At 44.1% G+C, this 57,671-nt stretch carries 59 protein-coding genes (1 of these 59 running past the window's edge); 39 read left to right on the top strand and 20 right to left on the bottom strand.

Annotated features, from left to right (window positions below):
* On the top strand, positions 1-48 hold the 3' portion of the coding sequence (locus ABDW16_RS17610) for a helix-turn-helix domain-containing protein (protein ID WP_343671522.1). 321 nt of this gene lie to the left of the window's left edge; only the last 48 of its 369 coding nucleotides appear in the window; its start codon lies beyond the left edge, outside the window; its stop codon occupies positions 46-48.
* On the opposite strand, the gene ABDW16_RS17605 is transcribed toward ABDW16_RS17610, so the two are convergent.
* Genes ABDW16_RS17605 through ABDW16_RS17595 form a run of 3 tightly spaced genes read right to left on the bottom strand, consistent with a single transcriptional unit; the run spans position 32 to position 3,066 of the window.
* Positions 32-1,351 carry an APC family permease gene (locus ABDW16_RS17605; RefSeq protein WP_343671521.1) on the bottom strand — a complete coding sequence of 440 codons (1,320 nt, stop codon included), beginning with the start codon at positions 1,349-1,351 and terminating at the stop codon, positions 32-34. The genes ABDW16_RS17610 and ABDW16_RS17605 overlap by 17 nt on opposite strands.
* 58 nt (positions 1,352-1,409) lie before the next feature.
* The gene (locus ABDW16_RS17600) at positions 1,410-2,867 is read right to left on the bottom strand and encodes a cryptochrome/photolyase family protein (RefSeq protein WP_343671519.1); all 1,458 of its coding nucleotides are present in this window, start codon (positions 2,865-2,867) and stop codon (positions 1,410-1,412) included.
* A gap of 4 nt (positions 2,868-2,871) precedes the next feature.
* The gene (locus ABDW16_RS17595; RefSeq protein ID WP_343671518.1) at positions 2,872-3,066 is read right to left on the bottom strand and encodes a hypothetical protein; all 195 of its coding nucleotides are present in this window, start codon (positions 3,064-3,066) and stop codon (positions 2,872-2,874) included.
* Between the two features lie 84 nt (positions 3,067-3,150).
* Between ABDW16_RS17595 and ABDW16_RS17590 the strand changes: the two genes are divergently transcribed.
* Positions 3,151-3,732: a Crp/Fnr family transcriptional regulator gene (locus ABDW16_RS17590; protein ID WP_343671517.1), complete on the top strand. Its 582-nt coding sequence runs from the start codon at positions 3,151-3,153 to the stop codon at positions 3,730-3,732.
* A gap of 44 nt (positions 3,733-3,776) precedes the next feature.
* On the top strand, positions 3,777-4,235 hold the full coding sequence (locus ABDW16_RS17585; RefSeq protein WP_343671516.1) for a hypothetical protein: 459 nt from the start codon (positions 3,777-3,779) through the stop codon (positions 4,233-4,235).
* Here ABDW16_RS17585 and ABDW16_RS17580 read toward each other — a convergent pair whose 3' ends face one another.
* The gene (locus tag ABDW16_RS17580; RefSeq protein ID WP_343671515.1) at positions 4,236-5,609 is read right to left on the bottom strand and encodes a hypothetical protein; all 1,374 of its coding nucleotides are present in this window, start codon (positions 5,607-5,609) and stop codon (positions 4,236-4,238) included. It abuts the gene before it with no gap.
* A 150-nt stretch (positions 5,610-5,759) separates the two neighbouring features.
* Between ABDW16_RS17580 and ABDW16_RS17575 the strand changes: the two genes are divergently transcribed.
* The 3 genes from ABDW16_RS17575 to ABDW16_RS17565 all read left to right on the top strand — a co-directional run bounded on the left by ABDW16_RS17575 (position 5,760) and on the right by ABDW16_RS17565 (position 7,602).
* Complete coding sequence (locus ABDW16_RS17575; RefSeq protein ID WP_343671514.1) at positions 5,760-6,635, top strand: hypothetical protein; 876 nt, start codon at positions 5,760-5,762, stop codon at positions 6,633-6,635.
* 100 nt (positions 6,636-6,735) lie between these two features.
* A complete protein-coding gene (locus ABDW16_RS17570) occupies positions 6,736-7,164 on the top strand; it encodes a MarR family transcriptional regulator (RefSeq protein WP_343671513.1) in 429 nt (142 codons plus the stop codon).
* A 12-nt stretch (positions 7,165-7,176) separates the two neighbouring features.
* Complete coding sequence (locus ABDW16_RS17565; protein ID WP_343671512.1) at positions 7,177-7,602, top strand: organic hydroperoxide resistance protein; 426 nt, start codon at positions 7,177-7,179, stop codon at positions 7,600-7,602.
* Between the two features lie 41 nt (positions 7,603-7,643).
* On the opposite strand, the gene ABDW16_RS17560 is transcribed toward ABDW16_RS17565, so the two are convergent.
* A complete protein-coding gene (locus ABDW16_RS17560; protein WP_343671511.1) occupies positions 7,644-8,978 on the bottom strand; it encodes a hypothetical protein in 1,335 nt (444 codons plus the stop codon).
* Between the two features lie 157 nt (positions 8,979-9,135).
* Here ABDW16_RS17560 and ABDW16_RS17555 point away from each other — a divergent pair, with 157 nt between their 5' ends.
* On the top strand, positions 9,136-10,368 hold the full coding sequence (locus ABDW16_RS17555) for a sodium:proton antiporter (RefSeq protein WP_343671510.1): 1,233 nt from the start codon (positions 9,136-9,138) through the stop codon (positions 10,366-10,368).
* Here ABDW16_RS17555 and ABDW16_RS17550 read toward each other — a convergent pair.
* The 6 genes from ABDW16_RS17550 to ABDW16_RS17525 form a co-directional block, all read right to left on the bottom strand.
* The gene (locus tag ABDW16_RS17550) at positions 10,337-10,759 is read right to left on the bottom strand and encodes a hypothetical protein (RefSeq protein ID WP_343671509.1); all 423 of its coding nucleotides are present in this window, start codon (positions 10,757-10,759) and stop codon (positions 10,337-10,339) included. The two genes, ABDW16_RS17555 and ABDW16_RS17550, sit on opposite strands and share 32 nt — an antisense overlap.
* Positions 10,756-11,199 carry an Lrp/AsnC family transcriptional regulator gene (locus tag ABDW16_RS17545; protein ID WP_343671508.1) on the bottom strand — a complete coding sequence of 148 codons (444 nt, stop codon included), beginning with the start codon at positions 11,197-11,199 and terminating at the stop codon, positions 10,756-10,758. Before ABDW16_RS17545 ends, ABDW16_RS17550 begins: the two co-directional genes overlap by 4 nt.
* 101 nt (positions 11,200-11,300) lie before the next feature.
* Entirely contained in the window at positions 11,301-12,209 is a 909-nt protein-coding gene (locus ABDW16_RS17540; RefSeq protein WP_343671506.1) for an NAD-dependent epimerase/dehydratase family protein, read from the bottom strand.
* Positions 12,210-12,266: 57 nt separating this feature from the next.
* Complete coding sequence (locus tag ABDW16_RS17535; protein ID WP_343671505.1) at positions 12,267-12,854, bottom strand: cyclic nucleotide-binding domain-containing protein; 588 nt, start codon at positions 12,852-12,854, stop codon at positions 12,267-12,269.
* 70 nt (positions 12,855-12,924) lie between these two features.
* Positions 12,925-13,263, bottom strand: coding sequence for a chorismate mutase (locus tag ABDW16_RS17530; protein WP_343671504.1), 339 nt, complete (start codon positions 13,261-13,263; stop codon positions 12,925-12,927).
* A 15-nt stretch (positions 13,264-13,278) separates the two neighbouring features.
* On the bottom strand, positions 13,279-13,701 hold the full coding sequence (locus ABDW16_RS17525) for a hypothetical protein (RefSeq protein ID WP_343671503.1): 423 nt from the start codon (positions 13,699-13,701) through the stop codon (positions 13,279-13,281).
* A 107-nt stretch (positions 13,702-13,808) separates the two neighbouring features.
* On the opposite strand from ABDW16_RS17525, the gene ABDW16_RS17520 reads away from it, so the two are divergent.
* The 14 genes from ABDW16_RS17520 to ABDW16_RS17455 all read left to right on the top strand — a co-directional run bounded on the left by ABDW16_RS17520 (position 13,809) and on the right by ABDW16_RS17455 (position 31,553).
* The gene (locus ABDW16_RS17520; RefSeq protein WP_343671502.1) at positions 13,809-14,201 is read left to right on the top strand and encodes a hypothetical protein; all 393 of its coding nucleotides are present in this window, start codon (positions 13,809-13,811) and stop codon (positions 14,199-14,201) included.
* 10 nt (positions 14,202-14,211) lie between these two features.
* Positions 14,212-16,209 carry a DUF4132 domain-containing protein gene (locus ABDW16_RS17515; RefSeq protein ID WP_343671501.1) on the top strand — a complete coding sequence of 666 codons (1,998 nt, stop codon included), beginning with the start codon at positions 14,212-14,214 and terminating at the stop codon, positions 16,207-16,209.
* A 2-nt stretch (positions 16,210-16,211) separates the two neighbouring features.
* Positions 16,212-16,544 carry a nucleotidyltransferase domain-containing protein gene (locus ABDW16_RS17510; RefSeq protein WP_343671500.1) on the top strand — a complete coding sequence of 111 codons (333 nt, stop codon included), beginning with the start codon at positions 16,212-16,214 and terminating at the stop codon, positions 16,542-16,544.
* Positions 16,545-16,872: 328 nt separating this feature from the next.
* Positions 16,873-17,049: a hypothetical protein gene (locus tag ABDW16_RS17505; protein ID WP_343671499.1), complete on the top strand. Its 177-nt coding sequence runs from the start codon at positions 16,873-16,875 to the stop codon at positions 17,047-17,049.
* A gap of 24 nt (positions 17,050-17,073) precedes the next feature.
* Positions 17,074-18,180, top strand: a complete 1,107-nt coding sequence (locus tag ABDW16_RS17500; protein ID WP_343671498.1) for a DUF692 family multinuclear iron-containing protein — start codon at positions 17,074-17,076, stop codon at positions 18,178-18,180.
* A gap of 22 nt (positions 18,181-18,202) precedes the next feature.
* Positions 18,203-18,751 carry an RNA polymerase sigma-70 factor gene (locus tag ABDW16_RS17495; protein WP_343671497.1) on the top strand — a complete coding sequence of 183 codons (549 nt, stop codon included), beginning with the start codon at positions 18,203-18,205 and terminating at the stop codon, positions 18,749-18,751.
* Positions 18,752-18,830: 79 nt separating this feature from the next.
* On the top strand, positions 18,831-19,877 hold the full coding sequence (locus ABDW16_RS17490) for a FecR domain-containing protein (protein ID WP_343671496.1): 1,047 nt from the start codon (positions 18,831-18,833) through the stop codon (positions 19,875-19,877).
* A gap of 87 nt (positions 19,878-19,964) precedes the next feature.
* Entirely contained in the window at positions 19,965-23,144 is a 3,180-nt protein-coding gene (locus tag ABDW16_RS17485) for a SusC/RagA family TonB-linked outer membrane protein (RefSeq protein WP_343671495.1), read from the top strand.
* 19 nt (positions 23,145-23,163) lie between these two features.
* Complete coding sequence (locus tag ABDW16_RS17480; protein WP_343671494.1) at positions 23,164-25,053, top strand: RagB/SusD family nutrient uptake outer membrane protein; 1,890 nt, start codon at positions 23,164-23,166, stop codon at positions 25,051-25,053.
* Positions 25,054-25,116: 63 nt separating this feature from the next.
* On the top strand, positions 25,117-26,601 hold the full coding sequence (locus ABDW16_RS17475; protein ID WP_343671493.1) for a family 43 glycosylhydrolase: 1,485 nt from the start codon (positions 25,117-25,119) through the stop codon (positions 26,599-26,601).
* A 75-nt stretch (positions 26,602-26,676) separates the two neighbouring features.
* Complete coding sequence (locus ABDW16_RS17470; RefSeq protein WP_343671492.1) at positions 26,677-27,753, top strand: sensor histidine kinase; 1,077 nt, start codon at positions 26,677-26,679, stop codon at positions 27,751-27,753.
* Positions 27,750-28,433 (top strand): LytTR family DNA-binding domain-containing protein, encoded by a 684-nt coding sequence (locus tag ABDW16_RS17465; protein ID WP_343671490.1) that lies wholly within the window; start codon positions 27,750-27,752, stop codon positions 28,431-28,433. Before ABDW16_RS17470 ends, ABDW16_RS17465 begins: the two co-directional genes overlap by 4 nt.
* 101 nt (positions 28,434-28,534) lie before the next feature.
* Positions 28,535-30,754, top strand: a complete 2,220-nt coding sequence (locus ABDW16_RS17460; RefSeq protein WP_343671489.1) for a TonB-dependent receptor — start codon at positions 28,535-28,537, stop codon at positions 30,752-30,754.
* 4 nt (positions 30,755-30,758) lie between these two features.
* Positions 30,759-31,553, top strand: coding sequence for a DUF4249 family protein (locus ABDW16_RS17455; RefSeq protein ID WP_343671488.1), 795 nt, complete (start codon positions 30,759-30,761; stop codon positions 31,551-31,553).
* Between the two features lie 61 nt (positions 31,554-31,614).
* Here the strand turns inward: ABDW16_RS17455 and ABDW16_RS17450 are convergent, their stop codons facing one another.
* A complete protein-coding gene (locus ABDW16_RS17450; protein WP_343671486.1) occupies positions 31,615-32,109 on the bottom strand; it encodes a YcxB family protein in 495 nt (164 codons plus the stop codon).
* Between the two features lie 182 nt (positions 32,110-32,291).
* On the opposite strand from ABDW16_RS17450, the gene ABDW16_RS17445 reads away from it, so the two are divergent.
* The gene (locus ABDW16_RS17445; protein WP_343671484.1) at positions 32,292-32,705 is read left to right on the top strand and encodes a hypothetical protein; all 414 of its coding nucleotides are present in this window, start codon (positions 32,292-32,294) and stop codon (positions 32,703-32,705) included.
* A 55-nt stretch (positions 32,706-32,760) separates the two neighbouring features.
* Here the strand turns inward: ABDW16_RS17445 and ABDW16_RS17440 are convergent, their stop codons facing one another.
* Positions 32,761-33,642 (bottom strand): phosphate ABC transporter substrate-binding protein, encoded by an 882-nt coding sequence (locus ABDW16_RS17440; protein WP_343671482.1) that lies wholly within the window; start codon positions 33,640-33,642, stop codon positions 32,761-32,763.
* Between the two features lie 133 nt (positions 33,643-33,775).
* Positions 33,776-34,501 (bottom strand): hypothetical protein, encoded by a 726-nt coding sequence (locus ABDW16_RS17435; protein ID WP_343671480.1) that lies wholly within the window; start codon positions 34,499-34,501, stop codon positions 33,776-33,778.
* Positions 34,502-34,657: 156 nt separating this feature from the next.
* Here ABDW16_RS17435 and ABDW16_RS17430 point away from each other — a divergent pair, with 156 nt between their 5' ends.
* From ABDW16_RS17430 to ABDW16_RS17415, 4 genes are all read left to right on the top strand, one after another.
* Positions 34,658-35,821 carry an acyltransferase family protein gene (locus tag ABDW16_RS17430; protein ID WP_343671478.1) on the top strand — a complete coding sequence of 388 codons (1,164 nt, stop codon included), beginning with the start codon at positions 34,658-34,660 and terminating at the stop codon, positions 35,819-35,821.
* A 23-nt stretch (positions 35,822-35,844) separates the two neighbouring features.
* Entirely contained in the window at positions 35,845-36,861 is a 1,017-nt protein-coding gene (gene rluF, locus ABDW16_RS17425; RefSeq protein WP_343671476.1) for a 23S rRNA pseudouridine(2604) synthase RluF, read from the top strand.
* Positions 36,862-36,871: 10 nt separating this feature from the next.
* Positions 36,872-38,065: a crosslink repair DNA glycosylase YcaQ family protein gene (locus ABDW16_RS17420; protein WP_343671474.1), complete on the top strand. Its 1,194-nt coding sequence runs from the start codon at positions 36,872-36,874 to the stop codon at positions 38,063-38,065.
* 67 nt (positions 38,066-38,132) lie between these two features.
* Entirely contained in the window at positions 38,133-38,342 is a 210-nt protein-coding gene (locus tag ABDW16_RS17415; protein WP_343671472.1) for a hypothetical protein, read from the top strand.
* A gap of 120 nt (positions 38,343-38,462) precedes the next feature.
* Here ABDW16_RS17415 and ABDW16_RS17410 read toward each other — a convergent pair whose 3' ends face one another.
* Complete coding sequence (locus ABDW16_RS17410) at positions 38,463-39,959, bottom strand: MFS transporter (protein ID WP_343671470.1); 1,497 nt, start codon at positions 39,957-39,959, stop codon at positions 38,463-38,465.
* Between the two features lie 154 nt (positions 39,960-40,113).
* On the opposite strand from ABDW16_RS17410, the gene ABDW16_RS17405 reads away from it, so the two are divergent.
* The 5 genes from ABDW16_RS17405 to ABDW16_RS17385 are packed head-to-tail and all read left to right on the top strand — an operon-like array spanning position 40,114 to position 44,726.
* Complete coding sequence (locus ABDW16_RS17405) at positions 40,114-41,160, top strand: hypothetical protein (protein WP_343671468.1); 1,047 nt, start codon at positions 40,114-40,116, stop codon at positions 41,158-41,160.
* A gap of 24 nt (positions 41,161-41,184) precedes the next feature.
* Complete coding sequence (locus ABDW16_RS17400; protein ID WP_343671466.1) at positions 41,185-43,392, top strand: molybdopterin oxidoreductase family protein; 2,208 nt, start codon at positions 41,185-41,187, stop codon at positions 43,390-43,392.
* Positions 43,393-43,409: 17 nt separating this feature from the next.
* Positions 43,410-43,976: a 4Fe-4S dicluster domain-containing protein gene (locus tag ABDW16_RS17395; RefSeq protein ID WP_343671465.1), complete on the top strand. Its 567-nt coding sequence runs from the start codon at positions 43,410-43,412 to the stop codon at positions 43,974-43,976.
* A gap of 17 nt (positions 43,977-43,993) precedes the next feature.
* On the top strand, positions 43,994-44,479 hold the full coding sequence (locus tag ABDW16_RS17390; protein ID WP_343671464.1) for a Rieske (2Fe-2S) protein: 486 nt from the start codon (positions 43,994-43,996) through the stop codon (positions 44,477-44,479).
* Between the two features lie 10 nt (positions 44,480-44,489).
* Entirely contained in the window at positions 44,490-44,726 is a 237-nt protein-coding gene (locus ABDW16_RS17385; protein ID WP_343671463.1) for a DUF6755 family protein, read from the top strand.
* A 10-nt stretch (positions 44,727-44,736) separates the two neighbouring features.
* On the opposite strand, the gene ABDW16_RS17380 is transcribed toward ABDW16_RS17385, so the two are convergent.
* Positions 44,737-45,513 (bottom strand): DUF4249 family protein, encoded by a 777-nt coding sequence (locus ABDW16_RS17380; RefSeq protein WP_343671462.1) that lies wholly within the window; start codon positions 45,511-45,513, stop codon positions 44,737-44,739.
* Between the two features lies 1 nt (position 45,514).
* On the bottom strand, positions 45,515-47,842 hold the full coding sequence (locus ABDW16_RS17375; RefSeq protein ID WP_343671460.1) for a TonB-dependent receptor: 2,328 nt from the start codon (positions 47,840-47,842) through the stop codon (positions 45,515-45,517).
* Between the two features lie 192 nt (positions 47,843-48,034).
* On the opposite strand from ABDW16_RS17375, the gene ABDW16_RS17370 reads away from it, so the two are divergent.
* The 4 genes from ABDW16_RS17370 (at position 48,035) to ABDW16_RS17355 (ending at position 52,745) form a co-directional block, all read left to right on the top strand.
* Positions 48,035-49,342: a cellulase family glycosylhydrolase gene (locus ABDW16_RS17370; protein WP_343671458.1), complete on the top strand. Its 1,308-nt coding sequence runs from the start codon at positions 48,035-48,037 to the stop codon at positions 49,340-49,342.
* Entirely contained in the window at positions 49,339-51,570 is a 2,232-nt protein-coding gene (locus tag ABDW16_RS17365; RefSeq protein WP_343671456.1) for a glycoside hydrolase family 3 N-terminal domain-containing protein, read from the top strand. The genes ABDW16_RS17370 and ABDW16_RS17365 overlap by 4 nt, the downstream gene beginning before the upstream one ends.
* Positions 51,571-51,815: 245 nt before the next feature.
* Positions 51,816-52,355, top strand: coding sequence for a hypothetical protein (locus ABDW16_RS17360; protein WP_343671454.1), 540 nt, complete (start codon positions 51,816-51,818; stop codon positions 52,353-52,355).
* 102 nt (positions 52,356-52,457) lie between these two features.
* Entirely contained in the window at positions 52,458-52,745 is a 288-nt protein-coding gene (locus ABDW16_RS17355; protein WP_343671452.1) for a hypothetical protein, read from the top strand.
* 82 nt (positions 52,746-52,827) lie between these two features.
* Here ABDW16_RS17355 and ABDW16_RS17350 read toward each other — a convergent pair whose 3' ends face one another.
* The 3 genes from ABDW16_RS17350 to ABDW16_RS17340 all read right to left on the bottom strand — a co-directional run bounded on the left by ABDW16_RS17350 (position 52,828) and on the right by ABDW16_RS17340 (position 54,147).
* Positions 52,828-52,995, bottom strand: coding sequence for a hypothetical protein (locus tag ABDW16_RS17350; RefSeq protein WP_343671450.1), 168 nt, complete (start codon positions 52,993-52,995; stop codon positions 52,828-52,830).
* 71 nt (positions 52,996-53,066) lie between these two features.
* Entirely contained in the window at positions 53,067-53,540 is a 474-nt protein-coding gene (locus tag ABDW16_RS17345) for a PaaI family thioesterase (protein ID WP_343671448.1), read from the bottom strand.
* Positions 53,541-53,565: 25 nt separating this feature from the next.
* Positions 53,566-54,147 (bottom strand): Crp/Fnr family transcriptional regulator, encoded by a 582-nt coding sequence (locus tag ABDW16_RS17340; RefSeq protein ID WP_343671446.1) that lies wholly within the window; start codon positions 54,145-54,147, stop codon positions 53,566-53,568.
* Between the two features lie 121 nt (positions 54,148-54,268).
* On the opposite strand from ABDW16_RS17340, the gene ABDW16_RS17335 reads away from it, so the two are divergent.
* The 4 genes from ABDW16_RS17335 (at position 54,269) to ABDW16_RS17320 (ending at position 57,646) form a co-directional block, all read left to right on the top strand.
* Positions 54,269-54,829 carry a Crp/Fnr family transcriptional regulator gene (locus ABDW16_RS17335; RefSeq protein ID WP_343671444.1) on the top strand — a complete coding sequence of 187 codons (561 nt, stop codon included), beginning with the start codon at positions 54,269-54,271 and terminating at the stop codon, positions 54,827-54,829.
* A 125-nt stretch (positions 54,830-54,954) separates the two neighbouring features.
* Positions 54,955-55,344, top strand: a complete 390-nt coding sequence (locus ABDW16_RS17330) for a hypothetical protein (RefSeq protein WP_343671442.1) — start codon at positions 54,955-54,957, stop codon at positions 55,342-55,344.
* A gap of 36 nt (positions 55,345-55,380) precedes the next feature.
* Complete coding sequence (locus ABDW16_RS17325; RefSeq protein WP_343671440.1) at positions 55,381-56,412, top strand: efflux RND transporter periplasmic adaptor subunit; 1,032 nt, start codon at positions 55,381-55,383, stop codon at positions 56,410-56,412.
* A 7-nt stretch (positions 56,413-56,419) separates the two neighbouring features.
* On the top strand, positions 56,420-57,646 hold the full coding sequence (locus tag ABDW16_RS17320) for an efflux RND transporter permease subunit (RefSeq protein ID WP_343671438.1): 1,227 nt from the start codon (positions 56,420-56,422) through the stop codon (positions 57,644-57,646).
* Positions 57,647-57,671 lie beyond the last annotated feature (25 nt).

Here is a 57,671-nt window from a genome sequence, read left to right as displayed (position 1 = left end):
GTGCAGGAATTAAAAGATAAGAAGAAGGTGGCTAATGGCCAGCGCTGATTTTGTTTTTGACAAAGTAGATGAGGATGCCCAGGGCGGTGACAGCCATTCCCGCCAGCATCATATAACCTGTAGAGCAGAAGATGGCTATCCAGATCAGGATGGCGAGAATTACCGGTATTGGATAGAAAGGCATTCTCCATTTCACAAAGCTCCTGCCTTTACGTTTGTTCAGTACAAGGAGTCCGATGGCCTGACCAATAAACTGGACCATGATACGCATGGCCAGTATGGCTGTGATCACTTCTTTCAGCTTAAAGAACATACTGAATACAAAGGCGACACCACCGAGAAATAACAACGATATATAGGGGAAGTTTTTAGTAGGATGCAGTCTGGCGAAGATCTTAAAGAAGGCCCCGTCTTTGGCCGCTGCATAAGGAATACGGCTGTACCCCAGTGTGGCGGAAAATACAGATGCAAAAGCAATCCAGAGGATCAATACCGTTGCAATCATGGCAGCTGTAGGGCCTGCGAGTTGCTGGATGAATTCACTGATCACGAATTTGCTTTGTTCTATTTGTGACAGCGGCAGCACGGAGGCTACACTGATATTCATGCAGAGATATAGTACCGCGATGCCTGCGATGGAAATGAGCATACTGCGGGGGATATTTTTTTGCGGGGCAATGATTTCGCCACCGAGATGACATACGTTGTAATAGCCCAGGTAACTGTAGACTGACTTTACACTGGCTGCACCCAATGCAGCAGCAAATGCCATGTTGAGTTCCAGGCCGTCGTTGATATGTTTGATCGGTTCCAGGAAATGTCCCTGTGCTATGCCACCGCAGATAATCCAGATCATGGTTACTAACACGCCTATCCAGAGTGTGACACTGATCTTGCCGATGGTTTCAATGTTTCTATATAAGAGGAATACAATGAGAATGATCACGGCACCGCTGACGGCTTTGGTTTCCCAGAACCCAAGTGGGTAGAGGTACATGGTATATTGAGCAAAACCAATGGCAGCAGAGGCGATTACCAGTGGTGCCTGGATCATGGTTTGCCATACGAAGAGAAAACTCATCAGTTTGCCGGTGCGGGGGCCGAAGCTTTCTTTCAGGAAGTTGTAGCTACCACCAGCTTCGGGGAAAGTGGTACCGAGTTCGCTCCAGACCATTGCGTCGATAAAGGAGAGGAGGGCGCCGGCGATCCAGGCGTAGAGGAACCAGGGGCCGTGCATAATTTCTGCGACTACGCTGAGTACGACGAAAGGGCCGATGCCGACCATGTCGGTCATATTGATGGCTGTTGCTTGCAGTAAGGTAAGGTGACGGGAGAGTTGAGATTGACTCATATATACGTAAAAGTAAAACTTTTATCTCATTTATTGTAGTGGTTGGCCTGCGCCTTATTTATCTCGCTTTTCCCACCGGCTGCTCACATATCCTCCTCAAATACTCCTCCGCAATTTCCACATAATGTTTTTGCCGCTCAGGATCAATCTTTAACATCGCCAGCCGTGCATGCTTTTTAACCAGTTCATGATGCACCTGCATAAACCGCCAAAACAGCGCATCCCAAACCTCACACCATGGCCCACGCTTGTAATCACTCATTTTCAATATGTAATTAGAAGAAGAAATATAAGGCCTGGTACTCATCAACCCTCCATCAGCAAACTGGCTCATACCATATACATTCGGCACCATCACCCAATCGTAAGCATCAATGAAGTGCTCCATAAACCATTGATATACCTCGTCTGGATCAAACTCGCAGAGTAACATAAAATTTCCCAGCACCATCAATCGTTCTATATGATGTACATAAGCCCTATTCTGTAAACTGTGAATAATATTGTCAATAGGTGGAATACCTGTTTCACCCGTATAAAAACATTTGGGTATTTTCCGTGTAAACCCGAAAAAATTAGTCGTACGTTGTTTCGCCCCCTCTTTAATATACACCGCCCGCATGAATTCACGCCAGCCAATCACCTGCCTGATAAAGCCTTCCAGGGCATTCAGCGGAATCCGATACCGGCTGCCATAACTAATGGCTTTCTTAATAACCATCTCCGGCGAAAGTAACCCGATATTGAGTGAAGAGGATAAAATAGAATGAAACAGGTAATGTTCTTCCTTCACAATAGCATCCTGGTACTCCCCAAAGTGCAACAGCTTTTCTTTGAGAAAAAAGATCAGCATTCGTTCTGCCTGCCGGTGTGTAACCGGGTAATTAAATTGCTCAATTTTCCCCCTGTTCCGCCCAAAATATTTATTGACATAATGAACAGCCGCATCAAAGTGGTCATAATGAAAAACAGGCATGGCAGGTACTGCAATATTCGCCGGCATCTTCTTCCTGTTTTCCGTATCAAAGCTCCATTTACCGCCAGCCGGCCGGTTGCCGTCCATAAGCAGATGTAGTCGCTTCCTTTCTGATTTATAATAGGAAGCCATGAAATATTTATTGCCCTGCTCGAAGTAAGACAGATTGCCGATGAAGTTGGGCGATGGGCAGCGGTGCAGGGCAATGTTGTATTGTTCACTAAAGTGTTGTATTCTCCGTTCCAGCAGGTAATCGGTCGTATCTATGTAGTGAACGGTAGTGGCGTGATGAGCAGCCAGGTATTCGAATAAATGATGTGTCTGTGCTCTTTTATCCTGCGCCTCTATGTAATGCACCACATGCCCGTCAGCCCTGAGGCGGGTGGCGTAGTACTGCATAGATGCCCTGTGCAACAGGATTTTTTGCCGGTGAAAGTTATATTGGGAAAAGTACAGCTCGTCTTCTACCACATAAACATGCGGGGGCAGGTGGCAATGATGCTTATATAACTGATGCGGGTATATGAGGCCAATTTCCATCTGATCAGGAAGGACGGTCTTTTGTATTTCTGATCAGTCCCATACCGGAGAAAAAGAAAACCATACCCAGCACCGCGTAGATGACAATCATCTTTACACTCCGGGTGCCCCCGCCAGCATTGACGAAGTTAACACCTGCCATAATTAATCCAAGGGCGCCTAATATGGTGAATATAACGCCGAGTACGCGCTTTTCCATAAAGATTGTGTTTATACTATAGCAAGTCACAAATAATATGCCGCTGCGGCTGGCACATCCCGGTGGATTCGTTATTTTTATACTATGAGTGATTTTAACCAGATGAAGGCCGCGGTATTCAGTTTTCAGCCACTCGACGACGCAGAATGGGCGGAGTTTTCGCAGACACTGCACCTCAAAACGTATAAAAAAGGTGACTTCCTGATCCGGGAGGGAGAAGTAGAAAACCAGGTTTATTTTCTGAACACAGGTGCGACCCGTCATTACTTTATCCGGGATGGTAAGGAATTTACGGTTGATTTTCAGTTTGCCGGCGACTTTGTGACTGCCTATTATTCCCTCATCACCCGTGAACCAAGTACGGTATTTGTAGAAGTATTGGAAGAAACGACAGCGGTCATTATCAACTACCAGGAATTGCAGTCCTTATATGCGCATTCTCACCATGGGGAGCGGATTGGACGCCTGATGGCTGAGTATCAATATGTAAAACGGCTGAGGCGGGAGATGGACCTGCTATCCCGCACTGCAGAAGAGAGATATGCCCATTTACTGCAAAGGGCGCCTATGCTGGTGAGTAATATCTCTGTGAAGCATTTATCTTCTTACCTGGGCATACAGCCCGAAAGTTTAAGCCGGATCAGAAAACAGCTCATGGGAAACTAACATACATCATTTTCGTTCAAATGTGAATCATTCAAATTTGTGTTATGAAACCTTTGATTGTATTGATAGTTACTTTTTTGTTGTCACTCTTCATTTCCAGGTTAACAATGGGCGAGTGGCACCTGACGTTTGCAGGCAATATAGCCATGTGCTGCATGTTGTTTTTGACAGCATTCGGACATTTTAAATTTACGAAAGGGATGGTGATGATGGTACCCCCCGTCATTCCTTTTAAAACGGCCGTGGTGTATGTGAGCGGGATTGTGGAAATTGTACTGGGACTGATGTTGTTGTTCCCTTCAGTAAGGAATATTGCTGGTAACCTGTTGGTCATTCTCTTTATTGTATTGTTACCTGCCAATATTTATGCAGCCATGACGAGGCTGAATATAGAAAAAGCGAACTATGAAGGACCGGGTTACGATTATTTGTACTTCAGGTTGCCACTGCAATTGTTATTTATTAGCTGGGTATTTTATTTTTCTACAGGGTGGTTCCGGTGATTAATCTCCGCCACCACCACAACCACCACATCCACCTCCGCAGCCACCACCACTACAGCCGCTGCCGCCACCATCGCCGTTACCGGGGAATATCTCCTTGTTTTCATCACGGTATATTTCCGTGATGGAAGCACCGAATGCTGCCGTGAGCAAAGCAGCATCTGTAAAGTACTGTAGGGTGGATGGCCCATTTAAGGCATAGCTCATTGGGATATCCTTAGGTTTATAAAATTTCACTACCTGGTCGAAGATGACCTTTTTCCTGTCGGGTATGAGCCGGACGCAGATCCAGTAAATGATGGAAGCAAGGATCATTTCACAGATCAGGTTTATGAAGGGGCGGTCATTCATGGCACCCTGTATACATCTTATGACTCCTATCAGCATGAAGAAGATATATGGTATCCAATAGACGAACCTGCCGGTGAATACAAATCGCTCCAGTGCATGTAGTGCCGGATGAAATGTTTTGTTGGGATCATACCAATATTCTACGATATCCTCATAATTCACTTCTTTAGGTTTCAATTCTTCTTCCCAGCCGCCCATGAGGGGATTATCTTCTGCAGGCAGCGGAGTTGCGTCCATCCTTTTAATACGGAAAGTTTCATCTGCATTGAGAGCCAGCAGGTCTCTGTTGAGCAGGTTGATAATGGCTGTTTGCACTGCCCTGTTTTTCCCAAACAGGAAGGCGGCCAGCTGGTAAGCATTGGCATCCAAAGGTAAATGGCGTGCCGCTATCTGCTCATAATCTTTTTTACGATAGAATTGGTAAAGTATTGAAATGGCGAGGAGGGCGCCTGCAAAAACAGGGAAGAAGAACAGGAAATGCGGACCGTTGAGTAAGTAAGGATTGAGTTGGTGATAACTGATGTAAATAATGAGGAAGGGAAGGCAGAAAATCCAGCCGGCATGTTTGTAAAAGGACGGTTTGACAGGGGGGAGCTTAGGCACCTGTATACCCGGTGGTGGCCAGATATCATCCGGTGGATCGCTGTCGAAAAACGTCTTGTAATGTGTCAGGGTTGCTTTGTACCATTCCAGGTGCCGGTTGTCTTCTTCATGGCCACCGGTGGAGGGAATGTGATGAAGGTCTGTGCCTAAAGTATCGCGGCAGAATGCTTCCCAGTACGAGCGTGTATACGTGAGGTGCAGGTGCCATACTTCGTCTACTATTTTGGAAGGAGAGGCGCCATTGTCCAGTACACAACAGAGGAATATAAAACGCTTATATTCAAGGATAGCTCTTTGGGTGAATTTTGCGGTCCAGCATTGTTCTTTGGCAAGTCGGGCAGAGAATGGAAGAGTAGCTGCCCCATCGTCGATTGGGAATTGTTCGATTTTTTCCCACAGGGTTAATTGTGTTGCATTCATAATTGCACTGTAAGATAGGGAAATTTTGTTAACCCAAATCGGGGGTAATAATTCTATAACCTGACAAGTTTCTGCTCGTTCGTAATTGAATATTAAGTTAATAATAAAATTAACATATGCCTTATTATTAATTATTTATATATTTACCGAATGAATTATTCCCTTACCTATTTAAAGCTGACTTTTTGTGGTCTGGTTTTATGTGCTTCAATATCAAATGGTTATGCGCAACAGTATAAGTCATTAGATGGGTCTACTCTAATTAGAAAGGAGAAAGAGAGAAGTCGTGTAAAGACAATTACCGTATTAAACAGAGATAGTTCTACCCTGAAAGAAGGGTATTATGTAACTGAATGGCCCGACCAGAGCCGTTTTTATTTCTATGTGGATAACAATGGTACTTTGGACCGTATAGCCAGGAAAATCTTCAGCAATGAGCAATCATTCCTGATGATTACCATGGAGTTGCGTGATAGCAAGCTAAATGGTAAGCGCCAGGTATTTGATAACAAGGTGCTGATTTCAGAAGCCGACTTCAAAGAGGGATATATTCAGAAGGAAAAAGTATTTAAGAATAAAGCATTGATCAGGGAGAACTTTTATACACTGGATGGAAGTTTAGACAGTACGAGAGAATATGAGCAGGGTACCCTGGAATATACTTATAAAGAACTGGGCAATGGTGCGAACCTTCGGAGAAGCTTCTTCCCCGATGGAAAATTGCAGGAGTGGAAACAGATAGACCTGATGCAGAAAGAAATGCTGACGAGGGAGTTTGATCCGAATGGCAGATTGTTACAGGAAGAATATGTAAAAGGCAAGGATTCTGTGATTACAAAGAAATTTTTCCCGAATGGCATTGTGAGCACACTGTATGAGATGGGGCAGAGCCAGGGATATGTGAAGGAGTATGACGAAAAAGGGAGGCTGATCAGTGAAAAGATAGTAGCGCATACAACCATGGCAGCAGCGCCGGTGGAAATGAAAATGGCGACAGATAGTAAAGGAATAACTACAGAGCAGTAAAAGAAATACCAAATAAAAAAAGCTTTTGCCACCGGCAAAAGCTTTTTTTATTTGGAAATTAATTGTGCACAATTTAATTTTGGTAAACCAAATGAAAGATATGAATTTGCTGAAACTGGAAAATCAGGTTTGTTTTCCGCTATACGCAGCCTCCAGGCAGATCACTGCCCTGTACCGGCCATTGCTGGAAGAGCTGGGGCTCACTTACCCTCAGTACCTGGTCATGCTGGTGCTATGGGAGCATAGTGTGATGACGGTAAAGGAACTGGGCGAATTATTGTTCCTGGACAGTGGTACCCTGACTCCATTACTCAAGCGACTGGAAGAAAAAGGAATTGTAAAGCGTAGCAGGGATGAACAGGATGAACGGGTGGTAAATATAGCCCTGACGGCCGCAGGCAAGAGGATGGAAAAGAGCGCAGAAAAAATTCCTACACAACTGGCAGGTGAAATGGATATGAGTGAAAAGGAACTGAAACAGCTGCGCGCTACACTGTATAAATTATTAAATAAAGTAGGACACATATAAAATATCAGAATTATGGAACAAGCTTTGTATTCAACATCAGTGACCGTAACAGGCGGAAGGAATGGACATGTTAAATCTGCAGATGGATTGCTGGAACTGGACGTAAGAATCCCAAAAGAAATGGGTGGTTCAGGTGGCGCTACCAATCCTGAGCAACTGTTTGCAGCCGGTTATGCAGCCTGCTTTGACAGTGCGCTGAACCTTATGATCCGGAATGCAAAAGTAGAAACCGGTACTACTACCGTCACTGCAAAAGTAGGTATCATAAAACAAGGAGTAGGCTTTGCCCTGTTTGTGGAATTGAGTGTGAATATCCCGGGTGTGGAAATAGAAAAAGCAAAGGAACTGGTAGAAAGGGCGCATGAAGTTTGTCCTTACTCCAATGCAACAAAAGGTAATATTGATGTCACATTCCATGTGACTGCTGAAGGTGAATAAAAAAACGGAGGGACATCGACTGATGTCCCTCTGCTTTTTATTTAAATGGCAACTTCGCTGGTATCTGCCTGTTCTAGTTCAGGATAGAAAATTTCTATCAGGAAGAAGTAAGACAGAACGGAAGCCATCAGTAATGCAAATTCGGATCTTCCCGTGCGTATTGAGACTATAAACTGAACGAGAGTGGCTATTGTAGTCAATACAACCAACAGGATAACAGCATTCTTTCCTTTATCCAGGAAGAAGTAGTTAACCAGTTTTACAAACAGGATAAGGAATAAGATGCCGGTAACTGTTGATGCGCCAAAGCGGGCACTCAGCTGGTAAACACCCCATAAGCTCCAGATGGTGGATAATACACCCAATCCAATAATGAAATATTTGATAGCGGTATTACGTTCCGCCAGGTAGAACACGCTATTTTCACTTTTGCTATTGTGTTGTGACGGAGCTTTCGCAACAATGATCCATGCAATGATATTCAGAACAGGTATAAAATGCAACAGGTATAGCCAGCCATTGTTGTTGGCAATGGTATTCATTCTGCTGATGACAATATTCCTGGTCAGGGCTGCTGTGATATAGAAGATACTGACTTCCATAACGAAGTCGACTACCCTGGTGAGGGTCGTGTGGGTTTGGAAACCGCTGTGTTCACTCCAACTGTACCCCGTACTTGTAATGACCTTCAGGAACCCGGAGAACTGGAATATAATCACCCAACAGGACACGGCTACCAACGGATATAAGAAGCGATATTCCTGACCGCTTGTTACCTGTATTTTGGAGGTGATGATATCGTTGTAACCTTTTTCATTGAAGTAATTTTCAGCCAGGTAGATCCAGCCATACACCAGGAAAGGTAGTATGAACTCTGCAGAAATACTGGACAAATTAAATGGCCACATGCGTATATAAGAAAGCGGGTTACTGGGTACATCAGTGGTGTAGCAAATGATGAGTCCTGCTACCAGGCCGATTTGCCAAAAATTCCGTTTCCCTGAGATATAGCAGACGCCTGCTACCTGCAGCGCACTCCATATAGTTGACAACAAGGTAACGTCAATGAATGCGGGCAGGAAACGATAAGCCTTATTCAGGAATGCGTCGAAGGCCATGTTCAATAAGAAGAAACCAGCCATGATAATGATGGCTTTTTTGTAGTCCTTGTTGTAGATATGCTCCCAGCCATAGACAAATGACCATTGTAAGTTAACCAACAAGAAGGCGACTGTGTAGGTGCCCGGACGTGAATACATATCCTCTCCACGGATGATGGTGATGGTAATGCCCAAAATGACCATAATGATCGCCGGAATCCAGAGACTTTTTAGCGTAAGCCTTTGACGGTCTGAGAAATAGGAGGTTAGTTCCATAGATAGGGTAGGTTATAGGGTAATTTAAAAATATAGCGTCCCGGAGCAAATGTATGTATTAATTTTAATATGTGGGTTTGAGCGACCCATTACGTTCATTTTAGGGCGAGGCAGGGAAAATTTCGTATATTCATCGCTTCACCAATAGAAGAATTGAATGGATACATTTACACTCATTGCGGCTTTGATTACTATCAGTGCGTTGATTTCCTATCTTAATCTCAGATTTATCAAACTGCCTGGTGCTATCGGCGTAATGTTTGTCTCCATCCTGCTCTCGATCTTTATACTGGTGACAGGTAAGGTTTTTCCAACTGCTTTCAACTTTATACTTGAACTAACCCGCAGCATTGATTTTACAAAAACATTGCTGGATATTATGTTGGCCTTCCTCTTATTTGCCAGTGCATTTCATTTTGAATATAAGAAATTGCAGGAGCAGAAGCGGCCTGTATTGGTATTGAGTACGATTGGTGTGATCGGCTCTACCGTTATTTTTGGTTTTCTGCTGGATGTCACGACCACATTGCTGGGCATCGATTTGCCCTTGGTATACTGTTTTCTCTTCGGTGCTTTGATATCGCCTACCGATCCGGTAGCAGTCATGTCTGTATTGAAGAAATCAAGAATTCCGGCTTCCCTGGAAACCATCATTTCGGGGGAGTCATTGCTGAATGATGGAGTGGGCCTGATTCTCTTTGTAACCATCGGAGAGGTAGCGGCACAGGAAGCGACGTTCTCCATGTCACATGCGCTGGAATTATTTGCCAAAGAGGTATTTGGCGGCCTGGCGCTGGGTACGGCTACAGCATTTGTAACAGGTTATCTCACCAAAAAAATTCAGGAATTTCAGACGGCGGTGCTGGTATCTATTTCTATGGTGATGATGATTTCCATAATGGGTAGTTTATTGCATGTGTCTGTACCGCTGGCAGCGGTGGCTGCTGGCCTGATCCTGGGTAATTCTTCCATTGGTGCCAAGAGCAATAAAGAATTGCAGGATTACCTGCATCGGTTCTGGGAACTGATCGATGAATTGCTGAATATTATTTTGTTTGTGATGATTGGTTTGCAGATAGTGGTATTGCCATTTATCGGGCATTACTGGTTTATTGGCCTGGTAGCAGTGTTGTTTGTATTGATAGCAAGAGGTGTAAGTATTGCAGTGCCTTCTATGATCATGCGGCGGTCGTTGAAAACTAATATTAACAATACGGCTATATTGGTATGGGCAGGATTGAGAGGCGGTATCTCTGTGGCATTGGCCCTGTCGCTGCCTGAATCGCCTTATAAAGAGCTGATTTTATCCGCCAGTTATATCATTGTTGTCTTCTCTGTGATAGTGCAGGGATTGACGCTTAATAAGGTGGTGAACCGGTTTGTGAAGTAAGTGGAAGATCTGGTGCTTTCCAATGTAACCTGGCAGCCTTACTCATCAGGCACTCCTGGCTATAAAACTGAAACAGATATTCCTTTTTCAGAAAAGGCTGTTGCAGGAAGGTAGTCAGCACCGGTTCCGTAAGCGTAGTGATCCTGTTGGTAATAATGTAGTCCGCAATCTTACTCGTATAAAACAAGGTAATCGTTTCATGATACCCTGATTCATCAGTGTTTTGTCCACCTACACTTTCATTATACTTTTTAATGCCACCACTGATTTTTTGAATAGCGACCGGCAATGGGTAGTGCATGCAATACCAGAGTGCCATTACAAAGTGATTAGTATGGGTCCATTCTTCTTTTGGTAAGGTACAGTTTTCGAATTTTTCAATCAGGTTCATAGTCTGGCGTTTATTTCTTCTTTATACGTACTCAAAATAATCGTTGTGGTTGTGCGGGTCACACCTTTAATTGCTTTGATTTTATTCACCAGCAATTGTTCCAATGCTGCTGTATCGTGTACCAGTACTTTCAACAGCAGGTCATAATCCCCCGCTACATGGTGGCATTCCATCACTTCCTCCATGGCTATGAGCTGATCCTTTACATGGGCATTTTTGGTATGGTCAATCCATACATTGATGAAGGCCATGAGCCGTAAAGAGACATGTTCCCTGTTTACCCTGATGGTATAGCGGTCAATAATCCCGGAACGGTCGAGTTTTCGCAGTCTTTCTGTCACCGCCGGCAGGGAAAGATTGATTTTTCTGGCGATGTCCGCGCCCGTGATCCGGGAGTTTTGGATAAGCAGCCGCAGTATTTTGCTATCGTAGGCGTCCATGATGAATGATTGTAGGACAAAGGTAGCAAAGGCTTTATTTAATTTGGCTATCAGGCGATTATTGGAGCAGGTATTAACTAAAAAAGCAGAAATAATTAAGATCAGCTGCCTATGCTTGCCGGAATCCCTTCAGCATAAGTAGTCGGCTTGAAATTGAAGCGTTTTTCAAACTTGCTGCTATCGAATATATAATCCCGGTCGTATTGGTAGGACATCTCTTTGATTTCCTTCACAATAGGTACAAATAGACCTATTAACCCCATCATGAACCTGGAAAGGATGTAGTATTTAGGTTTTACCTGCATCCCCGCAGCTATTCTTTCAATAAATTCTTTTCCTGTCAGTTTTTCGGAAGAAGTAGGCAAGTGCCAGACCTGGCCAAAGGCATCGGGGGTATTGCCTAATATAGCCGTCCCTTTGGCGGCATCCGGGGTATAGGTAAACGTGTGTATTTTATTGGCGTCGAGTTGCCAGTAAGCCCGCTTTCCTTTTTTAAATTCCTCCTGTACTGTAATGGTCAGCATCCCATTTTTCACTCCCGGGCCATAAAAATCTGCACTTCTGGCAATCAATGCCTGCAATCCTTTTGCCTGCAGGAGCATATGGTGCAAAGCAGCCCTTACCTCGCCTTTTTTACTGGGCGGTGCAATGGTTGAGCTTTCTGTCATATGAGGAATCTCGCTTTTAGCGTACATGTATACGTTATCCAGGAATACCAGGCGGGCATTGTGCTTCACACAGGCATCGATCACATTTTTCATGATCACGGGCCAGTCGCGGCGCCATACATTGATGTTGTATTCCAGGCCTACGGTGAGGTACACCACCTCTGAACCGGCCACAGCCCGATCTACGTCTGCAGCATTGGTAAGGTCAGCAGGGAACAGTTCGTCATCGCCATTCACCTGTACTGGCTTGCGGGCCACCAGGCGGATTTTATCTGTATAAGCTTTCAGTTCTTTTGCCAGTGGGGTACCAATTGCGCCCCCGGAACCAAGTATTGTTTGCATGTCAGTTTGTTTTATGCAAATGTATCCCTTGCAGGAGGTGAAAAATAATGATCCGGGTTAAGGTTTTTTAGCCGGAATTAGCCTCTTTCTGATCCGGCTCAGGCTCTCGGGCGCAATGCCCAGATACTGAGCGATATAGCGCTGGGGAACGCGCTGGATAATTTCCGGCTTCTCTTCCAGGAGGTCCAGGAATTGCTTTTCGGGAGTAGACGACAGGAGGGCTTTGGTACGCCGGATGCTGGCGGCAGCAATCCGCTCTATCAACAGGTGAAAGAAGTCTCCCATGGCCCTGGATTCCCGCATCAAGGGTACCAGGTCTGCACAGGAAATAGTCAGACAGGTAGTAGTCGTCAGGGTTTTGATGGTAGAAGAAGACACCGTCTTTTTAGAAAAACTTTCCAGGTCGGTCACGAACTCATTTTCGAGGGTAAAATTACAGGTGCGCTCGTTGCCGGCTTCATCGATATAGAACTGGTGCAGGGTGCCATGGGTCACAAAGAATACTTCGTGCGCCACTTCTCCTGTATGGAGCAATACGGCATTGCGCCTGAATTGTTGTTCTTTGAAGTAAGAAAGGATGTAGGCGGCTTCGTCATCCCCCAGCGTTACATCCTTTCTCATTACTGAAATAAGTTCGTATGACATAAATATGCATTCAAGATAGCAAAAAGTAGTAAGAAAAAGGCGCCTTCATTATCAAGGCGCCTTTTTCTTACTACTTTTTCAGGGCTTCCTGCTGCCTGATGCTTTCCTTATGAATGGCTTCATACAGTGCCCTGATAAATTCTTCTGATAGACCTTCTGCTTTACCAGCCTCTATTGCTTTTTGCAATACCTCATTGAAACGATTGGATTGCAGCACTTCCATGTTGTGTGCCTGCTTATAAATACCAATCGCCCTGGCAGCCTCCATTCTTTCACCCAGTAGGTGAACGATTTCCTTGTCTAACTGGTTAATTTTTTCCCTGTTAATACTTAATGTATCTTTTTGTTGTGCCTTTGCGGTTACAAGGCCCATTGCCAGGAACACTGTTGAGAAGATCCGTTTTTTCATATATTATATTGGTAGTTATTGAGGATCGAGATATACCACGATTCCACTGTAGGGTAGTGGCCCCGGTATGGTGGTGGTTACAGAAGTAACCCCTGCTGGAATTACCTCTGAAATGATATCCGTACCAAAGTGGACATGTACTACTGACGACGTATTAGGACGTGTACCGAATGTGATCGTGTAGGTAAAGGTATCACCTGCATCATCAAATTCAATAGTTGTGCCAGTTGTAGCATTGCCGGGACCTACGTTGCTATATACCAGTTTTTCCCTGCTGGTGTAAAAGATGGCGTCAGCTACATTGTAGACGGTGTTGTTTTGAAAAGCAAAATCACAGATGCCTAAAGGTTTGATGTGCTTAGCGGCAGGTGCCGGCATAAAGCTGCAAAACAGCAGCAAAGCCATTGTAAGTAATGGCAGGGTTCTTTTGAGTTGCATAGAAAAGTTTTAAATGGTTAACGTTACAAATGTAGTGTATTAATGATTGAAAACAGTTAAGCCCTTTTTAGAAATATTAGTTAAATTTACCATGTTAATGCCAACCCATGAAAATTGTTATAAGGGACGAGACGCTTACCGGCAAGGTAGCGCAGGAGTTTTACCTGGAACTCGAAGCATCCAGCCTCACTATCGCAGAGCTGATACGTAGCAGGGTATTTGAAGAAGTAAACGAATTTAATAATAATCTGCCCAAACCGTTTAAGGGCCTGATTGAACCCCGTGCAGAAGAGTTGATATTGAATCCTGCTACTACAACAGGGAGGGACCGGAAAGCAGATCCTGAAGAACATGTAAAAACAGCGCTGAAAGCATTTGATAACAATGGATTCCTGGTGCTTGTAAATAATAAACAATATACTGACCCCGAAGCAATTGTTAGCCTGGAAGCAGGGGCTATGATCACCTTCATCAAACTGGTGCCTTTAATAGGGGGATAAAAACTATACTATGAGATCATTAAAAGGGTTGACGGTGCCGCCTGGCACTGATTGGGAAGAGCTGTTTACGCTTTACCTGTCTTTGGATAATCATAAAGTTATGCCGGGTAGAGAATGGTATAATGGGGTGAATGAGAAAATTACCGCCATCGGCAAAGAGGCATTTTTTGATCATGTAATGGGGTGGCTGAAAGAGAGAATGTACGATAGTTACCGGGAATACAGGGACAGGGTAGAGGAATATTGGAACAGGCACTTTGGTAAAACATTGGGATTTTACAATGTTGGAGAAAGGTTGGAAAATGGGCTGCAAAAATCGGCAGAGAACCCCGCCTGGGTCGAAAATGTGTTGGGTGTCAATTACATGTATGACCCCAATGAAAATCCCTTATATACGCATACCGGCTACTATTTTTATTATACCCTGGGAGGGCGGCTGGTGCGTGGTTTGCTGCATACAGCCACGCTTTTTCCTGATTCGGAGTTAATGGTGATGGTAGATGCTTTTGCCATTCATCAGCATGAAGAGTGTAGCGATGTATTGCATATATATAAGAAACTCCCCAATGAGCAGGCACTGGCCCGCATCTTAAGATTGCAGCGGACGGTGAAAACAAAATCTGTTCTTAAAAAGATCGATGCTGCCATTGAGGAGCTGGCCAAACGTATGAAAACAACCAGCGATCAGCTGAAGGAAACAGTCATACCCGATTTTGAACTGGACAAGGAGCACCGGAGAGTAGCGCAAACGGGTAATTATACTGTAGGTATAGACCTGCTGCAGCATAAACCTACAGAGATTGTATGGTGGCAAAATGGCCAGGAAGTGGCCAAGGTACCTGCCAGTGCAAAGAGTGAGGCCGATGTGCTCATCAAAAATCTGAAGGCAGAAGCGAAGAAACTGGGCGAACAGGTGAATATTCACCGAAGCAGGATTGAAGGATTCTACCGGAAGATAATTAGTTGGTCGTTTACAGCATGGCAACCACATTACATTGAACATCCTTTGGTAGGGGCGCTTGGAAAGCGTTTGATCTGGCAGTTTACAAAAGGAGATCAGCAACGCGTTGCTATCTGGACGGTGGCTGGTTTTCGTACCGTTTCCGGTGAGATCCTGAACTGGCTGGATGAGCAGACGACAGTAGAATTATGGCATCCTGTCTTTGCCGATGTTGCACATGTATTGCAATGGCGTACTTACCTGACCAGCCAGGAAATACAGCAACCATTTAAACAGGCATTCCGGGAAGTATACCTGCTCACTGATGCTGAAAAAACAACTGCAACTTATTCCAATCGTTTTGCCAGTCATATTCTGGCCAAAGATCAGTGTGCTGCGCTGATAAAGGTAAAGGGATGGACGGTTGGTGATTTAGCCGAAAAAGGACCTAATATTAAATTGCCGGCGTATGACCTGCAGGTTGCTTTTGCTACGCAGGATATTTTTACGGGTGAGAGAAGCAAAATGCATGGTTCGGCACATATCACAACAGGGGCGGTAAAGTTCCTGAGGAATAAAATAGCCGTGCCAGTGGAAGAGGTGCCTGCGATCATATTTTCTGAACTGATGCGGGATATAGACATGTTTGTAGGGGTGACCAGTATGGGCAATGATCCTACCTGGTTTGATAAGGAAGGGGAAGCCGGCAGACTATGGCGGAACCATGCTTTGGGCGATTTGCAGGGAGCTGCAAAGGTGCGTGAAGATGTATTGAAAACTTTAATACCCAGGTTGGAGATTGCAGATAAGTGCCGGTTTGAGGGCAGGTTTTTGATTGTAACAGGTACTTTCAGGACGTATAAAATACATATGGGGAGCGGGAATATATTGATGGAGCCGAATGACCAGTATTTATGTATCGTACAGGCAGGGGCAGGGTTGAAGAACAAGCTTTTTCTACCGTTTGAAGGAGACACGATGTTGTCCATCGTGATCAGTAAGGCGCTGTTACTGGCGAACGATCAAAAGATAAAAGATGAGACAATTCTCAGGCAGATAAATAAATAAGGATGGATAGGTATCTTACAGACAGGCTGCCGGCTATACGGGAGGCCTGTCTGTTGCACAAAGTGAAGGTATTGTATGTGTTTGGATCGGTGGTGGATGGGCGGTTCCGACCGGGGGAGAGTGATGTGGATATGTGGGTGGAGTTGAAGCGGATGGAAAAGAGGAAGCAGGCGGGGAGTTTGTTGCAATTGTGGTTGAAGCTGCAGGAGATCCTGGATTGCGAGGTGGACCTGTTGCCCAAAAATGCGATCAGGGGTGAAGTATTTAAGAAGTACCTGGACATGTACCAGGTGAAGGTGTTTGATGCAAATGAAAAATCAGGGATACGGCAGTAACTTATCAAATATTATTTTAACCTGCCTGGGATGATATTTCTGACCAGCCTCCAAGGGACGCCCTATATCCTCTACATTGGATTGCAGCCAGCTAATTAATGAAGGTAGCGGCCAGTCCAGTATTTTCGACAATTCTTTAATACTGTAAGCTCTTACTGGAGCTGGATATCTTGGGTTATACATTAATTATAAAATTTAAGGCAAAGATATACTGAAACTTAAATAGAATCATGTGTAACTTTTTTGAGTAGATCCCCGTTTAACAGTCGACATACTCTGACCTGTAGCCGTAGCCGGGACAATCATTATCTCTTAAAATTCCAATGGAATGAAACTATCTAAATCGCTTCTCAGCGCCATCATGATCGGCATCGCCGTTCAAACAACCGTCGTTTCCTGTGGAAAAGACGAGCAAACTAAACCAAAAAAAGATCAGGCCAACAAACAAAGTGAATCCCAACCAGTCGGGAACCAGGACCCTTGCCCTGCCTGCGGTATGGGTTGATTACTGAACTTTGATATTTAGCCGGTGCCTAAAGTATTATCTGCTGTAGCCTGTAACCTGGATGCAAACATCCTCGCTGCATGTTTGCCCTTGATGGAAGAATCCCGTATTGAAGCCATAGAATGGTCGTTCGATGCCTTATACAAAGTTAAAGAAGTACCTGACTGGTTCAGGGAACTGCTGACAGCCTTTAGCGATGAAAATCGCCTAATCGGTCATGGTGTCTTCTTTTCTCTTTTTTCAGGCAAATGGTTACCCGAACAGGAAGCCTGGCTCTCACATTTAAAGCAGACGGCCACTGACTTTCAGTTTGACCACATCACGGAACACTTTGGTTTCATGACGGGCAAAGATTTCCACCATGGTGCACCGTTAAATATTCCTTATTCTGCTGCCACACTCAACATTGGCAGAGACAGGTTAAAAAGAATCTACAACGCCTGCGGGCGCCCTGTAGGCTTAGAGAACCTCGCTTTTTCGTATTCACTGGACGAAGTAAAACGGCATGGCGCCTTCCTGGACGAACTGCTCGAACCCGTGAACGGTTTTATCATCCTTGATTTGCACAACCTTTATTGCCAGCTTCACAATTTCGATCTGGCCTTCGACGACCTTGTTGCACTGTATCCGTTAAACAAGGTCCGTGAAATCCACATCTCCGGCGGTAGCTGGGACGATGCTGCCAACCGTATCGTAAGAAGAGATACGCATGACGAAGCAGTACCGCCGGAGGTTTTTCAGTTGCTCGAAATGACGATACCTAAATGTCCCCTGCTGAAATATGTGGTATTGGAGCAACTGGGTAATGGACTCGCATCTGAAGCAAGCCGGTTGGGTTTCTACCATGATTTTCTGCAGATGCAGGAAATTGTGCACAGATCCGACCATAAAACTGAGGGCAATCCCTTTCATCCATTGCTTCCCATTATTACAGGCCCAGCCGTAGAAGATTTGCATTTATACCAGCAACAACTGGAACTCTCTACCATCCTGGAAACAGCCGCCTCCTACACAGAAGCCATGCAGTTGCTCTCCCAATCTTCACTGGCCCATTCAGATTGGAGAATTGAACAATGGGAACCCTACATGATCGATACTGCTGTAAAAATTGCCCGGAAGTGGAAGAAATGAAATTTGTTTTTATATTTATGGTATGTCCACGTTAAATACCATCTCTGCATTGAAAGAAGGCGATCCTTCTGTTTTCAGTGACATCTTCCATGAGTATCACCAGAAGGTGTATTTTTACGTGCTCTCCAAAACTCACTCCCCTTACATTGCCGAAGAAACTACCCAGATCACCTTTATTAAGTTATGGAATTACCGAATGCAGCTGGATGAATCCGAAGGGGTAGACAAATTAATCTTCCGCATAGCCAAAGCTACATTCATCGATTTGCTTCGAAAAGAAGCTGTAAAGGAACGCTTCCTGCAGCAGGAATCTCCTGCAAGCGCAGATACCAATACCCTGGATGCCATTGCCTCCAAAGAATTGCAGTCGAGAGTCAAACAGGTCGTGGAGGAGATGCCTCCTATGAGAAGAAAAGTATTTGAATTAAGCAGGTACGAATTTAAAACCTATAAAGAGATTGCTGAACAATTATCTCTGTCTGTAAAAACTGTAGAAAATCATATGTCATTAGCTCTCAATTATTTAAGAGAATTGCTCCTCTTCCTGCTCCTATTTGTTTACCTCACCTGAAAAATATTTTTCAGACCATTAGGGGTATGCTCTTTTTCAAACGATATAATTACAAAGCGCCATTATTTAACTGGAACTGATGCAAAGGGAATTGATCGACAAATATTTCAGAAATGAATGCTCTGAGGAGGAAAGGCGGCAGGTCAAGGAATATTTTTGGAATAATCCCGGGGAATGGAACAAGTATGTAAATGAAGCCGACTGGGACAATTTTATTACAAATGATAAACTGGATCCCGGTTTAACCGATAAGCTGTATGCGAAAGTTAGTGAACATACTTTTAAAAAGCGCAGCCCCCGTAGCATCTACTGGGTGGCGGCGGCAGCGGCAGTCGTAGTACTCATTGCAACAGTATGGAGCTATCTGATGGTAAGCACGCCCGTTATCCCGGGAAATGGGATGGAAGCTATACCTATTGAACAATTGGCCGAAAGGAACAATGTATCAGATACAATGATGCGGCTCTTACTCGACGACGGCTCTGTAGTAGTACTGTCTCCTCATAGTAGCATCCGGTACCAGGCACCATTTGCAACAGGAAAGACCAGGACTGTTTACCTGGAAGGGAAAGCCTTATTTCAGGTAGGTACTGACCATAACCGACCATTCATTGTACATGCAGACAGACTTGTTACTACTGTACTGGGCACGGCTTTTACCATAGAAGCCTTTAATGAAAGCACTGTAGTAAAAGTGAAATTACACAACGGGAAAATACAGGTAGCACCTGTCAATACCGTACATAAAAAATGGAATGAAAAAGAAATATTAAAACCCGGGGATGAACTGACCTATGATAAAGGAACCATGCTGGCGAGTGTGAAACGCTACATGCCGGTAGAAAAACTCGTCAAGGCAGGACCCGCTGGCAGCAAAGATCAGCGTGTACGCAGGCCAGACATATATACATTTGATATCTCACCATTGTCAGATGTATTTGATCAGCTCAGCGTTTATTACCAGGTAGATATCTACTACTATCCTTCCGATATACAGGACAAGTATTTTTCCGGGAAGATGCGTAAATCTGATACGTTAGAAACTATTCTGAATGACATAGGATTATTGAACCACCTTAAGATTGTAAAAGAAGAGCAACACTACATAATTAGTAAGAAAAACTAGCCAAAATATAAATATGAGAACTACAAACACCGTTGATCCTATCAACGACGGGGCTTTATTTGTCTAAATCAATACAGCAGTTACAAAATGAAAAAATTGAATTCCACGTTCGCCGTGCTTTGCATAGCGGCTATCTACAGTTTTGTCCCATTATCACTACAGGCCCGGCAAAACCAGGGACGTTCGGATGTTACCGGCATTGTAAAAAGTGAACAGACAGGAGAGGCGCTTTGGGGAGTAAGCGTAACAGTAAAAAACGCAGCAAACAATTTTACCGCTTCTGTACAAACAGACAGCTCTGGCCTGTTTACCTTCAGCCGGTTGCCGGCAGGCCCGGGTTATACTTTTACTTTTTCATTCATTGGGTACGAACCCCAAACCCTTTCGGGGTATAACCTGAAGGCAAATGCAGACTTCTCTTTAAGAGTAGACATGCATTTTGCAGAACAGAAAATAAATGAAGTGGTGGTAGTCGGATACGGCTCCATGCAGAAAAAAGACCTGACAGGTTCCATCAGCCAACTCAAAACCGCCAGACTGGAAAAAGAAAGCCCCCGCTCCATACAGGACTTACTACGCAGTGGTGTACCGGGACTGATGGTAGGGCAAAGTGCCTCTGCAAAAGGAGGCGGAGACATGATGGTGAGAGGACAGCGTTCCCTGAAAGCCAGTAATGACCCGCTTATTGTATTAGACGGGGTCATCTTCTTCGGCGAGCTCTCTGAAATCAATCCACAGGATGTGGAACACTTCGATGTATTGAAAGATGCTTCTGCGGCGGCCATTTATGGCGCTAAATCTGCGAATGGGGTCATTATCATCACCACTAAAAAAGGCGCCTCAGATAAGCCTATCATTCGCTTTGACGCCAATACAGGTGTGGCCACCCTGGGTAAATCCCGCAAGGTGTACGATGCCGACGGCTATCTGCAATATCGTTCCGATCTGCTTAACAGTACTTCCAGGTGGGCAAACCCTGCTAAGTATGTAAACCCTACCCAGGCTAACCTCGACAAATATGGCATTACCCTGGATGACTGGCGGGCGTATGATGCGATTTCTGGTACAAATGAAGAAATCTGGTTGCTTCGCCTGGGACTATTTGATAAAGAACGTGCCAATTATGCCAAAGGGCGTACCTACGACTGGTTCAGGGGATCTTTCCAGCATGGTTTACAACAGAATTATAATGTTAGTTTTTCTGGCAGAAACAAAGATGTAATTAACTATTACTTCTCCTTAGGATATCTGAATAATGAAGGTATTGTGGTAGGTGATAAATACCGTGCTTACCGCTCTAATATCAAATTAGACGGCAAGGTGAATAAATGGATGCATACTGGCGTAAACATCAATTTCCAGGATCGTAGCGATGGCAATCTTGCTGTTGACTGGGAAGGGCAGATCATCAACAACTCCCCGTTTTCAAATCCTTATGATTCTACCGGCGCGCTCGATGGCCAGCCTATGGGTGCCAGCGTAAACCAGGGTACGAATACGCTGTATAGTAACCAATACAAAGAACTGGAAAAGGGATATACCGTTTTGAATACGACGCTTTATCAGACAATTAAGCTGCCTTTCAATATCACCTATCAGTTGAACTTCTCTCCCAGAATGCAGTGGTTCTACAACAGATATCATGAATCATCAGAGAATCCTTTATGGTCTGATAATGGAAAAGTGGTGAGAGAGAATACGAAAAACTTTGACTGGCAGATAGACAATATTATTACCTGGGATTACACGTTTGCACATAAGCATAGTGTAAAGGTGACCTTATTACAGAATGCAGAAGAACATCGCTCATGGAATGAAATCATTACTGCTACGGACTTTACGCCTACCGATGCATTGGGATTCCATAACCTGGGTGCAGCGAATCCGTTGAAAACCACGATCAGTAGCAATGATACACACAGTACCGGCGATGCATTGATGGCCCGGTTATTTTATTCATATGATAGCCGCTATATGCTCACTGCTTCTGTACGCAGAGATGGTTATTCTGCATTTGGTGCTTCTAATCCAAGAGCGACTTTCCCTTCGCTGGCTTTTGCATGGAGCTTTGCGAATGAAAGCTTCTTCCACTGGACGCCGATGAGCATTGGTAAACTGCGCTTGTCATGGGGCATGAATGGGAACCGTTCTATTGGTATCTACCAGGCATTGTCCAACCTCACTACCGGTGCGGGCAGGTATCCATACGTAACCAGCAATGGTACCGTGTATGAATTGTCTCAGCTCTATGTAGATCGCATGGCTAACTATAACCTGAAATGGGAAGCTACTTCATCCTGGAATGTGGGATTGGATTTTGGTTTCTTTGATAATAAGCTGACCGGTAATATTGAAGCTTATTATATGCCGACCACCGATCTGCTGATGGACCAGTCATTACCCGACTTTACAGGTTTCAGTACGGTGACCACCAATCTTGGCGAAGTGGTGAACAAAGGTTTTGAACTGGGGCTGACTGCACAAACTATGCGCCGCAAAAACTTTGAATGGAATACCACTTTGGGTTTCTTCCTGAACAGGAATAAAGTAAGACACCTCTACTATACTTACGAAGACGTACTGGATGGAAACGGCAATATTACAGGGTCTAAAGAAATCGATGATATCAGTAACGGATGGTTCATCGGCCATGATATTGCCTCCATCTGGACGTACAAGGTACTGGGCATCTGGCAGGAAAAAGACAGGGATGAAGCCGCCAAATACGGAGAAATACCTGGTGATGTGAAAGTAGAAGATGTAAACCATGATGGTAAATATACCAATGAGGATAAACAGTTTCTTGGTATGACTACGCCTCGTTTCCGCTTTACCCTGCGGAATGATTTTACGTTGTTTAAGAACATTGATTTCTCTTTCAATATCTATTCAAACTGGGGGCATAAAGCCACTTCCACAGACTATATGAATAACTTTGGGGCGCAGACAGACAGGGAAAATTCCTACGTGAGAAAATACTGGACACCAGAACATCCTTCAGCTACTTACGCAAGACTGAATTCCACAAATGTGCAGAACATTTCACCTGCGCGCGTAATCGATAAGTCTTATATCCGTCTGGACAACGTATCCATATCTTATACGCTCCCTGCCCGCATGATCAGGCGAATAGATATGGCACAGCTGAAAGTATACGCAGCTGTTCGTAACGTGGCGGTGTGGGCAAAGAACTGGGAATACTGGGACCCTGAAACCACATCGCTGATGCCAAGGTATTATACGTTTGGATTGACTGCCTCATTTTAATGTTTCAAACTGAACTGATATGAAGAACTATTTAATAGCCACCCTGCTTGGATTATTGATATTGGTGCCTACCAGCTGTAAAAAAGAATTTCTGAACCCGGATCCGCTTTCGTTCTATGAACCGAGTATTACTTTCACTACCAAAGAAGGACTGGAAGCAGCGATTACCAGTTGTAACAGGAACCTGACTTATGTATGGACAGGAGAGGGATGTCCCTTACTGACAGATTTACTTTTCTCAGATGTCGCAATCGATGGCACAACTGACAAGTCAGGCCCCGCGCAGGATCTGAATGCTATGATTACGCCTACGTCTAACAACAATGATATCAATACCAACAAGATTAACTGGTTTTGGTATGAGGGGTATAAGGGAATAAAGTATGCGAATACGATTATTTCCAACCTGCCCCGTGTGAAGGGTTTAGACACCACGCTGCGTGACCAGATGATGGGGATGGCGTATTTTCATCGCACCTTCCGATATATGTGGCTGATATTTGATTTTGGTGATATACCATTTTTGACAAAGGAGATTACTGCACCTAAATTTAATTTCCGTTCTACAAAGAGAGGGGTGATCCTGCAACAGTTGATGTCGGATATGGAGTTTGCCGTACAGCATGTACCTGCTACAGGAGATTATGGGATGGTGACGAAAGGTGCCTGCCAGCAGTTATTGATCAAGGTGTACCTGGCTTCCAACGAGTTTGATAAGGCCATCAATGTGGCCAATGACCTGATTAATACAGAGGGGTATTCACTGATGACGCAGCCCTTTGGTACCTTCGTTAATCCCATGCCTGCTGTACACAACATCACCCGCAATGTGATATGGGACCTGCATCGTGCACCCAATAAATCCATCGCTACGAACAAGGAGACCATCTTCAATATCATCAGCAGGGAAGACCTGATCAACAGCCGGCAGGATATGTATACAATGAGAAATGCATTGCCTTTTTATGGCAGTTCAGGCAATCAGCTGATCAGCACACCTTCAGGTAAACCGGGACTGAGCACCAGTTATACTGCAACACACGATAAAATAGATCTTCGCAAAACATACGGCCGTGGTATTGCTAAAACAAGACCTACCTGGTACAGCCGTTTTACGATCTGGACAGATACGAGCGATCTGCGTCATAGCAGAAGTACCGGCAACTGGATGAATATGGAAGATATGGTCTATAACAATCCAAATTTGCTAAGTAGTGGAGATAGTTATTATGGTAAGCATGTGCAGTTGTACAATGATGCTGGTAAGTTGCTCGTGATCGATACCATAAGAACCTATTTTGACTGGCCACACTATAAGCTCTGGATAGAAAGCCCAAGAAGTGAAACGGTGGATAACTATAATGGTGGCGCTGGTGACTGGTACATTTATCGCCTGGCAGAAACCTATTTATTACGTGCAGAGGCTTATTTCTGGAAAGGTAACCTGGCAGCTGCCGCAGAAGATGTGAATACGATACGTCGTCGTGCGCACTGTACACTCATGTTTAGTGCCGGAGATATGAACATGGGTGTGATCCTGGATGAAAGAGCCCGCGAGCTCTATTACGAAGAGATGCGGCATGTGGAGTTAAGCCGCATCTCTTACATCTTTGCCCGTACCCATATGTCCGATGAATTTGGTAAAACCTATGATGAAAATAACCTTTCTATCAGTAGCTATTGGTTCGAAAGATTAACGAAGTACAATAACTTTTATAACAAAGGTGTGAAAACGGTGTATGGTACAACGTTTACAGCCAGCCCTTACCATATTTTATGGCCGGTACCCCAGTCTGACATTGATGCAAACAGGGAAGGCCGTTTAAATCAGAATTATGGCTATTCAGGTTATGAAGCAAATGAGCCGCCGATAGATAACCTGGAAGATGCGATCAAAGCACAGGAGTAGCAATTCCCCTCATAGCGCCTTCAGTATGCTGAAGGCGCTTTTATTAACCATATAAATTTCCACATGAAAACAAATGTTGTTTACTTACTAGGTTGTTTATGCCTGGCACTGTTTGCCGGCTGTACTAAAGATCCACAACCAGGTACGCAGGCAGATGATTTTATCCTTGAGACCACTTTTACGAACCCCATTGTGTCATTTGGTGCAGACCCCTGGGTAGCACAAAAGAATGGCAGGTATTATTTCACGTATACACAGGGGGGTAAACTGGTACTGTACGCTACCACAGCCATGTCAGAGCTGGCATTGGCACCCCAATACACTGCATGGACACCCGATCCAGAAGGCGTGATGTATTCAAAAAATATCTGGGCGCCGGAGTTGCACGAGATTGATAATAAGTGGTACATCTATTTTGCTGCCGACAATGGCTCTAATGCCAATCACCGCATGTATGTGGTAGAGAATACAAATGCAGATCCTATGCAGGGAACCTGGGTGTTCAAAGGAAAGGTGAGCGACTCTACAGATCTGTGGGCGATAGACGGAAATGTGTTCAAGTATAATAATCAATTGTACATGGTATGGTCGGGGAGTAATGCCGGTGCCGCACCACAACAATTGTTTATTGCCAAAATGAGCAACCCATGGACGATTGCAGGACCCAGGGTGATGATCTCCACACCAACGTACGACTGGGAAAAGAATGGAAATGCCATCAACGAAGGGCCAGAGGCGCTGATTAATCCAAACGGCCAATTGTTTTTGACATTTTCAGCAAGTGGATATTGGGTAGATACCTATTGCCTGGGATTGTTATCCTTGAAGGCAAACGGAGATCCTTTGAATCCTGCTGACTGGACAAAAGCAGATCATCCTGTATTTTCTATGCTGGCAGAGAGTGGCGCATATGGTACCGGGCATAATGGGTTCTTTAAATCACCCGATGGCACGGAAGACTGGTTGATCTATCATGCGCGTAATGCACCGGGCGGTGGGGCGCGTAATGCACGTATACAGAAGTTTACATGGAATACAGATGGTACACCCAATTTTGGCGTGCCGGCTAAGATTGGTTACCCGGTGATAAAGCCTGCCGGTGAGCCTGTCAGAAGAATTTACAGGAAAGATAACTGGACGATTGCAGGATATAGTTCTGAAGAACTGGTGAATGACAGACTGGCAATACGGTTGATAGATAATAATGAATCTACGGTTTGGATCACGCGGTATTCCACTTCTCCCACCAATTATCCTGATCACTGGATTACGGTGGACATGGGCCGAAGTGTGCCGGTGGATGGATTTATCTTTGTGCAGAAGAGTGGAGACAGGAAGATAAAAGAATTGCAGGTATTGGTAGGAAATGATAACCAGAACTGGGAGAGCCTGGGTGTGGATACGCTGATTGATCTGAGCCCGAATAAGCAGTATTTTAATTTGCAGGCACGAAAGAAGTTTAGGTTTTTTAAGTTAATACCGGTGTCAGGGTTAGATGCGCAGCCGCAACCGGGATTAGCGGAGGTCAGTGCTTTTATTTTACATTGAGTGAAGCCGGGGGATTTTCCTCCGGCTTTTTTGCCCCCCTACTTCTACAAATCCCCTTCCTTCATCTCAATTTTTTTGAGAAGAAAGAAACATATCTTTGGTTTGGGTATTATTTTCAAACCAATTATGAAAGTCAATCGCTTTATTATTTCCACACATGCCCTGGTCTGGATATTACTGTTAGTCATTCCTTATGTATCCACGGATCAGGTCTTCAATGCATTGGACCCTACGTCTGATAGTAAGTACCTTTTACTGTGCCTGGTATTAAGTGCTGTATTGCTCACCATTTTTTATTTCAACTATCTTTTTCTCATTCCTAAGTACCTGCTCAACAGGAAGTACTGGTTGTATTTTTCATTTCTATTGCTGGCAATCGTCACAGTTGTTTTGCTATCAGGTACCATCTTTTATTTTTCAGATTTCAACCCTGCTACCTTCCCGACAACGAATCCCATCATTGAGAAAATCATCCCTGTTATCATCGTCAACGCGCTTTTATTGTGGCTGCTATCTATCATATCCTCCATATTATGGACGATTTATAACCGGTTAAAACAAAGTGAAAGCGAAAAACTTTCTGCACAGATTGCTTCTCTCAAATCGCAGATCAATCCTCACTTCCTGTTCAATACCCTCAATAATATTTACGCTATCGCTATCGATACCTCACCCAGGGCAGCAGATATGGTAGACAAACTTTCGGAGATGATGCGCTACACCATGAGAGATACCCAGCAGGATTTTGTACTGCTGGAAGATGAAATAAACTACATCAGCAATTATATCGAGCTACAGAAATTACGATTGGATAGAAGTGTGAAACTGGAATACATTTGCCAGGATGATATTCCTGCCATGCGTATTGCGCCTATGTTGCTGGTGCCCTTTGTGGAAAATGCCTTTAAGCACGGTGTGAATTCAGAACAGAAAAGCCATATCAGGATCGGGATCTCTATGAATAAAGGTGAATTCCAGTTGAGCGTAGTCAATAATAAAGTGAATATACAGCGGGAAATTGCAGAAAGTAGTGGATTAGGAATTGAAAATACCAAACATCGCCTGAACCTGATTTACCCGGCCAAACATTTGCTGGTGATAAATGATACCGAAAAAGAATTTTTCGTTTCTTTACATATCAACTTACAATGATCAATGCAATTGCCATAGACGACGAACCGCTTGCACTCACAGTGATTGAATCCCTGTGCGCTAAAAGCAATGTAATTCAATTGCAGAAAACTTTTACCCAACCCAGCGAAGCGCTCAGGCATTTGCGAAAATTTCCCGCTGACCTTATATTTTGTGATATCCAAATGCCTGCTATGACCGGTATTAACTTAGTCAGGTCCCTGCAGCAGAATACCATGGTGATATTCACGACTGCATTCAGCGAATATGCAGTGGTGAGTTATGAATTAAATGCCATTGACTATTTACTAAAACCTATCAACCAAAAGCGTTTTACACAGGCTATCAACAAAGCACAGGAGTATTTTGAATACCTCAATAAGAAAGACCAGAGTAGCATTTTTGTGCGTGCTGATTTCAGCCTGATAAAAATCCCCCTGGCCGATATCCTCTATATCGAAGGATTGGCCGACTATCTCAAAATCCATATCAAAGACCGCAAACCGATAGTAGCCAGAATGCCTATGAAAGACATGATGGAGAAACTACATGCCGGTGACTTCATCCGCGTACATCGCAGTTTTATATTACCCTTCAGTAAGATAGAAGCGGTGCGGGGAACCACTATTTACATTGGCGACAAGGAATTCCCTATTGGCAGAACGTATGCCGATGAGTTTTTTAACCGGTATTCACATTAAGCAGTTACATTCTTCGCATATTCCCTTCCCTTCTTCTCAGAAATTTTTACAGGCTCATTTTTGATTCCACATTTGTACGGTAATTATCCTAATCCATAACTATGCACAAAAGAACCGTTGCAATAAGCCTGCTTTTTCTATTCAGCACAACATTATTGCTGGCACAGTCAAAATTTACCGTAAGCGGAACGGTAAAGCAAAAATCTTCCGGTGAAACACTCATCGGGGTGAATGTCGTAATAGCAGAAAAACCCAGTGTAGGTGTAACGACCAATGAGTACGGGTTTTATTCCATCTCACTGCCCAAAGGGCATTATACCTTTCGCTTTTCTTATGTAGGGTACAAACAGGAATTGGTGCCGGTAGACCTGGTTGCCGATGTAAAGGTAAACATCAATATGGCGGACGAGAGCAAATTGCAGGAAATAGTCGTAAAGGCCCGGAAAGAGAACGATAACCTGACCAGTGCTACAATGGGTACAGAAGTATTGAATATGAAAGATGCGGCAAAACTCCCCGTCGTATTTGGCGAAAAAGACCTGGTCAAAACAATTCAGCTGCTGCCTGGTGTAAAATCTAATGGAGAAGGTAGCAATGGTTTTTCTGTAAGAGGAGGTGCCACCGATCAGAACCTGATATTGCTGGACGAAGCACCGGTATACAATGCATCTCACCTGTTAGGCATTTTCAGCACATTCAATAGCGATGCAATCAAAGATGCAACCATCATCAAAGGAAACAGCCCTGCACAGTTTGGGGGGCGACTGTCATCTGTATTGGATGTGAAGATGAAAGAAGGTAATAATAAAGAATACCACATGAGTGGTGGAATAGGGTTAATCAGTAGCAGGCTAACGGTAGAAGGGCCTATTCAAAAAGACAAATCATCTTTCATCATTTCAGGCCGGCGTACCTACGCTGATCTGTTTGCAAAGATATCTCCCGATTTCAAAGACATACAGTTGTATTTCTACGATCTGAATGCAAAGGCCAACCTGGCTATCAATGACAAGAATAAACTGTTTTTCTCCGGCTATTTTGGCAAAGATGTATTAGGTGTGTCCAAAACATTTGGTAGTAAATGGGGAAATTCAACCGGTACACTCAGGTGGAACAGTGTATTGAGCGGCAAGCTGTTTTCCAATACCTCTTTCATTTATAGTAACTACGATTTCAATGTCAGCTTCAAGAGCGATAACAGCGAGACAAATTTTAATTCCCATATCAGGGACCTGAACCTAAAGCAGGATTTTACTTTGTATGCAAGTGCAAAAAATACCATACGCTTTGGCTTCAATGTAATACATCATACCATTACACCTACTACTGCAGGCGGAACGAATATAATAAGAACCAGGAGGAGCCAGAAGGGATTGGAGAATGCCCTGTATGTGGGCAATGCATTCAAAGCTTCTGAAAGCATCAATGTGGATTATGGATTACGGTTTTCTTTTTACAATATCCGGGATGGTAAAACTTATGCTAACTGGGAACCCAGATTATCTGTCAATTACCGGGTAAGCAATACAGCTAGCATTAAAATGGGATATGCCCGTAATACGCAAAACCTGCACCTGATGAGCAACTCTACAGGTGGTAGTCCTACCGATCAGTGGATTGGCAACAGTGATACAATACGACCGGAACTGGCAGACCAGGTAAGTCTTGGATTCAGTAAGAACCTGTATAACAACGCATATGAACTGAGTACCGAAGTCTATTATAAAACAATGCAGCACCAGATCGACTATAAAGATGGAGTAGACCTCAACACGGTTACTAACATAGAAAGCGTGCTGCTCTTTGGTAAGGGAAGGGCGTATGGCGTGGAAGTATTATTAAAGAAGAAAAAGGGATTATTGACAGGTTGGATTGGTTACACACTGTCTAAAACAGAAAGGAAAATACAGGGCATCAACAATAATGAATGGTACAATGCAAAGCAGGACCGTACACATGATTTATCAATAGTCGGTATTTATACCCTTTCCCCACGATGGACGCTCTCAGGGGCCTTCATCTATACTACGGGCAACGCGGTAACATTCCCTACCGGGAAATATGTGCTGAACAATATGGTCATCTATCAATATGGTAGCCGTAATGCAGACAGGATGCCTGCCACACACCGGTTAGACCTTAGTTTAACCTACCAGAAACGCAATCACTCATGGAGTTTTGGATTGTACAATGTATATGGCCGTAAGAATCCATACAGCATCACTTTTAAAGAAAATAAAAACAATCCCCAGCAAATAGATGCTGTGCAGACATCACTCTTCCAGTGGATACCCAGTGTAACTTATAACTTCAATTTTTAAGAGAATGAAAAATATAATCAGCGGCATATTAATTACAGTGCTTTTTGCCAGTTGTGAAAAGGTATTGGATTTAAAATACAAGGACAACAAATCCAGCATTGTCATAGAAGGCAATATCACCAATGAAGCAGGACCTTATTTTGTAAAAATCACCCGGTCAGTGAAATTAAAAGAGACGGGGAGTTACCCGACGGTTGACAGTGCAATGGTGATCATCAATGATGATGCAGGAAATATAGATACGCTGGCAATAATGGGAAATGGCCTATACCAGACTAAGAGGATAACCGGTGTGGAAGGAAGATCGTATACACTAACCGTGCAGGCAGATAACGAAGTTTATATTGCGAAGAGCACCATGCCCGCACTAGTTCCATTTGATTCAGTAAAAGTAGAAACGGTTAAGATTGTTGGTGATACAGAATACAATTTAATTCCTGTATATACTGATCCCCTGGTAGCGGGAAATAAGTACCGGTTTATATTAACCGTGAATGATAAGATCATTAACCAGCATTTTGTGCAGGATGATGAAGTGAGGAATGGAGTGGTAAATACCACCCGTTTAGAAGTTAATGACGATGACCTGGAGCTAAAAAAAGGAGATGTGATCAGTATAGAAATGCAATGCGTGGATACTAATGTGGCCTTGTATTATAAAACACTGGCGTTAATAGGAGATAGTGGGCCTGGCGGAGGTACTACTCCAAATAACCCGGTGAATAATATTTCTAATGGAGCATTGGGATTATTTTCGGCACATACAACTGAGCATAAGGGAGTTGTAATTGCTTTATAGTAGTACCAATAGGTATATTGGTTGTAGGTTTAAGTAGCAATGGGTATATTCTTATACCCATTTATTTTTGTTTTGCAGCAGCAATTTTATCCTTAATATAAGTAATCTCATCAGCACCCAGCACATTTTTCTTCACTAAGTAACCTTCGCGTTTAGAAGGCTTTAAGATCAGGAACCCTGCCAGTTCCTTTACTTCCCTGATATGCGACCATGCAAGGTCGCTTTTAAAATCTTCTCCTTGTATGTGCACGCCTTCGTCATCGAACTCATAGCGCATTTCCTGTCTCAGAAACGCATTTCTATTTCGCTGCAATACTGCTATCCCTGTGATAATGAGTGGATAAAACAGCATAGCCAGCGCATAGGGTAGCGACATGAACATACTTTTATTGAAAAATCCTACTATGCCATAGTCTACCAGGACAGGCATGATCAGTGAGTAAAGTCCCAGTACGCTCAGTATGATGACAGTGGGTCTTCGGTACATATATGCGATCAGGTATTGCGCGTATTCAAGTCTGGTGATCTTAAAACTGATGGATAAAAGGCTCTTCATATTCCGAATATACATATTTTAATTTACCCGCTACCTGGCGGGCGGAACGGTAAAATACTCCTGAAAATGTCAAAAATCAGTCGTTTTTATGATTTTCGTCATTGATCATTTTGTCTTTTTTAGCATTTCGTTGTAGCTTTGCGGCCGAATTTTCGAATAATTATCAAAGAATGCAACTGTAAATGAGTGACAGGTTCTACTTTAGAGTCATTGGCCTTTTTATTTTATTGAATGCCACTTTATTATTTGGGAAAGCCTGGTTGTTAGACAATGGAGTTCACCACAATGTGTTACTTTTTGGCAACCTTGCTTTAGCTGCTCTTTCAACATTTACCTACAACATGAGCCGTAAAGGGGTTCAGGCCGAAAGCAACAGCGTATTTATGCTTCGGGTATACGGTGCAATGATCAGCCGTATGATGCTTTGCCTGGCTGGTATAACAATTTATGCCGTAGTCAACAGGGCAAACACCAGCAGAATTACAATTTTTATGCTGATGGGCTTTTATGCAGTTTACGCTATTTGTGAAAACATCAGTTTACAAAAGATTACCAGGCAGAAAAATGAATCGCCTGTGAATCAGGAGGCTTTATAAAAGCATTTGCTATGCACCTGCCCGAAGATTGCTTTGGGCAGGTGATAGCTTAAGGTTATATAATAGGTACGTATCCGGTTTCTTCTACTTCTTTTTGACCCTCTGCAGAAAGCAGGTAATCCACAAAAGTCTTCACCTTAGCGGCACTACTATTCTGATATATAAAAAACAAAGGCCGCGCAAGCGGATAAGTTTTTGATTTCACATGCTTAATATCAGGCGCTACATAGGTTTTACCATCAAAACACACGGGCAATGCCTTTACTTTGTCATCGATAAATGCCAGACCCACGTAACCAATTGCCCCTACCGTATTGCTCACTTTATTGACAACAGTGCCATTGGTATGCTGGAACATGGCTAAGGTGGTGAATTCCTTCGTTTTCATTACAGCTTCTTTAAAGAATTCATACGTACCGGAACTGCTCTCGCGGGAAATAATCATGATCTTAATATCCTTTCCACCCAGTTCTTTCCAGTTAGTCACCTCACCTGAGAAAACTTTTTCCAGTTGCTCCCGGGTGATCTTGTCCACACCGGTACCGGGATGTACTACTACTGCCAGCGCATCGTCCGCAATCTTTACTTCGGTGATGGGGTGATTGGTTTCCTGGAACTTTTTCCGTTCTGCTTCGTTCATGTCGCGGGATGACATGGCGATGTCAGTCGCACCTTTCTCCAGGTCTGCAATACCTACGCTACTACCACCTTCGGTAATTTTGATGTCAAAACTATCGTTCTGCATACGAAAGTATCCGGCTACTTTCTGTGCCAAAGGTGCAATGGTTGTACTGCCGGAAAGAAGGATCATGTTTTCGCTGATGGCAGCAGTTGTTGCTTTGGCACTATCACCAGCGGGTAGGTTTTTACTTTCATGGTTAGAGTTACAGGCGCTCCACAGGGCGACGCTCATCATCAGCAGGGTGATTCTTTTCATCTATTTTCTATATTTCTTTTTCGTTCACTTAGGGGCGCAAGGTAGAGAGGAAAGTTGAGGCGTGAATAAAATATATATGAATAATTTGTTAAGTCTATAAGGGAGGCGCCTGACCGACACCTCCCTTAAAAGATTATAGAAATGCGTGTGTGACGAGATTGATGCAGCTGGAATAATCTGATTGGAAGGGAGAAACCGGGGTGGCGATTGTATTGGGTCCCACACAGATGGTAAAGTGTTCATACAAGAAGATCATGGCAGCAAATCGTATAAACTTATCCCTGTCGTCTGTGGATGTAAACTGTGTTGGGTTTTGCGCCGCCCATTGGGTAATTACATCGGGTTTTTGATAATATGCCAGTGTAGCACCCGGGTTGGCAGCCAGGTAAGCGGAAACTGCCTCGCAGATCATAGTGCTATAGCGTACAAAGAGGTCTTCCGCATCCTGCATTTGTTGCGCTGTATTATTGGCGCTGACGTAAGACAATCCAAAAAAGTCGTCAACTCTTGTGTTATCGCAGCCGGAGTTACTCGGGTTGGAGGTAGGGGTGCCCGGATCAAGAATGATATTGGTGGGCGGTTCCCATTCTTCTACCGGGTGGCTGCCGGGGTTGGTTTGAATCAATGCATCTATACATTGACTCAGTGCAATTTCTGCATCCCCCGGAATATAACCTTCCGGCGGATTATTGATGGTTGCTACGTAGGTAGCATGACAGGCTGCGTAACCGGTCAGGTCAGATGCATCCGCCAATGCAGTGGCGGTTAGTGTTGAATGTTTAACGGTGTTGTCCTTCGAGCAGGCAAGGGTAAGCATGGCTATGATAGCCAGTAGGTACATGGGTTGGGTCATTTTCATTTAAATGGATTATAGTGATGAATAAAGGTTGCGGTATAAGATAATTGTAATGCGGTAGCTTTTTTATTCCTAAATAGCTTTTAAGCAAATTATAAGGTCTGCCAGTGTATATTTAATTCAATTGATGAATCCCATTTAACCGTTAAAAATTCAACTATGCAACCAAAAGAGAGAATCCATTTTTTAGACTGGCTTCGCATATCTGCCTTCGGCTTATTGATCCTCTTTCACTCGTGGCAACCGTTCAACAACTTTCACTGGCTGATAAAAAGCCCTCACAAAACATTGGTGGCTGATGTACTGACTGTCTTTTTTCATACATGGCGATTGTACCTGATCTTCTTTGTATCAGGCGTAGGTACCTTTCTGGCCCTGCAATCAAAGAAAGCGCAATTTTTTATGGATAGGTTTCAAAGGCTGATCATCCCGTTTATATTTGGCTGCATCGTCATTATACCTTGTCAGTATTACTATCAGAAATTACAGCAGGAACCAGGTCTTTTGTTCGGGGACTTCATAGCCCACTATCCTTATTTTATTGCCTCCCGGCACTACGGAATTGACATCTTTCAATGGCTGCTGGAAATAGGTATTCACCTGTGGTATTTACCTTCTTTGTTTATTATGACAGTGTTGTTATACCCATTGTTTAAATGGTTTCCGGATGTTAGCTGGCTAACGCAGCGGCCACGATTGCTATTGCTGTTGGCATTGCCCGTTATGATTACATTCATTTTGCTAAAACCTGTTTTCCCCGAATATACCAGTGTGGCTGATTTTGTCTCTTATGCCATCCTGTTTCTGTATGGATTTGTTTTCATGCAGCAGCGGGTTCAGTTACTGTCTGTACTGCATAGGAACAGTAGTTGGTTGTTGGCAGGGGGCATTGCCAGTGCCTTATTGCTGATAGTTTGCTTAATGGTTCCGGCGTTAAAAAAAGCAGCCTTCCATCCATCTTATTCTTTGAATCATGTGATTGTATCTATCCTCCTTGGATTGTCAGCATTCAGCTGGCCACTGTACTTTGTAAATTTGTTTTCGCGCAGGTTCAATTTTAGCAATCAATTATTGCCAGAACTGAATAGGAGTGTATTGCCTGTTTATATCATTCATCAAACGATTATCGTGGTAGGAGGGTACTATATTATAAAATATGTGGGAAGTGGTGTGTTGCAATTTCTGTTAATTTTATCAGTGACGATATTCGTATCAATGCTTGTTTATTGGCTGATTAAAAGATTCAGGATAACCCGGTTTTTATTTGGGATAAGGAAAATCCCTTCCAATTCCCGACTTTTGCATCCGGAAGGCACTCGCTGACCGGTTTTAAAATTGATACATCATTGGACCAATCAATTAGTTTAAACAAATTTATCAGTGATACAGGGTATTGTTCGCGCCGTGAGGCAGACAAACTCATCACGTCTGGCAGGGTATTATTGAATAATCGCCCGGCTGCTTTGGGGAACCGTTATAAACCAGGGGATACAGTGGAAGTGGATGGTAGCCTGATTACTGCGGCCAAAAAAGATAAATGCGTATACCTGGCGCTCAACAAGCCGCCGGGCATCACGACTACGACTGAATTGCATATCAAGGATAATATTATCAGCTTTGTCAATTATCCCAAGCGGATCTTTCCTATTGGCCGTTTGGACAAAGACTCCGAAGGGCTGATCTTCCTGACCAATGATGGCGATATCATCAATAAGATATTGAGAGCGGCTAATAACCATGAGAAGGAATACATTGTAAAGGTGGATAAGGCCATCGATACGGCGTTTTTAGACCAGATGTCTAAAGGTGTGCCTATCCTGGATACACGTACGTTGCCTTGTAAAGTGCAGATGATGGGACGGCAGACTTTCCGGATTACACTGACGCAGGGATTGAACAGGCAGATCAGAAGAATGTGTGAATACCTGGGTTATGAGGTAGTGGGTTTGCAACGGGTACGTATTATGAATGTGAAGCTGGATAAACTGCCGCTGGGGAAATGGAGACACCTGACGGAAACAGAGCTGGCAAATTTGAAGGAGAGTATAGCTGATTCCAGTAAGGTAAGTAATAAGCCAGCTGGTGGAGAAAGATACGCTGCGCAGAAACCTGCTCAGCCCGGGAAAGGCAAGCCTGCTGGCGAAAGAAAACAACCCGCCAAAGGCAAACCTGCCAGTGAAGGAAAACAGTTCGCCAAAGGCAAACCTGCCAGTGAAGGAAAACAATTCGGGAAAGGCAAACCTGCCAGCGAAAGAAAAGGCAAGCCTACCACCGAAAGAAACCAACCCGCTAAAGGGAAATCCAAACCCGCTACCACCGGCAAAAGACCTGAAAAACAAACCAGCAAAAGGGGCAGACGTTAATCAAAATACCATGGATTCCATTACCCTTACAAAACACCAGGCCCGAAAAATCATCCTCACCGCCGCCGGCCTGGCCCGCAAAGCCCAATTCGGCAAAGGCCCGGAAGCCGTTTTCCAGGTGATCGACCATCTGGGTTTTGTACAACTGGATACTAACTATGTAGTAGAGCGTGCCCATCACCACGTAATGGCCGCCCGCATACCTGACTATCAAACCGAATGGCTGGCTGATCTTTGTGAAGACGGCCGCATTTTCGAATACTTTACCTCTGATGCAGGCTTCCTGCCCATGCACGACTTCCGGTTTTCACTCCCCGTAAAAGCAGCCTTTAAATCACAGGCAAAACCTGCCACCCCCGCAGAAATCCGCCTGATGAAACAGATGCTGGACCAGGTAGAACGGGATGGTGCCGTAATGGTCGGGGATTTTGAAAACGACCGCCAGGAAGCCAGCTCCGGCTGGTGGGATTGGCGACCCGCAAAAGTGGCGCTGGAAAGACTTTATCTCACGGGGGAACTGATGATCAGTCGTACCAGGTCTTTTCACAAGGTCTATGACCTGCCCCTCAACCTCGTACCACAGGAAACAGATAAAACCATGCCCGGGCAAGCCGAATTTGCCCGTTTCGTCATTCGCCGTACCATAGGAGCCCTGGGCATTGCAGCTGTCAAAGAAATGGCCTGGAGAGCCCGTAGAGTGAAAGATAATCTTGTAAAAAAGGAACTGGAAAAGATGGTGCAGGAAGGCGAAATCGTAAAGGTGATGGTCGAAGGACTCAAAGGACCATTCTATATGCTTCCCGGTCAGAAAAAGGATCTTAAAATCTCCAACGACGTTTTTATTCTTTCTCCATTTGATATTCTCAATGTATTCCGTCACCGCCTGAAAGACTTCTTCGATTTTGATTACCAGATTGAATGTTTTGTGCCGGCACCCAAGCGTAAGTATGGATATTTTTCATTGCCTGTACTGGCAGGTGAAACCTTTATTGCAAGAATGGATGCCAAAGCAGACCGTAAGCAAAAAGTTTTGATTGTGCATAATCTGCATTTTGAAGAGGTAGATCTTGATCAGGATATTATAGATAAGTTCATCCAGGCTTTGAAGGCATTTGTTCAATTCAACGGATGCCGGAGTATTGTATTTACGAAGGCTAATAACAAAACTTATCTGAAAGCTATTCGCAGTGGATTAAAAGACTGACTCCCACATAAAATAAGCTGATGTTAATCATACGACGTTTACTGATTTTTATCGGTAAATTCACAGTATGTCAAAGTCAAAAGATGTTATCGTAGCGCTTTCAAAAAAGCACCCACAAACTGGTGAACCCGCTCAGGCCGGTCACACTTTCGTAATTGGCACCTTAGGTACCAAAAAAGGTTTTTATGAAATAGAAACGGAAAAACTGAATAAGCTTAAAGACGCAGATCTTCAGCAGGAACTGTATAAGCTGTTGCACCCGCAGACGCATCATTGATTGATAAAACATCGCTTACGTTACTGATTCCACAATGTGGGTCAAGGATGTTTTGTGTTTAAAAAATAAAAAAAAGCCGGAGCTACCAACCTCCGGCTTTCGCATTTTATAATCACTTACTCAACCCGGTATTTTATCAAACTTATCCGCCAGTTGTGGTACTTCCTTTTTCATCATGGCAGTAATCACCTGGTGCATCCACATCAGGCAACCGCAGGATAACAGGCACACAAACATCCACGAACTTGTCCATAACCCCGTTACATTTAGCAGGTACCCAAACAGAATAGGGCCCACAAAACCACCAAGACCACCCATCATGCCCACCATGCCACCAACAGCCCCGATTTCTTTAGGAAAATACTCCGGTATATGTTTAAATACAGCCGCAGTACCTATACCCCAACATGCACCAATTAAAATAATGATGACCACAAATACCCACATATTAGCTTTGAAAAAAATCATAGTAGTACCCTGTGCCAGCAATTGTTTTTTAGTCACTTTATCTCCCACCTTCACCACCGGCTCCTGCCAGACATCTTTAGCCGGCAGGATCATTGCCTTTCTGTCTACATGATCAAATTTATGACTCTTCTGAGCGATCGGATAAGCTTCCTTGTCCACCAGTATCAGTGAGTCCGAAACCTGGGTAACGGTACCTCCCTGTGCGGCCATAATACCCGTACCGGGAGAATAGATCTGCATCCTGGGAATGATTAATAAAAAGCTTAGCACCACCGAGCTGCACAACACCCAATACATAATGCGGCGTGCACCATATTTATCAGACAGCCATCCACCCACAGCCCTGAAAATACCTACCGGCAAACTAAAGCAGGAGGCCAGGAAACCGGCAGTAATAAGGTTTACGTTATATGCGTTTACAAAATAAGGTAATAGCCACTGCGAGAAAGTAACGAAACAACCAAATACCAGGAAGTAGTATAACCCAAACCGCCATACGCGAACGTTTTTCAAAGGCTGCAATAATTTGAGTAATGTCTTATCCGACGATTCCGGTTTTTTATTAATGGTGAATATAAGAAAGAGAATACCCACAATAGCTAAGACTACTGCATAGATGATAGGCAGTTGCCGCCAGCCTTCAGGATTTGCACCATTGCTGGTTAATCTTTTTAATAACGTAGGTGCAAACAAGGTTGTCACAGCAGATCCTATCGTACCAAATCCAAATAAACCCAATGCCCTGCCCTGCCAGTTTTTAGGATACCATACGGATGTAAACCCAACGCCTATAGAAAAACTGGTTCCCAATAGTCCAAAGAAAAAACTCAGCACCAGGAAAGTACTGTAGCTGTTCGCCTGCGATAAGAGAAACATAGGTATCGAGCAGCCCAACAATAAAATAGTGAACATCCACTTACCGCCAATTACATCCGTAAGCATACCGACCGGTAAGCGTATAAGTGACCCGGTTAATACAGGTATACCCAACAACCATCCAACATCCACAAGGCTCCAGTTAAAAATTCCGTTATCAACCAGGTAGGTAACTAATACCCCATTCAGCATCCAGCCCGCAAAAGAGACAAGGAACCCAAGGGTATTGAAAAATAGCATTCGGTGTGAGGTAGAAAGAGAGGTGCTATTCATACATTAATGATTTTGCTGCAAATAATGATAAATATCAGGGCACACTTTTTATGATGTGGAATACAAAATAATTCATTAATTTACTATAAACTTGATCAAATCATGTGATTTATATCATGTTTTTTGGAAGCCATTTATACACAATCTGGTAATTATGCGATTCCATCTCAACAAAAAAGCATTTCTCGTTGCGTTATGCTGTTGCATTGTCACTGTGTTCTTAGTATTCTATGGTTCACGAAAGCTGCAGAATTTTGATGCTGCTTTGATCGCTTACTTATTCGGTACCCTATTCGCCCTCTTCGGAATCATTTATCGTTATTGCATATGGTTGCAACGACCTCCTACCTGGATGTATTTTAAGCGGGGCTGGCAGCTGTTATTTTCAAAAAGCTTTGTGGGATATGCAGGCTTATCGGTTCAGAAACTGGTACGCAATATTGCCTTTCAGCGGTTCATTTATCCCCGTGGTAAGACCAGGTGGTGGGGCCACTTTTTGCTGGCTACAGGTTGCCTGCTGGCTTTCTCTGTTACTATTCCACTCACCCTTGGCTGGATCCATTTTACCATGAATCCTGCAGATACCAGTCTTTACGAAGCACATCTTTTTGGCTTTAAAGTAATGGAGTTTAAGCTCGGCTCCTGGATGGCGTTCTTTATTTTTCATATCCTCAACTGGTGTTCCTGGCTCGTTATTTTAGGCTGTATATTATTTATGCGCCGCCGGTTAACCCATGCAGGACTGATAGCGACCCAGACCTTTGAGGGCGACTGGTTGCCGTTAGTGCTGCTGATTAGTATTTCGGTGACCGGGCTGGGATTGACTTACGATTATGAGTTTTTGAAAGGGAAGACGTACGAGTTTATGGCAGTCACCCATGCGGTGACAGTTATACTTTTCCTGGTTTGGATACCTTTCGGGAAATTCTTTCATATCATACAGCGACCGGCTCAGATTGGCGCCCATCTATATAAGAAAGAAGGTATGAAAAAAGGAATGGCTATATGCCCGCATACCCATCAACCATTCGCTACCCAGATGCATATAGACGACCTTAAAACAGTCACCAAAGAACTGGGTTTTGATTTTACGCTGGCAGATGGTACTTCACATCTGGACCTGAGTCCTGAAGGAAAAAGGTCTGCCCTTGCAAAGGCACACCTCAAAGCCCGTGAGGAGAGCGGCAAATTCTTTGGTTGAATTGATTAATCAGAAACAGATACCATGGCAAAATTACCAGTCAGTGCGGAAAAAATCATTGAGCAATTTGGTCCTCATCTAAACTTTGCTCCGCAGGAAGGGTACATTGGAAGAGATGAACCCGACAAAGTAGTGGAAACCCATTGCTGCTTTTGTGGCATGCAGTGTGGCATAAAATTGCTGGTGAAACATAATAAGGTAGTAGGGTTCGATCCCTGGATGGAGTTCCCTTTCAATGAAGGAAGACTGTGCCCCAAAGGTGTACAGCGCTACCTGCAGAACAACCATCCCGACCGGTTGCTGGAACCCTTGCAACGGGTGGAAGGCGTGGGCTTCAAACCCATCAGCTGGGAAGATTCGATGGATAAAACCATCTCCGAAATAAAACGTATTCAACAAACATATGGTAACGATGCATTTGCCATGCTTTCGGGCGTATCTATTACGAACGAAAAAAGTTACCTGGTAGGAAAATTTGCCCGGGTCGCGCTGAAAACACGCAACCTCGATTATAACGGTCGTCTTTGTATGGTGAGTGCCGGTGCGGGAAATAAAAAGGCATTTGGACTGGACCGTGGTTCCAACAATTATTCAGACCTCAGTAAGGCCGAAGTCATTTTAGTAGCCGGCGCGAATGTAAGCGAAACCTTTCCTACCCTGACTCATTGGATCTGGCAGGCAAGAGACAATGGTGCCAAACTGATCGTAGTCGATCCCCGGGTCATCCCACTGGCACGAACAGCTGACCTGCATTTAGATATCAGGCCCGGCACGGACTCTGCACTATATGGTGCCATGCTTCATTACATGGTGGAAAGAGATATGCTGGATCATGATTTTATCGACAATCACACCACCGGTTTTCAGCAAACCATCGATGCAGTAAAAGATTATTCACTGGAATGGGCAGAGCAGGTAACAGGCATTGCCAAAGAGAAGATTGCCACAGCAGCGGAATGGTGGGGCAAAGCAGCCACCAGTTTCTTATTGCATGCCCGGGGCATTGAACACCATTCCAAAGGTGTGGACAATGTACTGGGTTGCATCAACCTCGTATTAGCCACCGGGCGAATTGGTAAACCCTATTGTGGTTATGCCACCATCACCGGTCAGGGCAATGGCCAGGGCGGCAGGGAACATGGTCACAAATGCGATCAGTTGCCGGGCAACCGTGATATTAGTAATCCTGCACATCGCAGGTACATTGCCGAAGTATGGGGCATTGACGAAAAAGACCTGCCAGGAGCAGGGTTAACGGCATATGAGCTGATAGAAGCCATTCACAGGGGGGAAGTAAAAGGATTGATATCCCTCTGTTTCAATCCATTGGTTTCACTACCCAATAATAACTATGTACGGGAAGCATTGGAGAAACTGGAATTCTATGCAACCATCGATTTTTTCCTGAACGAAACTGCCCGCCATGCAGATATAATATTCCCCGGTTCACTGCAGGAAGAAGAAGAAGGAACAGTCACTACTGCCGAAGGTCGCGTGACCCGTATACGGCAGGCCGTTACACCACCGGGGCAGGCACATACAGATACATCTATTATTCTTGAATTAGCAAAACGCTTAGGCGCCGGCGACAAGTTTAATTACAACAACAGTGAAGATATTTTTAACGAACTGCGGGTAGCTTCCAAAGGCGGTACGGCTGACTATTATGGCATCACTTACGAAAAGATCGAAGCGAACATGGGCGTGTTCTGGCCATGCCCGTCACTAGATCATCCGGGTACACCCAGGTTATGGGAAGATAGAAAATTCGCCACTGCCGATGGTAAAGCACATTTCAACCCCGTAGTATATAAAGATCCCGGCGAGGTAGTGGATGCAGAATACCCGATTGTATTGACAACGGGCAGGGTGGTATCGCAATACCTGAGTGGTACGCAAACCCGGCGTATTGGCAAACTGGTGAACCAATATCCGGAACCGTTATTGGAAATACATCCTGAACTGGCGGCTAAATATGGCATCACCCAGCGCGAATTAGTACGTGTGGTTACAAGAAGGGGAGAAGCTGAATTTCCTGCCAATATTGTAGAAACCATTCGCAAGGATACAGTCTTTGTTCCCTACCACTGGCCGGGCCGCAAATCAGCAAACCAGTTGACGCCGGGAACACTGGATCCTATTTCTAAAATACCTGAATTCAAAGTATGCGCCTGCAAGCTGGTTCCTTTGCGGCAAGCAGCGCCATCACCGCATGCTTATGATAGTATCTAATCGTAAAAAAAGATCGCATGACATCCTACTACAAAACCGAGATGGAATTTTTTGTGGATATGCAGCGATGCATTGGTTGCAAAGCCTGCGAAGCTGCATGTGCAGAATGTGAGACCAATGGTCAGCAATCTATGATCCATGTGAATTATGTAGAGCGTGCTGTAACCATACAAACCACTGTGCAGGTATGTATGCATTGCGATGATCCGGTATGTGCCAATGTATGCCCTGCAGATGCCATCAGCAAAGATGATTTTGGGGTGGTGCATACAGCAAATACAGCCCGCTGTATTGGTTGTTCCAATTGTGTGATGGCTTGTCCGTTCGGAGTGCCTTTCAAGGAAGAGAGTTACGACATGATGATGAAGTGCAACATGTGTTACGACCGCACCAGTGCAGGCAAAAAGCCCATGTGTGCCACCGTATGTCCCAGCCAGGCCTTGTACTATGGCACCCGCGAAGACATGCGGAGAATGCGGCCTAACAGTGTGCCGATCAATACTTTCCAGTTTGGACAATTACAGGTAAAGACCAAGGTGAACATCATGATGCCCAAAGGATCAACTATGCTGAAGGTAGACTAATCTATAATTAAAGAACTATGAATGAGAAAATCCCTGATTGGAAAAGTGAGTTTCCCATCAGTCAGGCGGATACGACAGATGTGACCCGCCGGCAGTTTGCAAAATTCCTCTGCCTGGTATCAGGTGGGTTGGCTACAGGCAGTGCATTTGTAGCTGTTAAATCGGCTTTGTTTTCGGAAAAGAAAGTAATAGGAACACATCGGGTATGCAGCAAAGATGAGCTGCCGGTAGGGGGCACCAGGGCATTTGTACTGGAAGGCAGTTCTACGCCTTACATCCTGATACATCTTGAAAATGGTGAGTTCAAGGCATATGAACAAAAATGTACCCATCTTTCCTGCGCGGTGTTTTATAAACCGGGTACAGGGAAAATAGAATGTCCCTGTCATAACGGATGGTTCGATGCGATGACGGGTGAGGTGGTGCAGGGGCCTCCGCCAAGGCCACTTCCACGGTTGGAAGTGCAGGTAAAGGGGAATGATATTTTTGTAACAGGTGCTTAATTTAATTGCTATGAGTAATTTTCGCCGGGCACAGAATCAGGCCCATCCCAATAAAACCAGCACATTGATGCTGGCTATTACCATGTTGCTGATCTTAAATGTAACAATCCAGATCTGGTTGTTGTATAATGGGTTGAACAATGCCCTGGATCATAACCAGGGAATTGCCATTCCTGCATTTATAGGATCGTTGGTTCTCTTTTTGATCAATTGTGGGTTGTTGTATTATTTACCGGGGAGAAGTTAATAATTGAAGTTTAAAACGTTATCGACTTTATATCCACACATTCCGCGCTAAAATATCCCAATGCATTATTCGAAATATTAGACGGAGGGTTTGATGGCGTAGTGCCTGATGCCCCTCCATTCCCTTGCAGCACATTGAAATAGTTATAAACGTTCTTATCCACACTTCCCATCACCACCGTCACAAAATCATTTGGCTGTATGTATGCACTATCCATGTACAGCTGCTGCCTGATATTATTTCCATCCGTCAACCTGTCGTCCAGCGCATAAAAGGCCTTGTAGGGAACACTGTTTACCAGCAATGTAAAAACATAATAGTTGGTGACCCCGGCAGGATCCGTAAAGTTCACCTGCGGTAAATTCCTTACCTGGTTAAAAATTTTGGTACGTGTAAAAGTTACCTCATCCAGTCCTACAAAATCCGGCATGGTAGAACTGGCAGTATATTCAGTACCATCTACAATCACTGACAACTTGTAAGTATGGCCAACCTGGCCATACATGTTGTTGTTTATATAATACCCCTCATCGCCCGATTCAGTAAAATAATATCGCCTGTTGGTATTGCTGTCTAAAACGCTCACTGTAGCACCAGAAACAGCAGGATAAATATTCTCTGCATCAAAAGATACCGATTTATTAATCTTTATATAATAGGGGCTGCCCTGGTTGGTAATGTTCCCCTGAATCACGATCTGCGAAGCTGCTGTTCTGAGATTTACATCAATCGTCTTTGTACAGCTGGCCAGTAATAGGATTGCAAGTGCAATAAGGTTCGTCTTCATACTAAAATGAGAAATTATAAGTAATAGAAGGTACCCAGCGGAAAAGTGCTGTTTGCTGAGCGATAGTATGGGCCGAATTCCTCGGGTCATTTTTGAATTCTATGAAGTAAGGATTTTGTTTCCCATACGCATTATAAACAGAAAAGTTCCAGTTGCTGTTCCAGCGTTTCTTTTGTTTGCCAGCTATGGTAACCCCCACATCCAGGCGATGATAGGCCGGCATACGGTAGCCATTTCTCTCAGTATACAGGAACACCGTCTGCCCGTTGATCTCGTATTTACCACTGGGATAAGTTACTGCATTCCCTGTATTGTATACCCAATTGGCAGAAAGAGAGACTTTTTTGTTCAGCTGGTAAATAGATACAATGGCAATATTATGTGTCTGATCCTGGTGAGCAGGATACCAGCTACCGTTGTTGATTTTATCTACCTGCCGCTCGGTACGGGATAGTGTATAACTGATCCAGCCTGTGAGCCGGCCGGATTTTTTCTTGGCAAAAAGTTCCAGGCCATAGGCCCGGCCTTTTCCATAAAGTAACTGTGACTCTATATAATTGTTGACGGTTAATGCTGCTCCATCTTTAAAGTCAATCTGGTGTTGCAGTCGTTTATAATAAATTTCAGAAGAAAACTCATAACGACTATTACTGAGATCACGATAGTACCCCAAAGATACCTGGTCGGCTATTTCCGGTTTTACATTCGGGCTGCTCAGTATCCAGAGGTCGGTAGGGCTGGTTGATGCTGAATTAGTGATCAGGTGCACGTTCTGTGTGTTTCTTGAATAGGCGATTTTCAGGGAACTAACAGTGTCTAACTGATAGCTTGCAGCAGCACGTGGTTCCAGGTTCACGTATGTCTTCACCAGCTGGCCGGAGGAGTAACGTGTAGAATCGGTCGCATCGCCTGCAGCATCGAATGTATAAAAAACACCGGGACCAAATACATTGAAGACAGAGAGTCGCAGGCCATAATTGATTTTCCATTTGCCTAACCCTTTTTCATGATTAATATAGGCGGCACTTTCCAGCGCATATTTCTTATCCAGTGTTTCAGAATTGTAGCTGGAAGACTTGCTGGCATCTACCAGACCGGGATTGAGTGTATGATGTGTAGCCGTGATACCAAAGTTTATTTTGTCATCGCCAGTCATGAAATATTGAAAGTCTTCTTTGAGGGCAAAGTCCCTGATCTGGGAAATGATCTTTGTATTACTTGAATTATCTGCCACCTCTATGTGATGACTATAATCGCTATAAGAGAGGGTAGTATTGGAAAACAGGTGACTGTTGAAATTGTGATTCCATCTGAATGTACCCGTTGTATTGCCATAGTAAAGAGCTAAATCATCAGATAGTTTCAGGTTGTCTTTTCCATTATAGAATGAAAGGAAGATCCTGTTATGATCATCCAGGTTATAATTCGCCTTTGCATTGATATCGTAAAAGTAAAGACTGGAATTTTTGGCATCTTCATTAGAAGACAGTTTCAGAAAAACGTCGGCATAAGTACGACGGGCGCTGATCATAAAGGAACCTTTGTCTTTTACAATAGGGCCTTCGAAGTTTAAGTGAGAGGCAATGATACCAAGTCCGCCGCTGCCATGGAACTCCTGGTTATTACCATCTTTGGTCCTGATATCAACGACGGAAGAAAGACGACCCCCATATTCCGCAGGACTGGCACCTTTGTAAAGTGTGAGGTCTTTGATCGCATCCGAGTTGAAGGTAGAAAAGAAACCGAGCAGGTGCGTTGCATTGTATACCGGTACTTCATCCAGCAACAGCAGGTTTTCGTCGATGTTGCCACCACGCACGTAAAATCCGCCGCTGCCTTCACCGCCTGCCTTCACACCGGGTAGCAATTGTATTGTTTTGATCACATCTTTTTCCCCAAGAAATACCGGCACATTTGCAATTTCGGCAGTACTGATTTTTTGCGTGCCCATTTGTGCAGTAGTCAACCTGTCATGACTGGCGGCGGAGGTAATGACAATTTCAGAAAGCTGGCCGCTGGTGGGCACAAGCAAAACATTCCGCATCAGGTCTTTCGTTAATGGAATGGTTATGGTATCTGGTTTATATCCTGTATAACTGATCACCATTGTATAAGCACCTTCCGGAACCACGATGGCAAAAAAGCCATAGTTGTTGCTGGTACTGCTGTATTTAGCCTGTGGAAGAATACGTATGGAAGCACCTATCAAGGTTTCGCCGGTAGTTTTGTCACGAATAATTCCGCTAATGGTATACTTATGCTGGGACAGGGCTTGTATACTTGATAACGTGGAAAATATCAAAGCCAGTACAGCAATATTTTTCTGCATATGATGGGTTCTGTTTTATAGGTACGTTTCCGGGTTGGGTGTAAATTAGTATTCAGATTGTATATGGAATGTTAAAATTGGGAAAGGATTTATGCTTCATCTATGCTTTAAAAGCAATGAAATAGATAAAAAAGTACTACACCTGTGCCATAAGTTGGCCTACTTTTGAAAAGTTAACTAATTTTAAAAGTAATGCCACGTTTTACAATGAAGGCCCCTGTGCTACTGGCCATTATCCTCCTTACGCTATGCACAGATACGACGATCGCTCAAAATGGATTTATCACCAGATCCGGGCATCAGTTTTCTCTTCACAATAAACCTTATTACTACATTGGCACCAACTACTGGTACGGTGGTTTGCTTGCCCTGCAGAAAAACGGGAAAGAACGGCTAAAGCGAGAGCTGGATTTCCTGGAAAGTCAGGGAGTGAACAACTTGCGGGTACTAGTCGGAACAGAGGGGAAAGGGTTGGTAAATGGCGTAGAGCGGGTAAAACCAGCCTTCCAGTATGAGCAGGGTAAATTCAATATGGAGATACTGGATGGTCTTGACTACCTGCTGTACGAAATGGGCAAAAGGAAGATGTATGCCGTATTGTTCCTGAGTAATAACTGGGAATGGAGTGGTGGTTTTTTACAATACCTCAACTGGAATAGGGTGATTTCAGATTCCACCATGCAGCATAAACTGAACTGGAACGACCTCCGGGAGTATACCAGCCAATTCTATGCCTGCACGCCCTGCCAGCAGGATTACGAGAATCAGTTACGACTGGTATTAAATCATGTCAATAAATATACAAAACATAAGTATATTGACGAACCGTCTATAATGGCCTGGGAATTGGCCAATGAACCACGGCCTATGCTCACCACAGCTGTGGATAAGTACAGGCAGTGGACTGCATCCGTGGCCAGACTGATCAAATCGATAGACCGCAATCACCTGGTAACCCTTGGTACAGAAGGTATGATGGGTACAGATGAATCGGCAGACCTGTTCAAAGAAGTGCACCAGCCCGAAGAGGTCGATTATTTAACCATACATATCTGGCCCAAAAACTGGGGCTGGTTCAAGGATACCAGCATAGCAGGCAGTTTACCCGAATTGATAGCAAAGACACAACAATACATCCGGCAGCATGAAGCAATCGCCTATAAACTGGATAAACCACTGGTAGTAGAAGAGTTTGGCCTGCCCCGCGACCAGCATTCATTTGACCCGGCATCTTCCGCCCATTCACGGGAAAGATTGTATGATGTCGTCTTTGCGGAATGGGCCAGAAGCCGGGAACAGGGAGGTGTGATTGCAGGATGTAATTTCTGGGCATTTGCAGGAACTGCAAGGCCAGTACCCGGGCAAATATTCTGGAAAGAAGGAGATGACCTGATGGGAGATCCGCCACAGGAAGAGCAGGGTTTAAACTCCGTTTTCGATACAGATCGCCTTACCTGGAACATTATCCGCTCCTATACATTAATTCAAAATAAGTTATGAAAAAACTACTCTTACTGGTTGCGATTATTGCGGCCGCATTCAATGGTTACACCCAATCCATCGATCAGAAAGTGGATGCCCTGTTAGCAAAAATGACACTCGAAGAAAAGGCGGGGCAGATGACGCAGATCAGTGTGGAAGCCTTTCTTAAAACTACAAATGGTGCTGTAAACGAACCGCATGAATTTGATATGGCCAAATTAGAAGAAGCCATCAAAAAATATAAAGTAGGTTCAATATTGAATGTGGGTGGCAATGCGCAAACGGTGGAAGTCTGGCAGAACAGGATAGCAGCTATCCAGAAAGCTGCACTGCAGGAACGCCTCAAAATCCCGGTACTGTACGGTGTTGATGCCATCAGGGGGAATAATTATACATCAAATTCAGTGATGTTTCCGCAGCAGATTGCACAGGCAGCTTCCTTTAATCCTGCAATGGCCAGGCAGGCTGCAGCAGTCACCGCGTATGAAACCCGTGCATCATTTATTCCCTGGAATTTTAGTCCGGTGCTGGACCTTGGCCGCCAGCCTGTATGGCCCCGTATCTGGGAAACCTATGGAGAAGATCCTTACCTGGTTAGTGAAATGGGCAAAGCAGTGGTGCAGGGATACCAGGGCGATGATGTAGTGACTGACAAATACCATGTAGCTGCCTGTCTCAAACACTATATGGGGTATAGTATGCCATTGAGCGGGCATGATCGTACACCTGCCTGGATACCGGAAAGAGAACTGAGGGAATACTTTCTGCCACAATTTGCTGCCGCAGTAAAAGCTGGCGCAAAGAGTGTAATGGTAAACAGTGCGGAGATCAATGGGGTACCTGTACATGCTAATAAACATATTTTGACCGATATACTGAAAGGTGAACTGGGATTTAAAGGGCTGGTAGTAAGTGACTGGCAGGACATCGAATATCTTTATCAGCGTCACAGGATAGCAAAGGACAATAAAGAAGCGATTATGATCGCTATTAATGCCGGTATCGACATGAGCATGGTTCCTACAGATTACACCTTTACTACCGACCTGATAGCGCTGGTAAAAGAAGGAAAGATTCCTATGTCACGCATCGATGATGCGGTAAGAAGGATCCTGCGGGTAAAATTTGAAACTGGTCTTTTTGAGAACCCTATAGGTAAGGCCGGCGATTATCCTTTGTTTAACAGCGCGGCTCATAATAAACTGAATTACGACCTGGCGGCAGAATGCATCACCTTACTCAAAAATAACAATAACATCCTTCCGCTGGCAGTGGGCAAAAAGATCCTGGTAACAGGTCCTGCTGCAAATTCAATGCGCGCTTTAAATGGTGGATGGTCACGTGTGTGGCAGGGAACAACCAGTGATGAAACAGAAAAGGATAAGAACACGATCCTGGAAGCAATCAGCAATGTGTTTGGTGCAGCCAATGTACAATATAGTGCAGGTGTTGATTTTGATAAAACACTGGATATTCAGGATGCAGTGACAAAGGCTGCCAATGTAGATGTGATAGTACTGTGTATAGGTGAAACCAGCTATACAGAAACACCGGGCAATATTGGTGATTTACGGATCTCAGATGCACAGGTGGAGCTGACCCGCGCGCTGGCAGCTACGGGAAAACCGATTGTGTTTGTACTGACAGAAGGTCGTCCACGTATTATAGCTGCTATAGAACCACTGAGTGCAGCGGTTGTTCATGCTTACCTGGCAGGAAACGAAGGGGGGAATGTGATTGCAGATGTACTGGCGGGTAAGATCAATCCTTCCGGGAAACTGCCTTATACTTATCCACGTTCTACCAATAGCCTAATCAACTATTATCATAAATATACAGAGACACTTAAGTTTGATGAAATGGCAGGGTTTAACCCGCAGTGGGAGTTTGGATATGGGTTAAGTTATACACAGTTCTCTTATGCTAACCTGCAACTGAGTGGTACGACGCTTACGGATACAAAGCCACTTACGGTATCAGTGGATGTGACGAATAGTGGGAAGGTAGCGGGGAAAGAGACAGTATTAGTTTTTATAAGTGACGAAGTGGCTTCTATCACACCTGAGGTGAAGCGTTTACGGGCGTTTGACAAGATTGCGCTGCAGCCGGGGCAGACTAAGACCGTTTCATTTATAATCAATAAGGAAAGGCTTTCATTTATAAATGCAGAATTGAAAAGGGTGACAGAGAAAGGGGATTTTTCAATATCTGTGGGCGGGTTGAAAGCGGGTTTCAGGTACGAGTGAGGTGATAATGAATAAAAAAAACTGGCAATGTAATCTCAGATTACATTGCCAGTTTTTTTTTGGTGAATATATAGCATAGCCTTACTGCCATAAGTATACCATAAGTACATTAAAAGTACATTTCTATATCGATTCGATATTGAGGTGTAGATTTAGTGACGTATTAGTACTCATTTAGCAATAAAGTTGCACTATTGTTTGGATAAGATCATTAATATTGATCTTATAACCCCAAAATTGATTTTATGGCTATTGTTAAAGACAATATACTCCTCCAACTCGTCCGCGGTACGCTGGGCGATCAGATCACGATTTACGAGCGGAACGGGCAAATAATTATGGCGAAGAAACGCGGTCCGTCAAAGAAAAAGCCGACGAAGAAGCAGCTGGAAGCCCGGTATAAGATGCGGGTAGCGGCGGCTTATGCGGTGGCGATCCTGGAAGATCCGGAGCTGAAGGCTTATTATAAGTCGCTGGCAGGCCCGGGCCAGAATGCTTATAATATGGCGGTGAAGGATGCTTATCGGTCTCCTGAAATCCAGAATATTCAGTTCGAAGAAGAAACTGTGGTAGTGACTGCGAAAAACGAATTCAGGGTAGCGGAAGTGGATGTACGCGTACTTGATGCTGCAGGTAGCATACTGGAAAGAGGTAAAGCCGCCTTAGGCCGGAATGGAGTGGATTGGTATTATAAGGTGGCCAGTCGGCCGCCGGGCGGAAAATTAATAATTGTGGCGGTAGATTTGCCGGGAAATGAAACGGTGCGGGAGGTGAGTATCGAATAAAGATATGAAATGCGAAATTCGCCTGCATTTTCTCTGTTTTAATTACTTTTATGAACTGACGATCCAAAAATAGGATTCGAAATCTTTAAGAAACCGTTGACAATGAGAAGTAAAAAAGAGAATGTAAGAGAAGTATTTCCTGCAACTATCGACCGACTAATAGAACGCGCGCAAGAGGCCGGTAAAACCCTGACGGATACAGCTATCGCTGCGGAGCTCGGCATCCCAATTGAAACATTTAAATTATACTACCAAAAGGACAAAGCCCCGGCAGAAATTTTCGACCTGATGCGGAAGAAATTTAAGCAGTTTATTGGCACATTATACATTGAGCGGGTAGTCCTGACCGATGAATTTGATGAATCTGACCTGGAAGATGAGGATGAGTAAGTGAAGAAGACGCAAAAAAAAGCTGTCTCATCTACTTTGGGAGACAGCTTTTTCGAATCAATTAATAGTAATTATAGAATACTTAATACTTATTATGACCAGGTGCATATTGCCTTGCTGACTTTGCTCCGGTTGCTTTCTTCATTTGGCCGGGAGGCACTTTGCCACTGTGACCAGCAGGTCTGACGGTATAGCAGGAAGAAAACAATAATAAAGCGCATATTGCCCATACAAAATGAATGTGTTTCATAAGGTTGATTTGTAACAGTTAGTACTAATTGCATTTGCTCGCGGTCAAAATTATACGAATATTTTGAATTATTATCTACCTTTTGCCTGCTCGCCACGCAAAGTCATCATAGTACTGACCACATAAGCAACCTGTTTGCCAGCATCATTAGTAATATTACAGGAATAAACACTGATTCTCTTTCCTGATTGTATGGGCTTAGCATGGGCAATCAGTGTATCCTGCCATACCGGCCTTAGAAAGTTGATCTTCAAATCTACACTGGTAAAACTTTCATTCTCTTCGATCCGCGTAGAATGCGCTGTTCCGATGGCAGCATCGGCCAGTTCACACAGCAGACCTCCATGTATGGTACCCTGTTGGTTGCCATGACGTTCGGGGTGGGTAATTAATTTTATCCAGGCTTCTCCTAATGCTACATTAATAAGCTGTAAGTTCAAAGTCAGGGATATCGGTGTCGGATATTGGAGGTGGGTTGTGTAGCCGTTCAGGTTATTACCATCCAGCCACATCTGCAGGTATCTGAGCACGTTAAGTTTCTCCATATGCTGTTTTAACCAAAAATAGCCCTTATTTTATGCGAACATCTTGATGTAGATCAAGACTTCTGATCCGCGAAAGTGTTTCCGGTTTAATTCCCAGATAGGATGCAATTTTATATTGTGGAAACTGCTGTTCAATTTTTGGGTAACGATTGATGAGTTGTTTGTAACGCTCCTGGGCAGAGAGTTTCATAAAAGAAGTTTCCCGGGTACATTTTCGAATAAAGAAACCGTCTGAAATATATTTAAAAAAGGTTAGCCATTCGAGTGACTGTTGTAAAAGCCGATATTGATCATAGTCAATTACCCGTACCATCGTATCATCTTCCGCACTAATGCTTCCACTGGCAGGTTGTTGTGTGAGAAAACTGCGGTAATAACTAACAAAGGAACCGGGCACAAAAAAATCGGTGATTAAGTCCTCCCCGGTACTTGAAATATGTGCATACAGTGCCCCTGTCTCAACTATCCCCAGATAGGTGCAGGTAGATCCTGCTCTCACAAAGTTCCCTTTTTTCGGAATATGAATTATCCTGGACTGTGACAGGAAATCATCCTTAAAAGATGCAGGCAGATTTAGCCGGGCTGCTATAATTTCAATTTTTTCCATTATTGGTCAGACTACCTGTTTCAAAGTTACAAAATAAACGTACGTTTACGTTGGCCGGGATTATTAACCTTTCGTTGACACAATAAATAAACAAATTGTTTAATTTTCAGAAAATTGAACAATGGAATTCCTTGAATATATCACTTCAAAAGTAGACCTCAGTGAAGAGGAGTCGTACGAGATCAATAACGCTTTTCAAACAGAAACCTATACCAAAGGAGCCATTCTCATAAAGCCTGGCAGCTATTCACATAAGGTCTTTTATATTGAAAAAGGATTGGTCAGAACCTTTTACCACAAAGAAGATAAAGACATCACCCAGTTCTTTTTCAACGAAGGTACCTTTACAGCAGCTCTTGACAGCATCTTTTACCGCCGACCGGATACTTACGGCTGGGAAGCAGTGGAGCAAACTAAGACAAGGACTATTGCCTACCAGGATTTGCAGACACTCTGCGACAAAATACCCGCACTGCAAAAAATACTATTTCTTGCTGCTATAGATATGATCGACATGTTTGCATTAAAGCTGGAATCCATCCAGTTCCAGACAGCAGAGCAACGATATGCTGCTATGCTGGAAATGTATCCCGGTATCTTACTCAGGGCCCCGCTTGGCCAGATCGCCTCCTACCTGGGTATCACCCAGCAAACCCTAAGTGTAATAAGAGGCAGGAGATAAATGCCCGCCGCAATTTTTTAATCTGGCTTAAAAAAAAAGTCAAATATACTGTTAGCCCTCTCTTTTTAATGTAGCATAAAAAATCGCTTGGTTATTGTTCCGTCCTTTGCATTGAAAATTTAGAAATGATGCACACTCATTTGATTTTTCTTGCAGACGAAATCGGGATGGCCTCGGTGTTTCCGGAAATAAAAGATAAACTGGCCGGGGATCCGGGTATCATGATCACGCTATTATATTATTTGCATGCGGATAATTTCCTCTTTCAGAAAGAACTGGATATACTGGAAAAGCACTTCCCAGCCAGGTTGTATGTATGTTACGAAACTATCGCCGCCGGCCTTGACGCTGTATTAAATCAGGAAAGCATTGAAGCGGTGATCAATGCCAATACAGTCGCTGCAGTAAATTTCATTGTTTCTGCAAGCCAGTCATTTACTGAAAATGCCATTCACCGGCTCCGCTTCCTGGGCATAAAGAATATCACCGTCCAGGAACAATTCTTCTCTTATTAGCCACCTACATCATCAATTTTTTAAAATTATACTTTTATGAAGTATCGGACCCTCCTGTCTCTTATCGTACCGTTTTTTATGGCTTGTGAAGCCACTAAAGAGCAGGCTGAAAGTAATGCAGACACTGCGCTGAACGTATCTGTACAAACGGTGGTCAATCAACAGCTCCCTAACGAAATTTCCCTGAGCGGCACTGTTGAAGGAAAGACTACCGTAAAACTCGGTTTTATGGTTCCCGGCAAGGTTGAATTCATCTCCGGCAAAGAAGGAGAACCCGTTTTCAAAGGGCAGTTGCTGTCACGCCTTGAACCCACCAATTATAGTATTGCCAAACAACTTGCTGATGTGCAGCTTAGCTCAGTAACAGACGAGTATAAACGCCTGGAGCTGATGCACAAAAAAGAAAGCGTAAGTGAAAGCGATTTCTCAAAGATCACTCATTCCCTTCAGCAGGCAGGGCTCCAGCAGCAGCTGGAAACAAAAAACCTTGCAGATACCCGCCTGTATTCTCCACTGACCGGTGTATTGTTAAGCAAACAAACAGAAGTAGGCGAAGTGATTGCCGCAGGTACACCATTGTTCGTGGTGGCCGATATACAGAAGGTCGTTGTTTCTGCTTATATACCCGAGGCCGAGTTGCACCAGGTAAGTATAGGTCAGCCGGCAGCGATCAGCATTGCAGCATTGAAAAAAACATTTAAGGGAAAGGTGACAGAAGTTGGAGCTGTAGCAGATGCTGCTTCCAGGGCCTTTATGGTAAAAATTGAAGTGGAAAATACAGGACTCCTGATTCGCCCCGGTATGATTGCCGAAGCCCGGATCAGTGACGCGGGAGATAGCGAAGGTATTGCAGTGCCGGCAGAATGTGTGGTCCGTGACCAGGACAGTCAATGTTATGTATATGTAATAGATAAGGCACAAAATAAGGCCTTTAAACGTAAAGTAAGCCTGGGGGGTATATCAGGGAACAAAATCAGGATACTAAGCGGATTAGCGGCCGGAGAATACATTGTAACCGCTGGTCAGTCAAAATTATCTGATGGAGCGGCCATCACTATCGTAAAATAACTGAATCATGAACTTCATAGAAGCTGCACTTAAATATAAACAGGTTACACTGGCAGTATTGCTGATGCTTTTTGCCATAGGTGTGAACTCCCTGCTGAATATGCCCAGGAGGGAAGATCCTAAGATCACGATTCGGGAGGGACTGGTCATTGCTTATTTTCCCGGTGCTAATTCAGCACAGGTGGAAGACCAGGTTACAAAAAAGCTGGAACAATATCTTTTTCAGTACGAAGAAGTAGATAAAACCAAGACGGTGTCAACTACCAAAGACGGAATGACGGTGATTACCGTGGAGCTTACCCCCGCTGTGAAGCAACCGGATATTTTCTGGAGCAAGCTAAGACACCAGCTGCTGATCTCAAAAGAGCTGGACCTGCCTAAAGGAGTAACCGGCCCTATCGTAGACTCCGATTTTGGAGATACCGAAGCTATGGTGATCGCACTGGAAAGCAAACAGGCCAGTTATGAAGAATTGAAGACTTATGCCCGGAAGCTGGAAGAACAGATTCGTACATTGCCTGCTGCTTCGAAGATCAAACGTATAGGCGACCAGCAGGAACAAATTGTAGTTTCTTCCGGCTCTGAAAGACTGGCGCAATATGGTGTTCAGCTTGACCAGGTAGTGCAGTTGCTGCAATCTCAGAACAACATTACTGCAACGGGAGAAGTGAAAAATGAAGCCCGGAAAACCTCTTTGTATACCAACGGGTATTTCAATACCCAGGCAGACCTGGCAGATCAGATCATCGGCACATCTTCGTCCGGTGCAATCGTAAAACTGGGCGATGTGGCAAACCTGACCCGGAATTACGCGGAGCCTGAAAGTATCATTACTGTGAACGGTAATAAAGCCATTATGCTGAGTGTACAGATGCATGAAGGGAATAACATTGTGGACTTCGGTAAGGCCGTGCAGAAAAAGATCGATGCTGCCCGGAAGCTGATCCCCTCTGAGATTAAGCTGACTACACTGGTTTCACAACCCACATTGGTAGATGAGAACATATCCCATTTTATTAAAGAGTTTTTCCTGGCCATCGCTTCAGTAATTGTGGTGGTAATACTGCTGCTGCCGCTCCGTATTGCCTCGGTAGCTGCCATGGCCATTCCTATGACGGTAGCCCTGACATTTGCCATCATGAATAGCCTGGGCATTGAACTGCACCAGGTATCACTGGCAGCGCTGATACTGGTGCTGGGAATGGTGGTAGACGATGCCATCGATGTACGCTAGGTGCTCTGGGAGATGTGCAAATCCT

The sequence above is a fragment of the Chitinophaga sp. genome, assembly GCF_039596135.1.
Classification (GTDB): domain Bacteria; phylum Bacteroidota; class Bacteroidia; order Chitinophagales; family Chitinophagaceae; genus Chitinophaga.
The sequence above is the reverse complement of the archived record's forward strand: the minus strand, read 5'-3'. Positions and strand labels throughout refer to the sequence as shown.

Excerpts from the sequence above, each read along its gene's own strand:
- ABDW16_RS17605 (WP_343671521.1), bottom strand. The coding sequence starts at position 1,351 with ATGAGTCAATCTCAACTCTCCCGTCACCTTACCTTACTGCAAGCAACA.
- ABDW16_RS17600 (WP_343671519.1), bottom strand. The coding sequence starts at position 2,867 with ATGGAAATTGGCCTCATATACCCGCATCAGTTATATAAGCATCATTGC.
- ABDW16_RS17595 (WP_343671518.1), bottom strand. The coding sequence starts at position 3,066 with ATGGAAAAGCGCGTACTCGGCGTTATATTCACCATATTAGGCGCCCTT.
- ABDW16_RS17590 (WP_343671517.1), top strand. The coding sequence starts at position 3,151 with ATGAGTGATTTTAACCAGATGAAGGCCGCGGTATTCAGTTTTCAGCCA.
- ABDW16_RS17585 (WP_343671516.1), top strand. The coding sequence starts at position 3,777 with ATGAAACCTTTGATTGTATTGATAGTTACTTTTTTGTTGTCACTCTTC.
- ABDW16_RS17580 (WP_343671515.1), bottom strand. The coding sequence starts at position 5,609 with ATGAATGCAACACAATTAACCCTGTGGGAAAAAATCGAACAATTCCCA.
- ABDW16_RS17575 (WP_343671514.1), top strand. The coding sequence starts at position 5,760 with ATGAATTATTCCCTTACCTATTTAAAGCTGACTTTTTGTGGTCTGGTT.
- ABDW16_RS17570 (WP_343671513.1), top strand. The coding sequence starts at position 6,736 with ATGAATTTGCTGAAACTGGAAAATCAGGTTTGTTTTCCGCTATACGCA.
- ABDW16_RS17565 (WP_343671512.1), top strand. The coding sequence starts at position 7,177 with ATGGAACAAGCTTTGTATTCAACATCAGTGACCGTAACAGGCGGAAGG.
- ABDW16_RS17560 (WP_343671511.1), bottom strand. The coding sequence starts at position 8,978 with ATGGAACTAACCTCCTATTTCTCAGACCGTCAAAGGCTTACGCTAAAA.
- ABDW16_RS17555 (WP_343671510.1), top strand. The coding sequence starts at position 9,136 with ATGGATACATTTACACTCATTGCGGCTTTGATTACTATCAGTGCGTTG.
- ABDW16_RS17550 (WP_343671509.1), bottom strand. The coding sequence starts at position 10,759 with ATGAACCTGATTGAAAAATTCGAAAACTGTACCTTACCAAAAGAAGAA.
- ABDW16_RS17545 (WP_343671508.1), bottom strand. The coding sequence starts at position 11,199 with ATGGACGCCTACGATAGCAAAATACTGCGGCTGCTTATCCAAAACTCC.
- ABDW16_RS17540 (WP_343671506.1), bottom strand. The coding sequence starts at position 12,209 with ATGCAAACAATACTTGGTTCCGGGGGCGCAATTGGTACCCCACTGGCA.
- ABDW16_RS17535 (WP_343671505.1), bottom strand. The coding sequence starts at position 12,854 with ATGTCATACGAACTTATTTCAGTAATGAGAAAGGATGTAACGCTGGGG.
- ABDW16_RS17530 (WP_343671504.1), bottom strand. The coding sequence starts at position 13,263 with ATGAAAAAACGGATCTTCTCAACAGTGTTCCTGGCAATGGGCCTTGTA.
- ABDW16_RS17525 (WP_343671503.1), bottom strand. The coding sequence starts at position 13,701 with ATGCAACTCAAAAGAACCCTGCCATTACTTACAATGGCTTTGCTGCTG.
- ABDW16_RS17520 (WP_343671502.1), top strand. The coding sequence starts at position 13,809 with ATGAAAATTGTTATAAGGGACGAGACGCTTACCGGCAAGGTAGCGCAG.
- ABDW16_RS17515 (WP_343671501.1), top strand. The coding sequence starts at position 14,212 with ATGAGATCATTAAAAGGGTTGACGGTGCCGCCTGGCACTGATTGGGAA.
- ABDW16_RS17510 (WP_343671500.1), top strand. The coding sequence starts at position 16,212 with ATGGATAGGTATCTTACAGACAGGCTGCCGGCTATACGGGAGGCCTGT.
- ABDW16_RS17505 (WP_343671499.1), top strand. The coding sequence starts at position 16,873 with ATGAAACTATCTAAATCGCTTCTCAGCGCCATCATGATCGGCATCGCC.
- ABDW16_RS17495 (WP_343671497.1), top strand. The coding sequence starts at position 18,203 with ATGTCCACGTTAAATACCATCTCTGCATTGAAAGAAGGCGATCCTTCT.
- ABDW16_RS17490 (WP_343671496.1), top strand. The coding sequence starts at position 18,831 with ATGCAAAGGGAATTGATCGACAAATATTTCAGAAATGAATGCTCTGAG.
- ABDW16_RS17485 (WP_343671495.1), top strand. The coding sequence starts at position 19,965 with ATGAAAAAATTGAATTCCACGTTCGCCGTGCTTTGCATAGCGGCTATC.
- ABDW16_RS17480 (WP_343671494.1), top strand. The coding sequence starts at position 23,164 with ATGAAGAACTATTTAATAGCCACCCTGCTTGGATTATTGATATTGGTG.
- ABDW16_RS17475 (WP_343671493.1), top strand. The coding sequence starts at position 25,117 with ATGAAAACAAATGTTGTTTACTTACTAGGTTGTTTATGCCTGGCACTG.
- ABDW16_RS17465 (WP_343671490.1), top strand. The coding sequence starts at position 27,750 with ATGATCAATGCAATTGCCATAGACGACGAACCGCTTGCACTCACAGTG.
- ABDW16_RS17460 (WP_343671489.1), top strand. The coding sequence starts at position 28,535 with ATGCACAAAAGAACCGTTGCAATAAGCCTGCTTTTTCTATTCAGCACA.
- ABDW16_RS17455 (WP_343671488.1), top strand. The coding sequence starts at position 30,759 with ATGAAAAATATAATCAGCGGCATATTAATTACAGTGCTTTTTGCCAGT.
- ABDW16_RS17450 (WP_343671486.1), bottom strand. The coding sequence starts at position 32,109 with ATGAAGAGCCTTTTATCCATCAGTTTTAAGATCACCAGACTTGAATAC.
- ABDW16_RS17445 (WP_343671484.1), top strand. The coding sequence starts at position 32,292 with ATGAGTGACAGGTTCTACTTTAGAGTCATTGGCCTTTTTATTTTATTG.
- ABDW16_RS17440 (WP_343671482.1), bottom strand. The coding sequence starts at position 33,642 with ATGAAAAGAATCACCCTGCTGATGATGAGCGTCGCCCTGTGGAGCGCC.
- ABDW16_RS17435 (WP_343671480.1), bottom strand. The coding sequence starts at position 34,501 with ATGAAAATGACCCAACCCATGTACCTACTGGCTATCATAGCCATGCTT.
- ABDW16_RS17430 (WP_343671478.1), top strand. The coding sequence starts at position 34,658 with ATGCAACCAAAAGAGAGAATCCATTTTTTAGACTGGCTTCGCATATCT.
- ABDW16_RS17420 (WP_343671474.1), top strand. The coding sequence starts at position 36,872 with ATGGATTCCATTACCCTTACAAAACACCAGGCCCGAAAAATCATCCTC.
- ABDW16_RS17415 (WP_343671472.1), top strand. The coding sequence starts at position 38,133 with ATGTCAAAGTCAAAAGATGTTATCGTAGCGCTTTCAAAAAAGCACCCA.
- ABDW16_RS17410 (WP_343671470.1), bottom strand. The coding sequence starts at position 39,959 with ATGAATAGCACCTCTCTTTCTACCTCACACCGAATGCTATTTTTCAAT.
- ABDW16_RS17405 (WP_343671468.1), top strand. The coding sequence starts at position 40,114 with ATGCGATTCCATCTCAACAAAAAAGCATTTCTCGTTGCGTTATGCTGT.
- ABDW16_RS17400 (WP_343671466.1), top strand. The coding sequence starts at position 41,185 with ATGGCAAAATTACCAGTCAGTGCGGAAAAAATCATTGAGCAATTTGGT.
- ABDW16_RS17395 (WP_343671465.1), top strand. The coding sequence starts at position 43,410 with ATGACATCCTACTACAAAACCGAGATGGAATTTTTTGTGGATATGCAG.
- ABDW16_RS17390 (WP_343671464.1), top strand. The coding sequence starts at position 43,994 with ATGAATGAGAAAATCCCTGATTGGAAAAGTGAGTTTCCCATCAGTCAG.
- ABDW16_RS17385 (WP_343671463.1), top strand. The coding sequence starts at position 44,490 with ATGAGTAATTTTCGCCGGGCACAGAATCAGGCCCATCCCAATAAAACC.
- ABDW16_RS17380 (WP_343671462.1), bottom strand. The coding sequence starts at position 45,513 with ATGAAGACGAACCTTATTGCACTTGCAATCCTATTACTGGCCAGCTGT.
- ABDW16_RS17375 (WP_343671460.1), bottom strand. The coding sequence starts at position 47,842 with ATGCAGAAAAATATTGCTGTACTGGCTTTGATATTTTCCACGTTATCA.
- ABDW16_RS17370 (WP_343671458.1), top strand. The coding sequence starts at position 48,035 with ATGCCACGTTTTACAATGAAGGCCCCTGTGCTACTGGCCATTATCCTC.
- ABDW16_RS17365 (WP_343671456.1), top strand. The coding sequence starts at position 49,339 with ATGAAAAAACTACTCTTACTGGTTGCGATTATTGCGGCCGCATTCAAT.
- ABDW16_RS17360 (WP_343671454.1), top strand. The coding sequence starts at position 51,816 with ATGGCTATTGTTAAAGACAATATACTCCTCCAACTCGTCCGCGGTACG.
- ABDW16_RS17355 (WP_343671452.1), top strand. The coding sequence starts at position 52,458 with ATGAGAAGTAAAAAAGAGAATGTAAGAGAAGTATTTCCTGCAACTATC.
- ABDW16_RS17350 (WP_343671450.1), bottom strand. The coding sequence starts at position 52,995 with ATGAAACACATTCATTTTGTATGGGCAATATGCGCTTTATTATTGTTT.
- ABDW16_RS17345 (WP_343671448.1), bottom strand. The coding sequence starts at position 53,540 with ATGGAGAAACTTAACGTGCTCAGATACCTGCAGATGTGGCTGGATGGT.
- ABDW16_RS17340 (WP_343671446.1), bottom strand. The coding sequence starts at position 54,147 with ATGGAAAAAATTGAAATTATAGCAGCCCGGCTAAATCTGCCTGCATCT.
- ABDW16_RS17335 (WP_343671444.1), top strand. The coding sequence starts at position 54,269 with ATGGAATTCCTTGAATATATCACTTCAAAAGTAGACCTCAGTGAAGAG.
- ABDW16_RS17330 (WP_343671442.1), top strand. The coding sequence starts at position 54,955 with ATGATGCACACTCATTTGATTTTTCTTGCAGACGAAATCGGGATGGCC.
- ABDW16_RS17325 (WP_343671440.1), top strand. The coding sequence starts at position 55,381 with ATGAAGTATCGGACCCTCCTGTCTCTTATCGTACCGTTTTTTATGGCT.
- ABDW16_RS17320 (WP_343671438.1), top strand. The coding sequence starts at position 56,420 with ATGAACTTCATAGAAGCTGCACTTAAATATAAACAGGTTACACTGGCA.